Source organism: Streptomyces griseoloalbus, from assembly GCA_014650015.1.
GTDB classification, from domain to species: Bacteria; Actinomycetota; Actinomycetes; order Streptomycetales; family Streptomycetaceae; genus Streptomyces; species Streptomyces griseoloalbus.
In genome coordinates, this window is record BMUD01000021.1 from 1 (window position 1) to 57,671 (window position 57,671).

At 70.8% G+C, this 57,671-nt stretch carries 42 protein-coding genes and 4 pseudogenes (1 of these 46 running past the window's edge); 23 read left to right on the top strand and 23 right to left on the bottom strand.

All coding sequences use genetic code 11. The annotated features are described in order from the left end of the window. Together IE178_RS26870 and IE178_RS26875 are read left to right on the top strand one after the other, a co-directional pair. Positions 1-3,107, top strand: a 3,107-nt coding sequence (locus IE178_RS26870) for a type I polyketide synthase (RefSeq protein ID WP_318280263.1), incomplete at its 5' end; no start/stop codon positions are given. A 103-nt stretch (positions 3,108-3,210) separates the two neighbouring features. After that, positions 3,211-9,726 (top strand): type I polyketide synthase, encoded by a 6,516-nt coding sequence (locus IE178_RS26875; protein WP_193514084.1) that lies wholly within the window; start codon positions 3,211-3,213, stop codon positions 9,724-9,726. A 29-nt stretch (positions 9,727-9,755) separates the two neighbouring features. Here the strand turns inward: IE178_RS26875 and IE178_RS26880 are convergent, their stop codons facing one another. Then, positions 9,756-10,145, bottom strand: coding sequence for a YybH family protein (locus IE178_RS26880; RefSeq protein ID WP_193514085.1), 390 nt, complete (start codon positions 10,143-10,145; stop codon positions 9,756-9,758). Between the two features lie 272 nt (positions 10,146-10,417). Here IE178_RS26880 and IE178_RS26885 point away from each other — a divergent pair, with 272 nt between their 5' ends. From IE178_RS26885 to IE178_RS26905, 5 genes are all read left to right on the top strand, one after another. After that, entirely contained in the window at positions 10,418-10,882 is a 465-nt protein-coding gene (locus IE178_RS26885) for a flavin reductase family protein (protein WP_229876107.1), read from the top strand. A gap of 11 nt (positions 10,883-10,893) precedes the next feature. Continuing rightward, entirely contained in the window at positions 10,894-11,538 is a 645-nt protein-coding gene (locus IE178_RS26890) for a hypothetical protein (RefSeq protein WP_193514086.1), read from the top strand. Between the two features lie 12 nt (positions 11,539-11,550). Next, positions 11,551-12,312: an SDR family NAD(P)-dependent oxidoreductase gene (locus IE178_RS26895; protein WP_193514087.1), complete on the top strand. Its 762-nt coding sequence runs from the start codon at positions 11,551-11,553 to the stop codon at positions 12,310-12,312. Positions 12,313-12,512: 200 nt separating this feature from the next. Further along, positions 12,513-13,385 (top strand): NAD(P)-dependent oxidoreductase, encoded by an 873-nt coding sequence (locus IE178_RS26900; protein ID WP_184765807.1) that lies wholly within the window; start codon positions 12,513-12,515, stop codon positions 13,383-13,385. 251 nt (positions 13,386-13,636) lie between these two features. Further along, the gene (locus IE178_RS26905) at positions 13,637-14,812 is read left to right on the top strand and encodes an acyl-CoA dehydrogenase family protein (RefSeq protein ID WP_193514088.1); all 1,176 of its coding nucleotides are present in this window, start codon (positions 13,637-13,639) and stop codon (positions 14,810-14,812) included. A gap of 121 nt (positions 14,813-14,933) precedes the next feature. Here IE178_RS26905 and IE178_RS26910 read toward each other — a convergent pair whose 3' ends face one another. The 9 genes from IE178_RS26910 to IE178_RS26950 all read right to left on the bottom strand — a co-directional run bounded on the left by IE178_RS26910 (position 14,934) and on the right by IE178_RS26950 (position 24,433). After that, a complete protein-coding gene (locus tag IE178_RS26910; RefSeq protein ID WP_193514089.1) occupies positions 14,934-15,803 on the bottom strand; it encodes an NAD(P)H-binding protein in 870 nt (289 codons plus the stop codon). A 179-nt stretch (positions 15,804-15,982) separates the two neighbouring features. Continuing rightward, positions 15,983-16,885, bottom strand: a complete 903-nt coding sequence (locus IE178_RS26915; protein ID WP_229876109.1) for an NAD(P)-dependent oxidoreductase — start codon at positions 16,883-16,885, stop codon at positions 15,983-15,985. A gap of 236 nt (positions 16,886-17,121) precedes the next feature. After that, positions 17,122-18,006, bottom strand: a complete 885-nt coding sequence (locus tag IE178_RS26920) for an NAD(P)-dependent oxidoreductase (protein WP_193514090.1) — start codon at positions 18,004-18,006, stop codon at positions 17,122-17,124. A 402-nt stretch (positions 18,007-18,408) separates the two neighbouring features. Continuing rightward, positions 18,409-19,872, bottom strand: coding sequence for a flavin monoamine oxidase family protein (locus tag IE178_RS26925; RefSeq protein WP_193514091.1), 1,464 nt, complete (start codon positions 19,870-19,872; stop codon positions 18,409-18,411). Positions 19,873-20,313: 441 nt separating this feature from the next. After that, entirely contained in the window at positions 20,314-21,198 is an 885-nt protein-coding gene (locus IE178_RS26930) for a 3-hydroxybutyryl-CoA dehydrogenase (RefSeq protein WP_193514092.1), read from the bottom strand. Then, on the bottom strand, positions 21,195-22,193 hold the full coding sequence (locus IE178_RS26935) for a 3-oxoacyl-ACP synthase III family protein (protein WP_184765800.1): 999 nt from the start codon (positions 22,191-22,193) through the stop codon (positions 21,195-21,197). Before IE178_RS26935 ends, IE178_RS26930 begins: the two co-directional genes overlap by 4 nt. A 4-nt stretch (positions 22,194-22,197) precedes the next feature. After that, positions 22,198-23,523 carry a crotonyl-CoA carboxylase/reductase gene (gene ccrA / locus IE178_RS26940; protein WP_193514143.1) on the bottom strand — a complete coding sequence of 442 codons (1,326 nt, stop codon included), beginning with the start codon at positions 23,521-23,523 and terminating at the stop codon, positions 22,198-22,200. Between the two features lie 84 nt (positions 23,524-23,607). Next, complete coding sequence (locus tag IE178_RS26945; protein ID WP_184765799.1) at positions 23,608-24,006, bottom strand: YybH family protein; 399 nt, start codon at positions 24,004-24,006, stop codon at positions 23,608-23,610. A gap of 31 nt (positions 24,007-24,037) precedes the next feature. After that, positions 24,038-24,433, bottom strand: a complete 396-nt coding sequence (locus tag IE178_RS26950) for a YybH family protein (protein WP_184765798.1) — start codon at positions 24,431-24,433, stop codon at positions 24,038-24,040. 268 nt (positions 24,434-24,701) lie between these two features. Here IE178_RS26950 and IE178_RS26955 point away from each other — a divergent pair, with 268 nt between their 5' ends. Next, positions 24,702-25,826 carry a protein kinase family protein gene (locus IE178_RS26955; RefSeq protein WP_318280264.1) on the top strand — a complete coding sequence of 375 codons (1,125 nt, stop codon included), beginning with the start codon at positions 24,702-24,704 and terminating at the stop codon, positions 25,824-25,826. A gap of 751 nt (positions 25,827-26,577) precedes the next feature. Here the strand turns inward: IE178_RS26955 and IE178_RS26960 are convergent. Further along, on the bottom strand, positions 26,578-27,999 hold the full coding sequence (locus tag IE178_RS26960) for a sugar porter family MFS transporter (RefSeq protein ID WP_193514093.1): 1,422 nt from the start codon (positions 27,997-27,999) through the stop codon (positions 26,578-26,580). After that, positions 27,992-28,843, bottom strand: a complete 852-nt coding sequence (locus IE178_RS26965) for a phytanoyl-CoA dioxygenase family protein (RefSeq protein WP_369075354.1) — start codon at positions 28,841-28,843, stop codon at positions 27,992-27,994. Before IE178_RS26965 ends, IE178_RS26960 begins: the two co-directional genes overlap by 8 nt. 122 nt (positions 28,844-28,965) lie before the next feature. Here IE178_RS26965 and IE178_RS26970 point away from each other — a divergent pair, with 122 nt between their 5' ends. Beyond that, entirely contained in the window at positions 28,966-29,988 is a 1,023-nt protein-coding gene (locus IE178_RS26970; RefSeq protein WP_193514095.1) for a LacI family DNA-binding transcriptional regulator, read from the top strand. A gap of 387 nt (positions 29,989-30,375) precedes the next feature. Here IE178_RS26970 and IE178_RS26975 read toward each other — a convergent pair whose 3' ends face one another. After that, a complete protein-coding gene (locus IE178_RS26975) occupies positions 30,376-31,227 on the bottom strand; it encodes a putative RNA methyltransferase (RefSeq protein WP_193514096.1) in 852 nt (283 codons plus the stop codon). 641 nt (positions 31,228-31,868) lie between these two features. On the opposite strand from IE178_RS26975, the gene IE178_RS26980 reads away from it, so the two are divergent. Further along, on the top strand, positions 31,869-32,813 hold the full coding sequence (locus IE178_RS26980) for a DUF1648 domain-containing protein (protein WP_193514097.1): 945 nt from the start codon (positions 31,869-31,871) through the stop codon (positions 32,811-32,813). Positions 32,814-32,819: 6 nt separating this feature from the next. Continuing rightward, positions 32,820-33,212: a GntR family transcriptional regulator gene (locus IE178_RS26985; RefSeq protein WP_193514098.1), complete on the top strand. Its 393-nt coding sequence runs from the start codon at positions 32,820-32,822 to the stop codon at positions 33,210-33,212. 761 nt (positions 33,213-33,973) lie between these two features. On the opposite strand, the gene IE178_RS26990 is transcribed toward IE178_RS26985, so the two are convergent. Further along, complete coding sequence (locus tag IE178_RS26990; protein WP_184765823.1) at positions 33,974-35,224, bottom strand: MFS transporter; 1,251 nt, start codon at positions 35,222-35,224, stop codon at positions 33,974-33,976. A 379-nt stretch (positions 35,225-35,603) separates the two neighbouring features. Between IE178_RS26990 and IE178_RS26995 the strand changes: the two genes are divergently transcribed. Continuing rightward, positions 35,604-36,560 carry a GlxA family transcriptional regulator gene (locus tag IE178_RS26995; RefSeq protein ID WP_184765791.1) on the top strand — a complete coding sequence of 319 codons (957 nt, stop codon included), beginning with the start codon at positions 35,604-35,606 and terminating at the stop codon, positions 36,558-36,560. A gap of 107 nt (positions 36,561-36,667) precedes the next feature. Beyond that, a complete protein-coding gene (gap, locus tag IE178_RS27000) occupies positions 36,668-37,663 on the top strand; it encodes a type I glyceraldehyde-3-phosphate dehydrogenase (protein ID WP_184765790.1) in 996 nt (331 codons plus the stop codon). Between the two features lie 555 nt (positions 37,664-38,218). Here gap and IE178_RS27005 read toward each other — a convergent pair. Beyond that, complete coding sequence (locus IE178_RS27005; protein ID WP_229876112.1) at positions 38,219-39,367, bottom strand: MFS transporter; 1,149 nt, start codon at positions 39,365-39,367, stop codon at positions 38,219-38,221. Between the two features lie 1,286 nt (positions 39,368-40,653). On the opposite strand from IE178_RS27005, the gene IE178_RS27010 reads away from it, so the two are divergent. Together IE178_RS27010 and IE178_RS27015 are read left to right on the top strand one after the other, a co-directional pair. Then, positions 40,654-41,364, top strand: a complete 711-nt coding sequence (locus IE178_RS27010) for a restriction endonuclease (RefSeq protein WP_184765788.1) — start codon at positions 40,654-40,656, stop codon at positions 41,362-41,364. A 132-nt stretch (positions 41,365-41,496) separates the two neighbouring features. Then, a pseudogene (locus tag IE178_RS27015) lies at positions 41,497-41,670 on the top strand (DUF5133 domain-containing protein); the annotation flags it as partial. Here the strand turns inward: IE178_RS27015 and IE178_RS27020 are convergent. Together IE178_RS27020 and IE178_RS27025 are read right to left on the bottom strand one after the other, a co-directional pair. Continuing rightward, complete coding sequence (locus IE178_RS27020) at positions 41,665-43,011, bottom strand: RICIN domain-containing protein (RefSeq protein WP_193514101.1); 1,347 nt, start codon at positions 43,009-43,011, stop codon at positions 41,665-41,667. The pseudogene IE178_RS27015 and the gene IE178_RS27020 overlap by 6 nt on opposite strands. A gap of 314 nt (positions 43,012-43,325) precedes the next feature. Next, positions 43,326-43,588, bottom strand: a pseudogene (locus IE178_RS27025) (SDR family NAD(P)-dependent oxidoreductase); the annotation flags it as partial. A 141-nt stretch (positions 43,589-43,729) separates the two neighbouring features. On the opposite strand from IE178_RS27025, the pseudogene IE178_RS27030 reads away from it, so the two are divergent. Both IE178_RS27030 and IE178_RS27035 read left to right on the top strand, forming a co-directional pair. After that, positions 43,730-44,227, top strand: a pseudogene (locus IE178_RS27030) (LysR family transcriptional regulator); the annotation flags it as partial. A 253-nt stretch (positions 44,228-44,480) separates the two neighbouring features. Beyond that, entirely contained in the window at positions 44,481-45,677 is a 1,197-nt protein-coding gene (locus tag IE178_RS27035) for a PP2C family protein-serine/threonine phosphatase (protein ID WP_193514145.1), read from the top strand. 296 nt (positions 45,678-45,973) lie between these two features. Here IE178_RS27035 and IE178_RS27040 read toward each other — a convergent pair whose 3' ends face one another. Then, on the bottom strand, positions 45,974-46,570 hold the full coding sequence (locus tag IE178_RS27040) for a hypothetical protein (protein ID WP_193514102.1): 597 nt from the start codon (positions 46,568-46,570) through the stop codon (positions 45,974-45,976). Between the two features lie 209 nt (positions 46,571-46,779). Then, a complete protein-coding gene (locus IE178_RS27045; RefSeq protein ID WP_193514103.1) occupies positions 46,780-48,840 on the bottom strand; it encodes a SpoIIE family protein phosphatase in 2,061 nt (686 codons plus the stop codon). A gap of 583 nt (positions 48,841-49,423) precedes the next feature. On the opposite strand from IE178_RS27045, the gene IE178_RS27050 reads away from it, so the two are divergent. Further along, on the top strand, positions 49,424-49,723 hold the full coding sequence (locus IE178_RS27050; protein WP_193514104.1) for a hypothetical protein: 300 nt from the start codon (positions 49,424-49,426) through the stop codon (positions 49,721-49,723). Between the two features lie 142 nt (positions 49,724-49,865). On the opposite strand, the gene IE178_RS27055 is transcribed toward IE178_RS27050, so the two are convergent. Continuing rightward, the gene (locus IE178_RS27055) at positions 49,866-50,741 is read right to left on the bottom strand and encodes a PhzF family phenazine biosynthesis isomerase (RefSeq protein WP_193514105.1); all 876 of its coding nucleotides are present in this window, start codon (positions 50,739-50,741) and stop codon (positions 49,866-49,868) included. Positions 50,742-50,897: 156 nt separating this feature from the next. Between IE178_RS27055 and IE178_RS27060 the strand changes: the two genes are divergently transcribed. The 3 genes and pseudogenes from IE178_RS27060 to IE178_RS27070 form a co-directional block, all read left to right on the top strand. After that, on the top strand, positions 50,898-51,719 hold the full coding sequence (locus tag IE178_RS27060; RefSeq protein WP_438874417.1) for an endonuclease/exonuclease/phosphatase family protein: 822 nt from the start codon (positions 50,898-50,900) through the stop codon (positions 51,717-51,719). Between the two features lie 182 nt (positions 51,720-51,901). Next, on the top strand, positions 51,902-52,282 hold the full coding sequence (locus IE178_RS27065; protein ID WP_184765780.1) for an AQJ64_40280 family protein: 381 nt from the start codon (positions 51,902-51,904) through the stop codon (positions 52,280-52,282). Positions 52,283-52,295: 13 nt separating this feature from the next. After that, a pseudogene (locus IE178_RS27070) lies at positions 52,296-52,404 on the top strand (response regulator transcription factor); the annotation flags it as partial. A gap of 59 nt (positions 52,405-52,463) precedes the next feature. Here the strand turns inward: IE178_RS27070 and IE178_RS27075 are convergent. Continuing rightward, positions 52,464-53,066 (bottom strand): ABATE domain-containing protein, encoded by a 603-nt coding sequence (locus IE178_RS27075; RefSeq protein WP_184765779.1) that lies wholly within the window; start codon positions 53,064-53,066, stop codon positions 52,464-52,466. Positions 53,067-53,161: 95 nt separating this feature from the next. Between IE178_RS27075 and IE178_RS27080 the strand changes: the two genes are divergently transcribed. Then, positions 53,162-53,950, top strand: coding sequence for an MBL fold metallo-hydrolase (locus IE178_RS27080; protein ID WP_193514107.1), 789 nt, complete (start codon positions 53,162-53,164; stop codon positions 53,948-53,950). A 254-nt stretch (positions 53,951-54,204) separates the two neighbouring features. Here the strand turns inward: IE178_RS27080 and IE178_RS27085 are convergent, their stop codons facing one another. Then, a complete protein-coding gene (locus IE178_RS27085) occupies positions 54,205-54,489 on the bottom strand; it encodes a GlsB/YeaQ/YmgE family stress response membrane protein (RefSeq protein WP_184765777.1) in 285 nt (94 codons plus the stop codon). A gap of 317 nt (positions 54,490-54,806) precedes the next feature. Between IE178_RS27085 and IE178_RS27090 the strand changes: the two genes are divergently transcribed. Further along, on the top strand, positions 54,807-55,673 hold the full coding sequence (locus IE178_RS27090; protein ID WP_184765776.1) for an SCO4651 family lipoprotein: 867 nt from the start codon (positions 54,807-54,809) through the stop codon (positions 55,671-55,673). Between the two features lie 706 nt (positions 55,674-56,379). Here the strand turns inward: IE178_RS27090 and IE178_RS27095 are convergent. Continuing rightward, positions 56,380-57,671, bottom strand: partial view of a S41 family peptidase gene (locus IE178_RS27095; RefSeq protein WP_318280266.1) — the 3' portion only. The gene runs 565 nt beyond the window's last position; the window shows 1,292 of its 1,857 coding nt (coding positions 566-1,857); its start codon lies off the right edge, out of view; it ends in the stop codon at positions 56,380-56,382.

A 57,671-nucleotide genomic window follows, 5' to 3' on the forward strand; every position in this document is an offset into this window, starting at 1 on the left:
TGTCGAACGGGACCGGGGTTTTGGCGACGGAGGAGGAGCTGACCTCGCCGGGGTACTGGGCGCGGCACATCCGTCAGGCCGTCCGCTTCCACGACGGTGTGCGTCACCTCGTCGGGTTGGGGGTGACGACGTTCCTGGAGGCAGGGCCCGACGGGGTCCTGGCCGCGATGGCACAGGAGACCCTGGAGGCCGAGGGCCGCGACGACGCACAGGCCCTCACCCTGCTCCGACGCGACCACCCCGAGGCCGAGACCCTCGTCAAGGCGCTCGGCACACTGCACAGCCGCGGCGTCCGCGTGGACTGGGAGGCGTTCTTCGAGGGCACCGGCGCCCGCCGCGTCCCCCTGCCGACCTACGCCTTCCAGCACGAGCGGTACTGGCTGCAGCCCACGGCACCGGAGGACGGGGGAACCGGCCCGGACGCGACCGGGCACCCGCTGCTCGGTACCGCCGTACCGGTCGCGGGCACCGGCCAGACGGTGTTCACCAGCCGCCTCTCCCGGCGCACCCACGGATGGATCGACGACCACACGGTCCTCGGCACCGCGGTGCTGCCCGCCTCCGCACTCGTCGAGGCCGCGGTCAGAGCGGCCGACGAGGTCGGCGCGGGCCACCTGGAGAGCCTCACCGTGCACCGGCCGCTGGTCCTGCCCGACCACGGCACCGCCCGGCTCCAGACCGTCGTCGGCGCGCCCGACGAGACCGGGCGGCGCCCCTTCACCGTCCACGTCGTGGCCGACGGCACGGAGCCCGACCGGGCCGCGCACGCCGAGGGCGTTCTCGGCCCCCCCACCGACCCGGCGCCCGCGACCGTCCCCGACGGCCTGTCGGACGCCGGCGAAGCACACCTGGACGAGGGCCTCCTGCCGGACGCCGCGGCCCACGGTCTGCACCCCGCGCTCCTGGAGCGGGCCGTGCGCGGCATCGCGGGCGAACCCCCCGCCGGCACCATCCGGGTCCCGGCCGCCTGGCAGGGCGTCCGGCTGCACGCGACGGGCGCCTCGGTGGTCCGCGTCCGGGTCGCGCCGGCCGACGGCGACGCCGTCTCCGTGCAGCTGACGGACGCGGCCGGGCAGCCGGTCCTCACCGTCGACAGGCTCGCCTTCGAGGACCTGCCGGAGGACCGGTTCGCGCCGGCCGACGGCGCGCACCAGCCGCTCCTCCACCTCCGGTGGACGCCGCTCACCACCGCCGCCCCCGGCGCACCGGTGCGCTGGGCCGTACTGGGCGCGTCGCAGACCGGCCTGGACGCCGAGCGGTACGCGACCCTGACCGACCTCGGCGACGCCGTCGCGGCGGGCACAGCGGTCGACGCCGTACTCGCCGAGCCCGGCCCGGACCGCACCGGGGACGCCGCGGACACCATGGACGTGGTCGGTTCGACGCACCGCGCCGCCCTGGAGACCCTCGACCTGGTCCAGCGGTGGCTCGCCGACGAACGGCTCACGGACACCCGACTGGTGGTGCTCACCCGAGGTGGTACCGCCGCCGTCCCCCAGGAACCCGCCGACCCCGCGGCCGCCGCGGTCTGGGGCCTGGTGCGCTCCGCCCAGGCGGAGGCACCCGAGCGGATCGTCCTCGTCGACGCCGCCGCGGACGGCGCACCGTCCGGTGAACTCCTGAACGCGCTGCTCTCCTCCGGCGAGCCGCAGGCGGCCCTGCGCGACGACACGGTCCTGCTGCCCAGGCTGCACCGCACCGGGCCGCAGGACCCGGAGGCCCGGACGGCGGGGCACGCCCCGGCGGACGCCGCCACCACCGGCGACGCCCCCACCATCGGAGCGCAGGGCACCGTCCTCGTCACGGGCGCGGGCGGCGCCCTGGCCGCACAGATCACCCGGCACCTGGTGACCGCGCACGGGGTGACGCGGCTGCTCCTGCTCGACCGGCGTGACGAAGAGTCCTGGTACGACCCGAAACTCCCCGCCCATCTGCGGGAGTCGGGCGCGGAGGCCACCGTGGTCCAGTGCGACGCGGCCGACCGGGACGCCCTCGCGGCAGTCCTGGCCGGCGTTCCCGAGGAGCACCCGCCGGCGGCGGTCGTGCACCTCGCCGGGATCGTCCGCAACGCCCTGCTGCCCACGCTGACCCCGGACGAGCTGACGGCCGTACTGCGGGCCCAGGCGGACGCCGCCTGGCACCTGCACGACCTGACCCGGGACCGGGACCTGTCGGCGTTCGTGCTCTTCTCGTCCCACACCGGCGTCATCGGCGGACCCGGACAGGCCAACTACGCGGCGGCCGGCGCCTTCCTCGACGGCCTCGCACAGCACCGGGCGGCCCACGGACTGCCCGCCACCTCCGTGGCATGGGGTCTGTGGGACATCGACGGCGACATCAACGCGGACCTCGACGAGCGGGACCGCAACCGGTTCCTGCGCGAGGGCTTCCGGCAGGTGACACCGGACGAGGGCACGCGGCTCCTGGACGCCGCGCTGCGCATGGACGCCCCCGCGCTGGTGGCCCTGCCCGTGGAACCCGCGGTCATGCGGGCCAACGGCCTGGTGCCCGCCGTACTGAGCACCCTCGCCGGAGTGGTCAACCGGCGCGGTGCCACGGCCGCCGGCCCCGCGGACGGCGGGCTGGCCGGCCGGCTCGCCGGCCTCGACGCCGAGGAGCGCCGGGAGGCCGTCCTCGCTCTCGTGCGGACCGAGGTGGCCGCCGTCCTCGGACACGCCGAACCCGGCGCCGTCGAGGCCGACCGCGCCTTCCAGGAGATGGGCTTCGACTCCATGACCGCCGTCGAGCTGCGCAACCGGCTCGGCGAGCGGGCGGGCGTGCGGTTGCCGGCCACGCTGGCCTTCGACCACCCCTCGCCCGCCGCGCTCACCGCCCACCTCCTGGAACTCCTCACCCCCGAGGACGCGGCCGGCCGGCCCCCGGCCCTCAGCGCCCTGGACACCCTGGAAGCCGCGCTCGCCGACGGCCCGGCGGACGACCCGGGACGTGAGGAACTCGTCGTACGCCTCCAGATGCTCGTGTCCCGCCTCACCGCCGGCGCGGACTCGCAGGAGGACATGACGAGCCGGATCGAGGCGGCCTCGGCCGAGGAGATCTTCGCGATGATCGACACCGAGCTCGACGGCATCGGCGACCCCACCCACTGAGTACGGGCCGGCCCGGGCGGACACCGAACCACCCGGGCCGGCCCCGAACCGCAGCGCGCTTTCCCCCCATCCGCCGGACGATCCAAGGAGATCCGAGGTTCGCATGTCCAACGAAGAGAAGCTGCTCGCCTACCTCAAGAAGGTGACGGGCGACCTCCAGAAGGCGCGCCGGCGCGTGACCGAGCTCGAGTCCGGCAGGGACGAGCCCATCGCGATCGTCGGCATGGCCTGCCGCTACCCGGGCGTCTCCTCCCCGGACGAGCTGTGGCAGCTCGTCATGGACGAGCGGGACACCATCACCGACTTCCCCGCCGACCGGGGCTGGGACCTCGACAACCTCTACGACCCCGACCCCACCAAGCCCGGCCGGACCTACGTCAGGCAGGCCGGCTTCGTCGACGACGCCACCCGTTTCGACGCCGCGTTCTTCGGCATCTCCCCCCGCGAGGCCCTGGCGATGGACCCGCAGCAGCGGATCCTGCTGGAGACCGCCTGGGAGGCCCTGGAAGACGCGGGCATCGACCCGGCCACCCTGAAGGGCTCCAAGACAGGGGTCTTCACCGGGCTCGTCGAACAGAGCTACCTCGGCCTCGACACCCCCGGCGAGTTCGACGGCTACCTGATGACCAGCAAGCTCAGCAGCATGGGGTCGGGACGCATCGCGTACACCCTCGGCCTCGAAGGCCCCGCGGTCTCCATCGACACCGCCTGCTCGTCCTCGCTCGTCGCCCTGCACCTCGCCGTCCAGTCGCTGCGCTCGGGGGAGTCCACCCTGGCCCTCGCGGGAGCCTCGTACGTGGCGGCGACCCCCGGCGGACACATCGACTTCTCCCAGCAGCGCGGACTGGCCCAGGACGGCCGGTGCAAGCCGTTCGCCGCCTCCGCGGACGGCATCGGCTGGTCCGAGGGGGTCGGCCTCCTCGTCGTGGAGCGGCTGTCCGACGCCCGGCGCAACGGCCACGACGTCCTCGCCGTGGTGCGGGGCATCGCCGTCAACCAGGACGGCGCGAGCAACGGCCTCACCGCGCCCAACGGCCCGTCACAGGAGCGGGTGATCCGCCAGGCCCTGCGAAACGCCCGGCTGAACGCCACCGAGGTCGACGCCGTCGAGGCGCACGGCACCGGCACCACGCTCGGCGACCCGATCGAGGCCCAGGCGCTGCTCACCACCTACGGGCAGGAGCACACCGACGAACAACCCCTGTGGCTGGGCTCCCTGAAGTCCAACATCGGACACGCACAGGCCGCCGCCGGCGTCGGCGGCATCATCAAGACCGTCCAGGCGCTGCGGCACGGCATCCTGCCGAGGTCGCTTCACGCCGAGAACCCCACCCCGGTCGTCGACTGGTCGGCCGGCGCCGTACGCCTGCTCACCGAGGCACGGCCCTGGCCCGAGACCGGCCGCCCGCGCCGCGCCGGTGTCTCCGCCTTCGGCGCGAGCGGCACCAACGCCCACGTCATCCTGGAGCAGGCGCCGCCCCCCGAGCCCGCCGAGCCGGCCGGACAGGACACCGACGGCACGCCCGCCGCCACCGTCACCCCCACCCCGGCCGTCCCGTGGGTCCTGTCGGCGAAGTCCCCCGAGGCGCTGCGCGCCCAGGCCGGACGGCTCCTCGCGCACACGGAGCGGCACCCCGCGACCGACCCGCTGGACATCGCGTACTCCCTGGCCACCACCCGTTCGACGTTCCCCCACCGGGCAGGCGTCATCGGGGCGGACCTCGGCGAACTGCGCGAGGGCCTGCGCGCGCTGCGCGACGGCGAGCCGTCGCCGCACGTCGTACAGGGCAACGCCGTCGACGGCGGCAAGACGGTCTTCGTCTTCCCCGGACAGGGCGGCCAGTGGGACCGCATGGCCATCGAACTCCTCGACTCCTCCGAGGTGTTCGCCGCGACGATCCGCGCCTGTGAAAAGGCCCTCGCCCCGTACGTCGACTGGTCCCTGGAGGACGTCCTGCGCCATGCCGACGGCGCGCCCTCCCTCGACCGTGTCGACGTCCTGCAGCCCGCCTCCTTCGCCGTGGCCGTCTCCCTGGCCGCGCTGTGGCGCTCGTACGGCGTGCAGCCGGACACCGTCGTCGGCTCCTCGCAGGGCGAGGTCGCCGCCGCCTACGTCGCCGGAGCGCTCACCCTGGAGGACGCGGCCCGCGTGGCCGCCCTGCGCAGCCAGGTGGCGCACGTGCTGCACGGCCGCGGCAGCATCGCCTCCGTGGCCCTCGGCCGCGAGGAACTCGCCGCCCGCCTCGAAGCGGAGGGCTGGGGCGAGCGCCTGTCCATAGCCGTCGTCAACGGACCCCGGTCGACCGTGGTCTCCGGGGACGGGGAGGCCCTCGAAGCGTTCGTCGCCCGGTGCAAGGAGGACGGCATACGGGCCCGGAGTTTCTCCGCCGCCTTCGCCTCGCACTCGGCCCAGGTGGAGGAGATCCGCGACCGCCTCGTCGAGGCCCTGGCGCCCATCCGCCCCCGCGAGGGCACCGCGCAGTTCTACTCGACGGTGACCTCCGGCCCGCTGGACACCACCACGCTGGACGCCGAGTACTGGTACCAGAACCTGCGCCGGCCGGTGGAGTTCGAGGCCACCGCCCGCGCCCTCGTCGACAGCGGCCACAACACCTTCGTCGAGGTCGGCCCGCACCCGGTGCTCGGCCCGGTTCTGGAGGAGAGCTACGAGCGGGCCGTCGTGGTCGGCACGCTCCGCCGCGACGACGGCGGCCTGGACCGGTTCCTGACCTCCCTCGGCGCGCTCCACACCCGTGGCGGCCGCGTCGACTGGCAGACGGTCTTCACCGGCCACGACGTCCGCGCGGTCCGGCTGCCCACGTACGCCTTCCAGCGCGAGCGCTACTGGTACGCCGCGACCGGCGTCGACGTCACCCGGCTCGGCCTCGCTCCCGCGGAGCATCCGCTGCTCGGCGCGGCCGTCACCGTGGCCGGAGCCGGTCAGACCCTGTTCACCAGCCGCATCTCCGCCCACACCCACTCCTGGCTCACCGACAGCACCGTCCACGGTGCCGCCGTGCTGCCGCCGTCGGCCCTCGCCGAGCTGGCCGTGCGCGCCGGTGACGAGGTCGGCCTGACCGCCGTCGACGAGCTGGTACTCCACGAGCCCCTGGTCCTCGCCACCGGCGACGGCACCCAGGTCCAGGTCGTCGTGGATGCCGCCGACCCCGGCGACACCACGGCCGCACGCCCGTTCGCCGTGCACGCCCGCCCGGACAGCGGGGACGTTCCCTGGACCCGCGTCGCCACCGGCCGCCTCAGCCTGCGCGCCCCGGGGGCCACCGCCGACCTCTCCCAGTGGCCGCCCGCCGGCGCCGCACCCGTCGACCCGGCGGAGGCGCAGGACCGGCTCGCGGCGGACGGCATCGCCACCGGCCCCGCCTTCCAGGGCCTGACCGGCCTGTGGCGCGACGGCGACGCACTCCTCGCCGAGGTCCGCATTCCGGACCAACTACGCGCACAGGCACCCGAGTTCGCTTTGCACCCGGCCCTGCTTGAGGCGGCCCTCCACACGCTGCCGCTCGCCCTCGGCACCCCGGCGGGCGCCGGGGCACGGCTGGCCACCCACTGGAGCGGCTACCAGCTCTACGCCGGCGGGGCGACCTCGCTGCGCGTCCGGTTCACCCCGGACGGCGACGCCGTGCGCGTCGACATCGCCGACCAGACGGGACGGCCGATCGGCACGATCGCCTCGCTGACCCCGAGTGCCGTCGGCGCCGCCGCCGTCGGCGCCGGCGGTGCCCGCAGCCACGACTCCCTGCTTCGCGTGGACTGGCGGCACCTCGGCCTCACCGCGCCCGAGCGGCCCGCCGCCCTGGCACAGCTGGGAACCGACCTGTTCGACGCCGTCCAGCTCGCCGACGTGGCCGCGGCGGCCAAGGCCGTGGACGCGGGCGCCGTCTTCGACGCCGTCCTGACCCGGCACACCCCGGCCCGCGACGGTCAGGGCATCGCCTCCGTGTACGCGGCCACCCACCACGCCCTCGGGACCGTCCAGGAGTGGCTGGCCGACAACCGCCTGGAGGACGTCCCGCTCGTCTGGGTCACGCGCGGCGCCGTGGCGGCCGGCCCCGAGGACGTCACGGACCTCGGCGCGGCCGCCGTCTGGGGACTGCTGCGGACCGCCCAGTCGGAGTCGCCGGGCCGGTTCGTGCTCGTCGACCTCGACGACGACCCGGCCTCCCTCGCCGCCCTGCCCGCCCTGGTGCGCTCCGGCCAGGCCCAGGCCGCGCTCCGGCAGGGCCGGGCCCTCGTCCCCCGCGTCACGCGGGTCGGCGCCCCGGCACCCGGCGCCACGCCCGGCGGCAGCTGGAACCCCGCCGGCACCGTCCTCATCACCGGCGGCACCGGCACCCTCGGCGCCCTGTTCGCCCACCACCTGGTCACCGCACACGGGGTGCGCCATCTGCTGCTCACCAGCCGCAGCGGCCCCGCCGCGCCCGGCGCCGACGAACTGCGGGAGTCCCTCACGGCACTGGGCGCCGAGGTGACCGTCGCCGCCTGCGACACCGCCGACCGCGCCGCACTGGAGGAACTGCTCGCCGGACTGCCCGCCGACCGGCCGCTGACCGGCGTGGTCCACGCCGCCGGTGTGCTCGACGACGGTCTCATCACCGCACAGACCCCCGAGCGGCTCGACGCGGTCCTGCGGCCCAAGGTCGACGCCGCCTGGCACCTGCACGAACTCACCCGCGACCTGGACCTGTCCGCGTTCGTCCTCTTCTCGTCGCTCGCCGGCGTGATCGGCGGCGCCGGCCAGTCCACCTACGCCGCCGCCAACTCCTTCCTGGACGCCCTGGCCCAACACCGCAGCGCCCACGGCCTGCCCGCGACCTCCGTCGCCTGGGGCCTGTGGGAGCAGCTCGGTGCGATGGCCGCCAACCTCGACACCGCCGACATCGACCGCATCGTCCGGGCCGGCTTCCGGCTCGTCGAGTCCGACGCGGGACCGGGCATGCTCGACACCGCCATGGCCCTGGGCGACCCCGCCCTGGTCGGCGTGCCCGTGGACGTGGAGGCGCTGCGCGAGCAGCGGACCTCGGCGCCCCTGGTCTTCCAGTCACTGGCGCGCACACCGGTGCGCCGCACGGTCAGCGAGTCGGCGCTGGGCGCCGGGAGCCTGGCCGCTCTGCTCGAGGGCAAGGAGGAGGCGGAACAGCTCCGCATCGTCCTCGACCTGGTCCGCGCCGAGGTGGCGGCCGTCCTCGGTCACTTCGACCCCTCCGGAATCCGGCCCGACCAGGCCTTCCCCGAGCTCGGTTTCGACTCCCTGACCTCCGTCGAACTGCGCAACCGGCTCGGCGCGGCGGCCGGCACCCGGCTCCCGGCCAGCCTCGTCTTCGACCACCCCTCGCCCGCCGCACTCGCGGGGTACCTGCACGCCGAGTTCGCCGGCGGAGAGCAGGGCGGGGCCGAGCCGCGCGTGGACTTCGCCGCCGAGATCCGGCTCGCCGACGACATCCGCCCGGCCGACGAGGTCCACCTGGTGGCGGAGGACCCCGAGGACGCGCTGCTCACCGGCGTCACGGGCTTCCTCGGCGCGTTCGTGCTGCGCGACCTGATGCGCACGACACGGGCCCGGGTGCACGTGCTGGTGCGCGCCGCCGACCAGGCCGAGGCCCTGGAGCGGGTGCGGGCCAACCTGGAGTGGTACCGCCTCTGGGACGACATCGACCCCGGCCGTCTGCGTGTCGTCGTCGGCGACCTCGCCGCGCCCCGGCTCGGTCTGACCGAGGAGGAGTTCGACGCGCTGGCCCGCACCGTCGACGTGGTCTACCACCCCGGCGCCTCGGTCAACTGGATCCACCCGTACGCGACGGTCAGGGCCGCCAACGTCCTCGGCACCGAGGAACTGCTGCGGCTCGCCGCCCGGCACCGCACCGTCCCGCTGCACTACGTGTCGACCACCGGTGTCTTCGCGGGCCCGGTGACCCGGGGCGTGCCGCTGAAGGTGACCGACCCGGCGGGGCCGGGCGAGGTGCTGCCCAACGGCTACACCCAGAGCAAGTGGGTCACGGAGCAGATCATCGGCATCGCCCGTGAACGCGGCCTGCCGGTGAACGTCTACCGGGTCGACCAGATCGCCGGCGACCAGGTCAACGGGGCCTGCCAGACCCGTGACTTCGTGTGGCTGACCATCAAGGGCATGCTCCAGGCCGGTGCGGCTCCGGCCGAACTTCCCGGTGTCTTCCGGCTGATGCCGGTCGACTACGCGAGCGCCGCCCTGGTCGCCGTCTCCCGGAGCCGGACCGCCGCGGGCGGCACCTACCACCTCTGCAACGAGAGCCATGTGACGTTCGCCGAAGTGGTGGCCTACCTGCGCGCGTACGGCTACCCGCTGGACGAGCTCGACCGGAAGACATGGTTCGAGCTGGTGCAGGCCGACCCGGAGAACTCCGCCGCACCGCTGCTCGACGCGGTGGAACTGCTCGTCGCGGACAGCGAGTCCTTCTACCCGGCCATCGCCACCACCGAGACCGTCGCCGCGCTCGACGGGACCGGCATCGCCTGCCCGCCGGTCACCGGCGAACTGTTCCGGAAGTACGTCGAGTTCTTCGCGGACACGGGGTACTTCCCCGCCCCGCAGGAGAGCGGAGCCGGAGCGGGCGCCTCCCGGTGAGCACACCGCCGCGGCCCCAACCGTGTTCCTCAGATGTTCGTGCCGTACGGGTTGTCGATGACGTACAGCCAGTCGTCAGCCCGTCGGCGCAGCACGTCGAGAGCGGTGCCCGAGTGACGCTCGGGTCCGCCCTCGACCGTGTCCACCTCGATCGACCAGTCCACGACCAGCAGCGCGGTGTCGGGCGTCACGTAGGACTCCAGCACCCGCGCCGTCATGACGGGCCCCAGCGCCAGCACCTCCGCCCGTCCCTTCGTCCGTTCCGGCCCGGAAAGGACACTGCCGTCCTCCTGGACGGAGATGGCGTCAACGGCGAAAAGCCGGTCGAGAGTGGCGACATCTCCACTGTTGAAGGCACTGACGGCGAGTTCCGCCCGTGTCAGGACCTGTTGGTTCAGATCTTCGTTGATGGCCGTCATGGCGTGATCACTCCTCGGTCGTCCGGGCCGGTCGGAAAAGCACGCGAAAGGGCCCGAAAGGCCCACGCGTTCCGGGCGTGAGCCTGCCATCTCCCGGTCATCGCCAGGCAACAAGCCGCCTCGCCGCGACGGTTACTCCGTGGTGAGAGACAGCGGAAGGCGGCCCCCTACGCTTTTCCCATGCTTCTTCGGAGGGTTTCGGAATGAGTCCTGTGTCAGTGAACGAAGTTGTTGACCGAATGCCGGTGGAACCGGCGTCGATGCGGTCGGCAATGGCGCGCTTCGCGACCGGCGTCATCGTGCTGAGCGTCGGCGGCGAGAACATTCACGGAATGACCGCCAACGCGTTCAGTTCGGTATCCCTGGAGCCGCCGAAAGTCCTGTGCTGCGTGGCCCACAGTGCCGTCATGCACAAGGCGATCACCTCGGCACACGGGTTCGGCGTCTCGATCCTGGGCGCCGGACAGGAACAAGTCGCCCGCCACTTCGCCGACAAGGCCAGGCCGCTGGGTCCCGAGCAGTTCCACGGGTTCGACTTCGAGCCCGGGGCCCGCACGGGGGCGCCGCTCCTGCACGGCGCGGTCGGCTGGCTGGAGTGCGAACTGTCCGAGGCGTACGACTCGGGCGACCACTCGATCTTCATCGGTGACGTGGTCCACGCCGCCACGGCGCAGGACTCGTCAGGGCTGCTCTTCTTCAACGGCGGTTTCCGGCAGCTCGGAGCCGCCCCCGAATGACAGGGGGGACCATGTCCGCAGGAACGAGCACACAGAAGCCGGCCTGGCCTGTGGAGCCTCTGGTCGGGCCCTGGTTCATCGAGGCACTGAACGAGGGCCTGGCCCGGTCGGTGACGCGGCTCACCCGGCCCGCGCCTGCCCGGCAGCACGGCGCCCCGCAACCGCACGGCACCCTCGCCGGCCCCGACTCCGCCCACGGCCTTCCCGATCCCCGCGGCGTGTCCTTCACCGACCGGCACGACTTCGACGACCCCTTCACCGCCAAGGTGATGGCCGCGTACGCGGAGGCACTCGACACCGTGCTCGGCCGCGCCGAGCGCGAGGACCCCCGGCTGCGGCGGGCGCTGCTGTGCCACGGGGCTCACACGCTCGCGGAGGCGTCCGGCCGGGTCTGCCGGACGCGGGACGGCGGCGAGTGCCCCCGGGAGCGTCCGCTGGAACCGGAGCGGGCGGCGGAGATGGGGACGCTGCTCATGGAGTGCGCCGCGCTCGTGGCGCTCGGCGACGGGACGCCGCGGCCGGGATCCCGGGCCGCCGACCTCATCAGGGACCTGGGGGCCTCGGTGCGCCGGACTCCGGCACCGGCCCGGACCCGCCGCGACGTGTCGCAATCACCCGTTTCGACAAAAGTTCACAACAGGAACATCAAGTCCTGACAGGATCTTCCCATGGGCATAGGTCTTCTTACCGGGAAAGTCGTCCTCGTCACCGGGGCGAGCAGTGGTATCGGAGCGGCGGCGGCCAGGGTGTTCGCGCAGGAGGGCGCGGCGGTCCTCCTGGTCGCCCGCAGACGGGATCGGCTGGCCGCGCTCGTCGAAGAGCTGCGCGCCGAGGCGGCCGAGGCGGAGTACGTGGTCGCCGACGTCACCTCGCCCGAGGAGGCCGCCATGGCGGTGAAGTCGGCCGTCGGTAGGTTCGGACGGCTCGACGGGGCGTTCAACAACGCCGGCGTCGGAGGCGACCGCACCCCCCTGCACCAGATGGACAACGAGACCTACGACACCATCATGGACACCAACGTGCGTGGCGTCTTCAACTGTTTACGCGCGGAGATCGCCGCGATGCTGGAGCACGGTGGCGCGATCGTCAACAACAGCAGCGTCGGAGGGCTCGTCGCCATCCCCACCGCCGCGCCGTACATCGCCTCCAAGCACGCTGTCGTGGGCCTCACCCGGGCAGCCGCCGACGAGTACGCCCAGCAGGGCATCAGGGTCAACGCCGTGGCGCCCGGCACCACCCGCAGCGAGATCACCACGGACTGGTTCGCCCGCAACCCCGGACTGGAGGCCATGGTCAACTCCATGACCCCCCAGGGCCGTACGGCGGAACCGGAGGAGATAGCCGCGGCCGCGGCCTGGCTGCTCAGCGACCGCTGCCCCTTTCTGACCGGCACGGTCCTGCCGGTGGACGGCGGCTTCGTCAACCAGTGAGAACCGGTGCGGCCAGGGGCGGATTACTCCGCCGTTACCGCCGCCGCACGGCGCCCGGATAGATTCGCAAGCCACATAGAGGCACGTGGGGTGCCCTGTTCGGTACGGCTCCTTCGCCGGGCCGGGCCGAACCGCCGGAGCGGTGGTGCCGTACCGGCGCGGGGCCCCTTCTCCCCCGACCACGAGAGGGCAGGACACCCATGTCGAAGCAGTCGCTCACCCTTGTCGGACTCGGCCCGATGGGCAGTGCGATGGCCGACGCGTACCTCGCCAAGGGTTACGAGGTGACCGTGTGGAACAGGACGGCGAGCAAGGCCGAGCCCCTCGTGGCCAAGGGGGCCGTCCTCGCACCCACGGTCGCCGACGCCCTCGCCGCCCACGAACTCGTCCTGCTCAGCCTGACGGACCACCAGGCGATGTACGCCATCCTCGGCCAGGCCACCGAGGCACTCGAGGGCAGGACCGTCGTGAACCTCAGCTCGGACACGCCCGCCAAGTCCCGCGAGGCCGCCGACTGGGTGAACGGGCACGGCGCGGCGTACCTGACGGGCGGGGTGACGGTGCCGCCCCACCGCATCGCCGGCCCGGGCGCGCTCACCTTCTACAGCGGCCCTCGCGAGGTCTTCGAGGAGCACCGCGCCACGCTCGAGGTGATCTCCGCCGCGGACCACCGTGGTGAGGACCAGGGACTGGCCGCCCTCTACTACCAGCTCCAGCTCGACATCTTCTGGACGTCCCTGTTCTCCTGGCTGCACGCCGTCGCGGTCGCGAAGGCCAACGGCATCTCGGCTGCCGACCTGCTGCCCTACGCCTCCGGCACCCTCGCCTCGATGCCGGACTTCCTGGGCTTCTACACCCCCCGGCTGGACGAGGGGAACTTCGCCGGCGACGTGGAGCGGCTCTCCATGGGGCTGGCGAGCATCGAGCACGTCGTGGAGACCGGACTCGACAGCGGTGTCGACTCCTCGCTGCCCACCGCGGTGCTGGAACTCCTCCGGCGCGGCTTCGACGCCGGCCGGGCCGAGGACAGTGCCACGAGCATCGTCGAACTCCTCAAGCAGGCCTCCGCGTAGGCGGTCCGCCACTCCGCGTCCGCCCGGCCGGCCGCCCGTGAACCGCGGGCGGCCGGCCGGGCCGTTTTTTCCCTCTCACGCGCCCGCGCCGTTCGACCACCGCACATTCCGGGGGAACCGGCTGTCCATGCACCGGCGCCCGATCGGATTACCAGAGCATGACACGCCGAGGATACGTTCCTGCGGGGCCATGAAGTTCACGACCGGCGCTGAGCCACGGGAACAGAAGCCAACAAGGGAGGGTGAGTGGGATGACTGCTGCCGATGCGCACCATCTGGCGGTGCTCGAAGCGGTGCGGAGCATTGCCCCGATACTCAGGGAGAACGCCCGGTCCGCCGAGAAGGCGGGCTGGATACCGGACGAGAACGTCGAACTCCTCGAAAAGGCCGGGGTCTTCGGTATCGCCGTGCCCGAGAGGTTCGGCGGTACGGACCTTCCGGCCGCCCAGCAGTTACCGGTCCTGGAGGAGGTGGCCAAGGCCTGCGGTTCCACCGGCTGGGTCACCGCGGTCTGGGTGACCACGGCGTGGATGGCGAGTCTCTACCCCGACAAGGCCCAAGAGGAGATCTTCGCGGGCGGCCGGGTGCGCGTCTCCGGAGGCTTCACGCCCTCCGGGACGCTGGTGCCGACCGAGGGCGGTTACCTCCTGACCGGCGAGTGGCGGTTCAACAGCGGTGTCCGCGCCGCCGACTGGAACGTCTGCTCGGCGCTCGTCGAGCACGGGGACGGCCGGGTCGAGGACCTGTACCCGCTGGTCCCGACCTCGGACCTGGTCATCGGAGACGACTGGGACGTCTTCGGCGCGGCCGGCACCGGCAGTGTCACCTCGACCGCCGACGGCGTCTTCGTCCCCGCGCACCGCGTGGTCGGCGCCGAGGCGTACGACGCGGCCACCCGCGGCCGGTGGAACGAGGACCTCAGGAGCCGCAACTACCACCTGCTCAGCTACGTGCTGACCCAGTGCACCGCCGTCTACACCGGCCTGGCCCGGGCAGCCCTCGACGTCTTCGTGGAGAAGCTCCCGGGCAAGGGCATCGCGTACTCGAACTGGACCGAGCAGATCAAGCATCCGCACATCCACCATCAGGTGGCGGTGGCCGCCAACAAGATCGCGGCGGCGGAGGGCCTGCAACGCTCCTTGCTGGAGCTGGTGCAGGAACGCGCCGACCAGGGCCGCCGCCTGACGGTGGCGGAGAAGGCGACGATCCGCGGGCACATCGCCTACATCGTGCAGACGTCGAAGGAGGCCGTCGACACCCTCTACACCCTGAGCCCGGCCTCCGTCATCGTGCGCAGCGGAGACCTCCAGCGCATCGAACGGGACATCCTGGCCCTGTCGGTGCACGGCCTGTTCGCCCCCCTCGCCTCCCTGGAGGTCCAGGGGCGCCTGCTGCTCGGCCTGGAGCCCGACAACGACTACCTCTGATCCGCCGGACCGGGCGGATCCCGGGGCCCCACGCACGGCGCCCCGCCCCGTACGCACTCGACGTGCCGTACGGGGCGGGGCGCTCGGGCGTTGCGGGGGAGTGTGGGCGTTCGCAGCGCCGTTACGACGGCTGCTTGTCCCACACGCCCGTGGCCGCCGTCTCGCGCACGTAGTCGGCGAAGTCGCGCGGCGCCCGGCCCAGGATGCGTTCCACGGCGTCCGTGAGGTAGCCGTTGGCACCGCTGTGCACCTGGGCGAAGAGACTCGACTCCATTCGGGCGAACTCCTCCGTGTCCATGTACCGGTACGGCTCGGGCACACCCGCGGCCCGCATCTCGGCGGCGAACTCCTCGGCGGACTGCGTGCTGAAGCGGAAGTCGTGCCCGGTGCCGGCGGCTATCTCCGCCACGGCGTCGCCGAAGGTCAGCAGCCGGGGCCCGGTCAGCTCGTAGAGGCGGCCGGTGTGGCCGTCCTCGGTCAGCACCCGCGCGGCCGCCTCGGCCACGTCCTGCGCGTCGACGAACGCCTCCCGGCCGTCTCCGGTGGGCAGGCGGACCTCGCCGGCCACCAGCGGGTGCACCAGCAGCGCCTCACTGAAGTTCTGGAAGAACCAGGCGGGACGCAGGATCGTCCACGGGGCACCGGAGGAGCGCACCGCCACCTCGGCCGGGTAGGCCTCCGGCCAGCCCCGTGCCGACTGGAGGACCACCCGCTCCACGCCCAGGGAGAGGGCCAACTCGCCCAGCGAGCGCAGCCGTACGGCGGCCTCCGGGCTGAACAGGTTCTGCAGGTAGACCACGTACACGGCGCGGGCGCCCTCCAGGGCGGGGGCCCAGGTGGCGGTGTCGAGCCAGTCGAAATGCTGCTCGGAGGAGCGGGACGCCACCCGCACCGGGTGGCCGCCGTCACGCAGGGCCGGTACCAGCCGGCGGCCGACCTTGCCCAGACCACCGAGGACGACGATGGGTCTCTCCGTCAGGTTCTCAGTCATGCGGCTCACTTCACCGGTTCCGCAGGCCCGGAGCAAGGGGGTCCCGCACCCCACTACGTACCCGGTGACCAGCGGATTCACCCCTCTGGACGGCCAATGGCGGGCCAGTGGACGGGCGATGGCCACCGCGCGGCCGGGTCTCGCGATCCGGCCCCGTCTCGCGATCCTGTCCCTCTCCCTCAGTCGGTCGGCTCGGGCCGGCGGACGCCCTCGACCGTGGCGGTGTAGCTGGCGTCGGCGTGACCCAGGGCGCGTGCGCGGTGCTCGACGGACGACACGGCGCGCAGCACGCTCGTGTCGAGCCCTCGCAGCTGAGCCGCCTCGATGATGTCGTCGACCGTGGAGCACCGCATCGTGAGCAGTTCGCCCCCGCCCGGGTAGGCCCCCTCGTCGATCTCGCGGGCCGTGTCCGGCGCGAGCAGCGCGACCGTGTCGAGCATCACCTTCAGGTAGGGGGCGAAGTCCCGCACCTTCACGCCGTCCGCTTCGGCCAGGGCGAAGCTGTGCATCATCCCCGACATGCTGGTCCAGAAGAAGTCGAGCAGGGACATGTCGTACAGGGCGGCGAAGCCGGGGTCCTCGCCGACGTGGACCACGCGGCCGCCCAGGGCTTCGAAGGTCACGCGGTGGCGGTCGTAGGCGTCCCTGGAACCGCTGAGGAAGACCAGCGAGTCCGGGGTCGCGATGAAGTTCGGACCGATCATGATGGCACCGTCGAGGTAGTCGACGCCCTGCTTCGCCGCCCACTCGGCCGCGGTGCGGGACCGCTCCGCCGTGCTGGTGGAGACGTTGAGCAGCACCCGGCCCTCGAAGTCGGCGGTGTCGACCGTGTCGAGCACCGACTGCGCCGCGTCGTAGTCGGCCACGCTGACCACGACCAGGTCGCCCGCGCGCACCGCCTCGGCGGCGGTGTCCGCCCACCGCGCGCCCGCGGCGACCAGGTCGTCCGCCTTGCCCCGGGAGCGGTTCCAGACGGTGGTGGGATGACCCGCCCGTGAGAAGGCGCCGGCCAGGGCACGGCCCATGGGACCCAGGCCGAGCACGGTGACCGGCAGTTTCTGGATGTCCGGTTCATTTGTCATGTCAGGCAGCATCTGTGCTTCTGAGCGTCGTCACAAGAGCCCTCGGTCAAAACGCGCTCAAAGCGCTCTCAAAATCGCATGTCGGAGGTCGGGAAATAGACAGGAAGAGAGTGCTCGGCATCTCTCGATTACCGTGGAGTGGGTGTACCCCGGGAAATGATTTCGGCCTCCAGGAACGGATCCTGGAGGCCGAAATGGTTCACCTGACGGGCGGCGGAGTCAGCGACCCCGCACCGTCACTTCTTGTTCTGCTTGAGCAGCTCGATCACGCCGGAGAAGTCGTCGTTCCCGAAGCCGTCGGCGACCCGGCGGTCCATCAGCGACTGGATCGGGTCCAGCAGCTCCGAGCTGACGCCCTGGCTGCGGCTGGCCTCGACGATGTTGCGGAAGCCCACCTGCTGCATGCTGAGTGCCGCCGAGATACCGATGTGGTACTCGTCGTTGTCGATCTGCCGGGCCAGGTTCGCGACCACCCCGGCGATCGAGGTCACGTAGGGGATCAGCAACTCGGTGGAGAACTGCTGGGCGTTGACGCCCTCGGAACGGACCATGGCGATGGCCTGCATGGCGCCACCGAGCATGCCGTACATGCCGGCCAGCAGGGACAGGTCGAGCAGGGACGCAAGACCCGCGTCGGTACCCGCGAAGCGGGCGTCGCCCATGGCGCTGAGGACCGGCTTGTCGCGCTCGAAGGACTCCGTGTTGGAGCCGCTGTAGAGCACGTAGGCGTGGTCGGTGCCGACGATCTGCGGAACGGCCATGATGCCGCCGTCGATGTAGTCGTAACCGAGGTCGGCCGCCCACTTCGCGGTCTCCCGGGCCTGCTCCGGGGTGCCGTTGGTGAGGTTGTAGACCGTGCGGCCCTTCAGGGCGTCGCCCAGCGGGTCCAGGACCTGGTGCACGGAGTCGTAGTCGAGGAGACAGACGATGACCACAGGGCTCGCCTGCGCGGCCTCGGCGGCCGTGGCGGCACGCTCGGCCCCCTGCTCCACCAGGGGGTCGGCCTTGGACGCCGTACGGTTCCAGACGGTCGTGGAGTGACCGGCCTTCAGAAACGCGCCGGCGAGCGCCGCCCCCATCTCTCCCAGACCGATGACAGTAACTGCGGTGTTGCCCGCCATTTCGTGTTCCCTCTCACTTGAAATCAATCGGGTGCCGGGGATGAGTGTTACCGGTGCGCCAGCGGAAATCAAGTGCGTACGGTGGCGTGGCACCTGCCTTTGAGCGAGAGGGAATTTCCCCTCGCGAAAATGACAAACTATGGATCTCTTGCTATTCGCTCGGGTCGGCCGGTGTTATGGGCGTGAGGCGGCCATGAACATGAATGGTTCTTCTCGAGACGTCTTTGACACCCGGCGCCTCCACGCGCCGGTGACCGGTCCGGTTCGCCGGCCCCGGCGGAAGACCGGGCCGACCCCGTCCCGGTGCCGCGGCGGGCGGAACGGGGCCGGCCTGTGCGAGCCGGTGCGGTACCGCGGCCTCCGCCCGCCCGGCAGAGGAGGCCGCGGTCCGGGGGACCGGCGTCAGACGCCGAGGATGCCGGCCATCTGGCCCGCGGCGGTGTTGCCGCTCTCGATGGCGCCGTCCATGTAGCCGTTCCAGCCGTTGGCGATGTCGCTGGTGGCGAACGCCAGTCGGCCCACGGGCTTCTGGACCGCCCGCAGCGGACCCGTCAGGATGCCGGGAGCGCGCACCGCCCAGCCGCCCTGCGAGTACGGGTCCTGGCCCCAGTGCTGGGCCGAGACCGAGACCACCTCGATGCCCGGGATGATCTTCCGCAGTTCGGTCTGCACCGTCGACCGGTTGCCGGCGTTGAACGACGCGGCGTTGCTGAAGCCGATCACGATGTTGCCGTCGGAGCGCTCCTTGAACGGGAACACCGCGGTGATCTTCGAGGAGGAGGCCGCCGGGGACTCCGCGGAGAACCGGCCCAGGTCGGTGCCTCTGACGTGCATCATGAACTTCTGGGCCGTGCGCACGCCGAGGCCCCGGGTGGACAGGTTGGTGAACTCGGAGGGCAGGCCGGGGGTGAACTGGATGCTGTTCCACACGTTCACCGGAACCGCGACCACCACGCCGCGGGCGGTGTAGGTCGTCCCCTTCGCCGTCACCGCGACCTGCGTGCCGTTGACCGCGACGGTGGTCACCGGGCTGTTGAGCTTCACCGTCGCCTTGGACTGGTTGAGAATGGCCTGGACGAGAGCGGTCGAACCCACCGTGGGACGGTAGGTGTTGATGCTCCCGTAGCCCTCGTAGCTGTGGCCGGACAGGGCCCACCAGTGGGCCAGCTCCGTCAGGCCCATGGTCGTGGCCGAACCGGTCAGGTACGAGGTGGCCGGGTCGGCCAGCAGCTCCTCCTCGGCACTGAACCGCATCTGGTTGAGCCGGTCGCGCATGGAGAGGCTGTCCAGGTCACGGATCAGGTCCTCACGGGCGAAGGGGTCGTAGGGGTTGGGGAACCAGTCCCTCGACCCCTCGAACAGGGGCGTGACCACCTGTGACTGGCGTGTGAACAGGTCGAGGGAGTCGAAGGGCTGCCAGTCACCCGTCGTGGTGGTGGGGAAGTAGCTGCGGGTGGGCGGCGCGTCGGCGGTCAGTGCCAGCCCGTGCCTCTGGACCTCCTGCCACACGAGCGGCTGCTTCTCGTCGACCCACGTGCCGCCCATCTCCACCTGCTCACCGGCGAAGGTGGATGTCCACACCCGGCCACCGATGCGGTTGCGGGCCTCCAGCACCAGGACGCTCAGGCCCTTGTCCTTGAGTTGGCGGGCGGCGCTGGCCCCGGCGAAGCCGGCGCCTATGACGATGACGTCGTAGGCGTTGCGGGTCACGGCCTTGGCCGTGCCCGACGTGGCCGCGGCGACCGAGGCGGTCAGCGCGGTCGTACCGGCCGCCTTCAGCAGGAACCGGCGCGACAGCCGGCGAGAGATGCCGGCGGGCGGGTCCTCGGCGTGATGCGACTGGGACGATGCGTTCTCGATGGTCATAGTCTTCCTCGAAGTGGCTGTCCTGAACCGACTGCTTGCGCGGGCCGGTATGGGCCGACACGTGCGACGGCAGTGGTGTGATGCGACGTCCCCCGTGAGACGTCGCGGGATCAGGCAGCCGCGTTCCGGAAGACGGTCCTGACGACCTCAGCCCGGATGTCGAGGCAACAGAGCGCGCGTGCGGTGCGCAGGACAGGGTCGCTGTCCGTGAACTCTGTTGCTCGCTTCCCCCCTTGGGAATCGACGCACCCTCGTCACTTCTCGAGTCACGATGGCCGGCGATGGCGGTACCGCCGGTGTGCGCCGCCTGATGCCCGGAACTGAGGCTAGTCCAGAGGGAATTCGGACAATCCATTTTCCGGTAACGGAGGAGGAACCGGGCGCCGGGTGCCCGGGCGGGAGTGCGCGGCCGGACCGCCGCGCACTGTGCCCGCGCGTGGTTCAGCGGTCGTACGTGTAGAAGCCGCGTCCCGTCTTCCGCCCCAGCAGGCCGCCCTCGACCATGCGGACCAGGAGGGAAGGCGGGGCGTACAGCGGCTCCTTGTACTCGTCGTACAGTGACTCGGCGATGGACGCGACGACATCGAGGCCGATGAGGTCGCACAGTTGCAGCGGACCCAGCGGGTGCGAGCAGCCCAGGCGCATGCCGCGGTCGATGACCTCCGCTGTGGCGAAGCCCGACTCCGCCATGCGGATCGCCGAGACCAGATACGGGAACAGCAGCGCGTTGACGACGAATCCGGCCCGGTCGGCGGTGCGGATCACCTCCTTGCCGAGCACCTCCGAGACGAACCGCTCGGCCCGGTCCGCCACCGGCTTCTCGGTGAGCAGGGAGCTGGTGAGCTCGACCAGCGGAAGCATGGGCACCGGGCTGAAGAAGTGCACGCCGATCACCCGGCCGGGCCGGCCCGTGGTACGGGCGAGACGCATGACGGGCAGCGAGGAGGTGTTGGTCGCCAGGATGGCGTCCGGGTCCTCCACGATGGCGTCCAGGGCGGCGAACAGCTCCACCTTGGCCGCCTCGTCCTCGCGGATGGACTCGACGACGAACTGCCGGTCGGCCATCGCCTTGAGGTCCGGGACCAGCTCGATCCGGCCGAGAGCCGCGTCGCGCTCGGCCTCGGTCAGCTTGCCCTTGGCCACCGCCTTGCCGAGCGAGTTCCGGATGCGGTCCAGGCCCGGTTCCACGGACTCGGGCCTGGAGACGGTGACCGTCACGTCCAGGCCGGCCCGGGCGCACACCTCGGCGATCCCGGAACCCATCAGGCCGCATCCGACGATGCCCACCCGGTTGATGGGCGGTGTGCCCTGTGTTGTTGCGTTCATGCTGTCACTCCCCAGCGGATGAGACCGGCGCCGATGGACATGCCGCCGCCGAAGCCGCCGAGCAGCACGAGGTCGCCGGGGTGGAGGTGGCCCTGACGGTGGGCCTCGTCGAGGGTGATCGCGACGGCGGCGTTGCCCGCGTTCCCATAGTGTTCGAGAGTGCGGTGCGTGTGCGCGGAGGTGAGGCCCGCACGCTCGACGAGCTGTGCCAGCATGACCCCGTTGGGCTGGTGCGGAACGAAGTGGGCGATGTCCCCGCGGGAGGTGCCCGTGCGGGCGCACAACGCGTCGAGCAGGGGAGGGAAGTTGTCCAGGACGAAGTCCCGGACGGCACGTCCCTCCATACGGAAGTAGTGGTCGCCGTTCTGGACGGTCTGCTCGGACGCGGGCAGTCTGCTGCCCCCGGCCTCGACACGGATGAGCCGGTGCGCGTCGCCGCGCGAGGCCAGTTCGAAGCCGGTGAACCCGTACGGCTCGTCGACCTCGCCGACGACGGCGGCGCCGGCGCCGTCGGCCATCAGGACGGCCGTGCGGCGGTCGGTGAAGTCCAGGATCCGCGAGTAGATGTCGGCGCCCACGACGAGGGCCCGCCCGCCGGGCCGTTCCCGGATCAGGCTGCGGGCGATCGCGAGCGCGTAGACGAAGCCGCTGCACACGACGTTGATGTCGAAGCAGACCGCCGCGTGCGCGCCGAGTCCCCGCTGCACGTGGAAGGCGGTCGGCGGTTGGGGGGAGTCGGGGGTCGAGGTGGAGACGATGAGGTAGTCGACCTCGTCCGCCTCCAGTCCGGCCGCCTCCAGGGCGCGTTCCGCCGCGCGGATGCCGAGGTCCGAGGTGGCCTCGTCGGGCGCGGCGTACCGGCGCTCCAGGATGCGTGTCCGTTCCTCGATCCATTCGGTCGGGACACCGACGCGCGCGGCGATCTCGGCGTTGGTGACCTCCTCCTTGGGGAGGTAGGACCCGGTGCTCAGGATGCCGATGGGTCGCTCGGTCATGGCGTCAGATGCTCCGCACCGGATTCAGCGCGGCCGCGCCGATCCGCTCGCGCAGCGCCGGGTCGGTGACGCCGAGCCCCTCCCGCGGAGCGAGGCAGAGCACGCCGACCTTGCCGATGTGCTCGTTGTTCTGCACCAGCCGGGCGGCCTCCCCGACCTCGTCGAGGGGATACACGGTGGACAGCACGGGGGAGATCTTGCCCTGGGCGACCAGCCGGTTCAGCTCGGCCTGCTCCTGCAGGTTGGCGGCGTGGCTGCCGATGATGCGCTTGGAGTTCATCCACAGGTAGCGGTTGTCGTACGTGTGCTGGTAGCCGGTGCTGGAACCGCAGGTCACCACGGTGCCGCCGCGCCGGACGACGAACGTGGAGACCCCGAAGGTGGCGCGGCCGATGTAGTCGAAGGCCACGTGCGGGTCCTCACCGACCTCCTGGCGGATGATCCGGCCGAGACGCTTGCCCTGCTCGATGGTCTCCTCGGGCGTGTCGGCGCGCCCGAGGCCCGTCTCCGCGCGGTTGATGATCACGTCGCAGCCGAGCGCCCGGAGCACCTTGGCCTTGCTCTCCGAGCTGACGACACCGACCGGGATGCCTCCCGCCGCCTTGACCAACTGCACGGCGAACGCCCCGAGGCCGCCGGTGGCGCCCCAGATGAGAACGACGTCCCCGAGCTTGATCCGGGCGCCCTTGTCGCTGATCAGCATGCGGTAGGAGGTGGCCGCGGTGAGGAGCACGCTCGCGGCCTCCTCCCAGGTCAGGTGCGCGGGCTTGGGCAGGAGCTGGCTGGCCTTGACCACGGAGTAGTGGGCCAGTCCGCCGAAGTTGGTCTCGTAGCCCCAGATGCGCTGGCCCGCGCCGAGCATGGCGTCCGCGTGCGTGGCCGGTTCCTGGTCGTCGACCTGGACGCAGCTGACGACGACGTGGTCGCCCGCGCGCCAGCTCCGGACGGCGCTGCCGGCGCGCACCACGACGCCGGCCCCGTCGGAGCCGATGACGTGGTGCGGCAGGTCGTGACGCGCGGCGAGGCCGCCCAGGCGCCCGAAACGCTTCAGGAAGCCGAAGGTGGGCACCGGCTCGAAGGTCGCGGACCAGACGGTGTTGTAGTTGATCGCGCTGGCCATCACCGCGACCAGGACCTCGTCGGGGGCCAGTTCCGGCATGGGCACGTTGCCGACGCGGATGGACCGGCGCACGTCCTTGTCGCCGCCGTCGTTGAACATGCCGACGTCCTCGGCCCGCAGGTGAGCCGCCGTGTACTGCTCCGGTACCTGCTCCCGTTCCAGCACTTGCGCGGGCGCCCCCGCGAGCACAGCCTCGGTCAGGGAATCCATCATGCTCCAGTCTCGTGAAGTGACAGGCCCCGCACCGATCCACGGGGGTACGGCGCGGGGCCTGGTCGCGTGGCGAAGGGAGGGTCAGGCGCTGGTCTCGTCGGCCACGGGACGGTCGACGGCCATGATCCACTTGCCGTCCTCGCCACGGACGAGGACATCGGTGCAGGTGCCGTCGATCTTCTGGGTCTTGCCGTCCTCGCCGGTGACCTCGAGGTGGAACTCGACGATCAGCAGGGAGGTGTCACCGGTGCTGAAGGTGCGCAGCACCTTGGAGTTCAGCTTGGGCTTGCTGGCCAGGAACTCGGTGATGCTCTTGGTGCGGTCGGCCCCGGTGCGCGGCGTCCCGGTGAGGTTGGAGATCGCGTCCTCGCGGTACAGCTGGTCGAAGATGGCTCCCTGTCCGGTGTTGAACGCGGCCACGAACACGTCGTTCTGCTGGTCCGGGTCGTCGGTCAGGGTCAGGTCGAGGGTCTCGCTCATGAGGAGGGGGTTCCTTTCCGGGGGGATACGCTCAGAGTTCCTTGCCGTACGGGTTGTCGATCGCGAAGCGCCACTGGCCGTCGGCCCCCAGACGCAGCACGTCGAGGCCGATGCCGGAGATGCTCTCCGCCGCGCTGTCCGCCGTCGCGGGGATGTCGATGGCCCAGTCCGTGACCAGCAGGGCGGTGTCCGACGTCACGTACGACTCGAGGACCTTGTTCGTCAGCTTGGGCTTGGCGGCGAGGAACTCGGCCAGCCCCTTTCGCCGTTCCTCGCCGCTGGCGGGGTGCCCCTTCTCCCACACGCTGATCGCGTCGTCCGTGTAAAGCCGGTCCACGGCCGCGGCGTCGCCGGAGTTGAAGGTGCGCACATAGGTGGCGGCGTGTTCCAGAACCGCCGCGGTGAGCGCGTCGTTGGTCTCTGCCATGGCAAAACCACTCCCGTTCCGTGAGATGTGCGGTCACCGTAGGCGGGCGCGGGCCATCCCCCGGTCACTGACAGGCAATGGGTTCAAGCCGGTGCCGGGCTCCCCGGTGATGGGCGTCCGTTGGAGCGGATCGGAACGCCCAGTTCCTCCCTGGGGCGGATCATGCACTGGACGTGAAAGGGTGGCGACAGCTCCTGTCCTGCTGTTCGTCGCACGGGTGGCACGGGAGGCGGGTGCCCGGCTGGAGGCATAGGTGAAGGACCCTGACATGTCCCGCGGTGCTCGTCTGGCCGCCCATGGTGCCGCTTCCACATCACTGTCGCTGTGCAGTGACCGCACACTGCGGGAGCTCGTGGACGCCGCCACACCGATCGGTTCCGGCATCGGCGGGAAGACGGTACTGCTGGAGGTCGACGGAACCTCGGTCTTCGTCAAGCAGATCCCCCTGACCGACCTGGAGCGACGGCCGGAGAACGTCCACTCCACGGCGAACCTGTCCGGACTGCCGCTCTTCTGCCACTACGGTGTCGGCACCATCGGCGGCCCGGGGTTCGGAGCCTGGCGGGAGCTGGCCGTGCACGTCATGACGACGAACTGGGTGATCGCGGGAGACCATGAGGGCTTCCCCCTGATGTACCACTGGCGGGTGCTACCGGGCCCCGGCGGGCCGCTTCCCGAGGAACTGGCCGATGTGGAACGGGCTGTCGCCTACTGGGGAGGCGGAGCGGGCGTACGCCGTCGGATCGAGGCTCTCCGGCAGTCCTCGGCGAGGCTCATGCTGTTCCTCGAGTACATCCCGCGGAACCTGCACGACTGGCTGGGCGTCCAGATAGGGGCCGGTGACGAGGCGGCCGAGCGGGCCTGTGCCATGGTGGACGACGAGCTGCAAGCCGGCACCTCGTTCATGAACGCCCGCGGGCTGCTGCACTTCGACGCGCACTTCGAGAACATCCTGACCGACGGCCGGCGGCTCTTCTTCGCCGACTACGGCCTCGCGATCTCCTCCCGCTTCGAGCTCGCACAGGACGAGGCCGACTTCTTCGACCGGCATCGCGCTTACGACCGGTGCTACACCATCACACATCTGGTCAACTGGCTGGCCGTGGCTCTGCACGGATACGAACCGGACGAACGCATGGCGTTTGTGCGCGCCTGCGCCCAGGGGATGTCCCCGGGGGACGTTCCAGCTGCGGCCGCGGCAGTCCTTGTCCGTCACGCGCCGGTCGCCGCAGTCATGGGGGACTTCTACCGCCGGTTCCGGCAGGAGAGCCGGGCGACCCCCTACCCGCTGGAGGCGATCCGCCGGATCGAACAGCGGGACGGCCCGTCCGATGCGGCGACGGGGTCAGCGGGAGGACAGCGGCCGGGCCAGTCAGTCGCGCCGCGCACCTGATACGGCGATGCGGGCGTGCTCAAGGGCCTGCCACGACAGTGGATCGTGGTGCTCCGAAGCCATCACCCGAGAGGTACGTCGCCCCGTCCCCCCGACCCAGCCCGACGGCACTGCCGCGCAGGTCCGGGAGCCCCAGGCGTCGGGCCAGTTCACCGGATAACCGTCGTGCTCGTGGACCTCTGCCAGCACCCGCACACAGTCACCGAGGTCGCGATCAGTCCGCCGTCGGACACGTGGGGACACGTCCGCGCCGGACACGCTCTCGCTCTTCACCGGGGCATGGAAACACAGTCCGAGCGCCCACGACCAGCGACGTTCGCAACAGGCTGGGCCGGATCGTTTGCGTCGGTCGGGTACGGGAGTGCCGTCAACGGACGTCCAGTGGGCACCGGATCGAGCCGTTGCTCCCGGACCGGACGCCGAAGCGGGGTGGCCGCCGGCGGGATCGACGTGAGGTGATCGACGCGTCGCCCACACGTTCCGGACCGGATCACCGTGGGTCCACCTACCGGAGGAACACGGCAACCGGCGGGGCGTCTGCAACCGGCTGCGGGTGCGGGCCGCCGACGGCACCGGGGAGCGGGTGTTCACCGCGCTGATCGCCCAGGCCGACGCCGATGAGGACGTGTCCTGGCCCGTGTCCGTGGACTCCACGGGCGTGCGCGCTCACCAGCACGCGGCCGGGGCCCGCACAAAGGGCCCCGGCCGGCGAACCGGCGGATCACGCCATCGGCCGGTCCCGTCCTCCCGCTCAGGAGTCGTCCAGCGCCTTCCGGAAGGAACCGCCACGGTGCAAGGCGCGTTCGATGCTCTCCAGGGACTTCCCCCGGGTCTCCGGTACCTTCGCCGCCACGAACGCGATGCACGCGGCGTTCATCAGGGCGTAGACGAAGAACGTGCCGGAGCGGCCGATGGCCTGGATCGCGGTCAGGGCCGTCACCGCGATCAGCAGGTCGACACCCCACACGGTGACGGTGGCCAAACTGGTGGCCGGGCCACGCACCCTCAGCGGCACGATCTCCGGGCCGATGAGCCAGACCACGGCCTGAATCCCGATCCCGTTGAACAGGATGTACGCGAACAGCGCGACGATGACGGTCCAGCGTTGCGCCGCCGAGCCCTCGGGGCCGAGGAAGGCGAGCGCCATGATCGCCATGGCGAGGCCGGAGCCCGGCAGGAACCACAGCATCGTCCGCCGACGGCCCACCCGGTCCACGGCGATGGCACCGATCACTCCGGCGGCCACCAGCATCACACCGATACCGACACCGGTGAGCAGTGCGGCCGAGTCGCCGAAGCCCGCGTCGACGAGAATCGTCGGCGCGTAGTAGACGACGGCGTTGATACCGGTCAGCTGCGAGAAGGCCGCGATACCGACGGCGACCAGCAGGGCGGGCCGCATCCAGCGCTGCCGCAGATCGCGCCAGCCGCCGGTGGGGGTGGCGGTCGCCACCTCGGTGATCTCGTCGATCTCCCGGCCCACGTCCGTGCCGGCCGGCCGGAGCCGGGCCAGCACGGTCACCGCCTCCTCCCTTCGGCCGCGCTCGACAAGCCAGCGTGGGCTCTCCGGCAGGAACAGCATGCCGACACACAGGGCCACGGCGGGCAGGACCGCCAGGGCGAACATCGTGCGCCAGCCACCACTGCCCGACAGCGCCCAGCCGCACAGGTACGCGATGAGCTGTCCGCAGGCGACCATCAGCTGGAACAGCACCATGAGCCGGCCGCGGATCCTGGCGGGGGCGGCTTCGGCGATGTAGACGGGCACCATGTTCGAGGCGCCGCCGACGGCCAACCCGAGAACGAAGCGCGCGGCGATGAGGCTGCCCACCCCGGGGGCCACGGCCGCCGCTGCGGCCCCTACGGCGAAGACGACCGCGACCGCGATGACGACCTTGCGGCGTCCGTGACGTACGGCCAGACGGCCCGCGATCAGGGCTCCGGCCATCGCGCCGAGCAGGATCACGCCGACGACGACCTCCTGCTCGCGGGAGCTCAGGTCCAAGTCCTCGCGCAGGTGCAGCAGGGCGCCGGAGATGATGCCGGTGTCGTATCCGAAGAGCAGGCCGCCCAGAGCGGACACCGCCGCGACCGCGTACACCATGGCCGGTGCCTTCTGCTGGTCGTCGACGGGCGCCTCGGTCGGTCCGGGCTTCGTGGTCAGCTCAGGCATCGCCCATGACCAGACCCTCGATGGTGTGCTTCTGCGTGATCGGTTCCAGCACGTCGACGACCGGGCAGTCCAGATGGCGCCGGACCCGCTCGGGCAGGGACTCCCAGTAGGCACGGGTCACCGCCGTGTCGTGCCGGTCGCTGTTGGTGGCTTCGGGGCCGTCGACGCCCAGGACCAGCACGGGCCGGGACTTCGGGGAGTGGTTCCTGGTGCCGCGGTGGATGGTCAGCGCGGTGCGCGCCGAGATGTCACCGCGCTGCGGGTACTTGCGCACGGCCCGCTCCTCGTAGCGCGGGTAGTGCGACCGGGGCGGGAACATGCCGTGGCCGAACTCCGGGCTGTCGTCCCACTGGGTGCCCGGCGCTATTTCGAAGGGGCCCATGTCCTCCTGCGTGTCGACGGCGGTCACGTTGAAGGCCAGGGAGGTCAGCCGTTGTTCGGCGCGGGTCTCCTCGGGTATGGGGAAGTCCCGGTGCCAGGGCTGGTTGACGGCGCCTTCGAGCGGCACGTCGAAGCCGAGCTCGACGATGCGGTAGTCGGGCCCGAGCACGGCGGTGCAGACGGAGCGCACCCAGGGGTGGTCGACGAGGTCGACGAAGCCGCGCAGCTGCTCGGGGTGGATCTCCACGTAGTAACGGTGCGGTCCGCGTCCGACGGCTCCGCCCGGCCGTGCCAGCGCTTCCCGGAAGGCCACGTCGATGTCCTCGCGGAGCCGGTCGGCCCAGTCGGGGGTGAAGGCACCCTTGCGGGCCGTGATGCCGTCCGAGTACAGGGCCTGGACGTCGGCCGTCACGTCCAGGTCCAGGTCGGCCAGGGCGATGCCGGGGTAGGCGTGCGGGATCATGCGTGCCTCCTTGCACGTGCGGCGGAAACTTCCGAGCCATATTGCATCGATGATTTCAACGTGGCAATACCCATTCTCGTGGATCTTGGTCCGCACCGGGCACGGCATGCCACGATGTGCGGGTGAGCAGCAGCCTGAAAGAAGTAGCCGCCCGCGCCGGTGTGTCGGCGCGCACCGTGTCGAATGTGGTCAACGGTTCCGCCCGGGTCTCGGCGCAGACCCGGCAGCGCGTGCAGGAGGCGATCGACGAGCTGGGGTACCGGCCCAATCTGGCCGCCCGCAGTCTGCGGGCAGGCCGCACCGGCATCATCGGTCTCGCCATCCCGGAGCTGCACTCGCCCTACTTCGGCGAGCTCGCCGGTCTCCTGGTCGACGAGGCGCGGCGCCGCTCGTGGACGGTGATCATCGACCAGACGCACGGGGACGCCGAGGCGGAACGGCGGCTGCTGACCGGCGACGGCGGACGGGTGATGGACGGGCTCATCATCAGCCCGTGGGCGCTGGAGGCCCAGGATCTGGCGACCACCGCGCCCTCACTGCCCATGGTGCTGCTCGGAGAGCGCAGCCCTCAGGGCATGGCGGACCGCGTGGCGGTGGACAACGTGGCCGCCGCGGACGAGGCGACCACCCATCTCCTGACGCTGGGGCGCCGCCGCATAGCCGCCATCGGACTGCAACCGCACCTGCAGAACGGCACGGCCGAGCAGCGCGCCGAAGGTTACCGCAGGGCGCTGCGACGTGCGGGGGTCCCACCCCGGCCGGAGTGGGAGCGCGCGGTCGGCTCACTGCACCGGAGGGAAGGCGCCCGTGCCATGGCGGAGCTGCTCGATGGGGGAACCGCTCCTGACGCGGTGTTCGCCTTCACGGACGAACTGGCGCTGGGGGCCATGCACATGGCGCACACCCGGGGAGTTCGCGTGCCGGAGGAACTGGCGATCGTCGGCTTCGACGACATCGAGGACGGCCGGTTCAGCCATCCGACGCTGACCACCGTCTCCCCCGACAAGCGACAGATCGCCGCGCGTGCCCTGCAGTGTCTGGCGGACCGCATCTACAGCCCGGACAACGAGGTGCCCGCCTCCGATCTGACGATCCCGCATCGACTGGTCGTACGGGGCAGCACTTCAGGGACGCAGGCCCACTGACCGTCGTTCGGCCCGCCCGCATGGGCTCTGAGCGGGCGGTCCGGGCACACTCCGGCCCGCCCGCTGCCAGGGCTCGTGGAACGTCGCCGAACATCGAGCACCTGATCGTCCGGACGCTCCTTGCCTTTACCGTTGTCCGGCTCCGCGATGGGGCCTTGGGCCTTCGGGTCCGGCATGCCTTCCCCCGGCAGAGCGCGGGCGCTCGCCCGGCGGGCTGAGCGGCAGGGTGCACCTGGCCGCCGACCGCTGTCCCTCCGGCTCCATCCCGGCCAGGCCGCCGACAGCCCTCGCTTCGTGGCCGCCCTGACCGTCCCCGTGGTGCGGGGAAGGCAGGGCGCCGGGCGCGCCCACTGCTCGTCGTCGGCGGGCGCATGCGCCCGCTCGTGATCACCGAGCCTGGTAGGCGGTGGCCAGCACGGAGACGGTGACCCGGTCGGGCAGAAGATCGTCGTCGGCCAGGTCCGCACGGCGCACATGGCGTGCGCTCGGCGTCATTCCCACCAGGTCGAGGGCCTCCCGCTCGGCCAAGGGCATGACGTACTCGACCTGTTCGGTAACGGCGGCCCCGAAGAAGGGATCCAGCGCCCGGTGCAGGCGCTGTTCCTTGGCCGGGTCGATCGTGACCATCGCAGGCACCCGGCCGCGCAGCTCGGCCAGGTGCCGCCCGGTAGGACGGACCACGACCAGCCGGCCGGCCGGGCGGAGCACTCGGCGGAACTCGGCCGGGTTGCGCGGAGCGAACACGTCCAGCACGACATCGACCACCCCGTCGGCCAGTGGAAAGGGACGGAAGACGTCCCAGGCCGCGGCGGCGGCTCGTGCATGGGCACGGGCTGCCGAGCGCAGCGCGCGCACCGACGTGTCCAGCCCCAGGCCACGGGCGCCGGGCAACTGGTCGAGCACGCCGGCCAGGTAGTGGCCCGTACCGCATCCCGCGTCCACGACCGTGGCCTGCTCAGGCGCGGAGTCGGCCGCCAGGCGGGCCACGACTTCGCGGATGGGCGCGTATGTGCCGGTCGACAGAAAGCGGTCCCGGGCCTGGGCCATGGCCGCGTCATCGCCGCTGGCGGCACGGGTGCCTGTCAGCAGGGCGGCGTAGCCGTGACGGGCGATGTCGAAGGTATGCCCCGCCGAGCAGCGCAGGGCACCGCGGTCGGGGTGCAGGCGGCGGGTGCGGCACGTCGGGCAGCGCAGCAGGTCGAGGGATCGTTCGAGGGCAGGGGGCAGCGACACGGGCACGAGGCACTCCTGGCAAGGGTGAAGGGAAGGGACCGTGCCTGCGCGCGCTCAGATGCCTCAGAAGGAACGGGCAGCTCCGGGCACGTGGTTCACGCAGGCACACCGAGGAGGGCGACGCCGTCCGGCGTCGCCCTCAACGCCTTCCCCTCACAGGAAGCAGCAGTGCGGGGTGCTCATGAATGCCACGTCATGATTCTACGAGCACCGGCGAAGTCCCTCATGCCCACCGGAGTTGGGAGAGACGGTCGAGTCCCGCGCGAGGTCGACTCCACCTCACGACCAGGTCGCTTCCTGGCCTTCTGTGCGGCCGAAACGGGAAGCGGGTTGCCCAAGAGGGTGGCCGTACCGCAACGTGTCGAGAGCGGCCCCGCCGGTGGTGTCCACCACGGCAGCGCCGTCGGGGCGCCAACCGGCGGCCGGGCTCGTTCGTTGCCTTCTGGGACGTGCCCGGCAGGCGACGAACGGCACGGTCGGTTGCACCCTCCGCGAGACCGGCCGCGCCTCTGGGGCGCAAGACAACCTCGCCTCGCCGCCTGTTACTTGACGCGGTTTCGGAAATGCACGTCTTGAAGGCAGGCGGCCCTGAAGTAGGCTGTCATTGTTCTAGTACAACCAGAACAATGACACGAGGGGGGAGTCGGATGACCGTCATTCGCAGGTGCGCCCTGTCCGCCGTTCCGTTCGGCATCGCTACCGCCGCCTACGTCGGTGTCTTTTGGGCGAGCTACGACCGGCTGCCCGGGCGGATCGCCACCCACTTCTCGGGGGATGGCGGGGCCGACGGCTTCACGAGCCGGACTGCCGCACTGTGGTTCGGCGGTGGCCTGCTCGTTGGTCTCGGGCTGCTGTTCACAGTGCTGACCCTGGTCTCCAAGGACAGCCCGGGGGCCAGGTTGACCGCCGCGGTCGGCGCCGGCACGGCAGTCACGCTCGGCTATCCCTTGGTCCTCACCGTCGTTGTCAACACGGACGTCCAGGACCCGGCGGACGTGCAACTGCCGATGTGGCATATGGCCGTGCTACTGCTCGCGGGCGTGGCCACCGGCGCGCTGGCCTGGTGGCTGACGCGCGGCGGGCCGCGCCCCGCGCCCGCACGGCTGTCCCCTGCGCTACCGCTGACCGAGGGCGAGGCTGCGGCCTGGAGCCGCACCATGATCTCCCGCGCACTGCTGTTCCCGGCCGTCGTCGTCACACTCAGCGGGCTGTTCGCCGTGACGTTCGGACCCTGGCAGGCAGGACTGCTGCCGCTCGTCCTCGGCCTTACCTGCGCACCGTTCGCCGGTGTCCGGGTTACCGTCGACCGGCGCGGACTCACTGTCGCCTCGACGGTCCTGCCCAGGCCCCGGCTGGCCCTGCCGCTCGGCAGTATCGTCAGTGCCGGCAGCGTCCAGGTCAACGCCATGGGGGACTTCGGTGGCTGGGGCTACCGGATACGCCCGAACCGGCGGGGTGTGGTGCTGCGTTCGGGCGAGGCGCTCTCGGTCCGCACGGCGGGAGGACGCGAATACCTGGTCACCGTCGACGACTCGACGACCGCGGCCGCGCTGCTCAACGGCCTGGTGAATCGCCACGCGGCGGGAGCGTGAGAAGGAATGCTGTTTCGGGTACTGCCGAGCTCTCCCGTGCCCCTGGGCGAGCAGATCGCCGCCTGTGTACGGGGAGGCATCGCCAACGGCACGGCAGTCCCGGGTGAGCGACTGCCGCCTGCCCGTGAGGTCGCCGAGTCGCTGGGCGTCAACGTGCACACGGTTCTCCGCGGTTACCAGCGCCTGCGTGACGAGGGCTTGATCGAGCTGCGCCGTGGCCGGGGCGCCGTGATCACCGCGGCGCCCGGCGTCGCGGATCAGGCCCGGCTCACCGAGGCCGTGCACGGCCTCATCACCCAGGCGCGCGAGTTCGGTCTCACAGACCAGGAGCTCCTGTCCATGGTGCACAAGTGCCTGTCCAGCGCACCCGGCACCACACCACCCGCACCTGGGGACTGAACGCCTAACGGGCACCACGGCAGCAGCAGCCCGCGCCCGGGACAGGCGGATCACCACCGGCGTGGAAGCCGCCGTTCGGACTGTTCCGGCTGCGGCTCAGCAACTGTCCAGGGCTGTGTCCCTTCCGGCGGGGACCTGATTGGCTCCGGTAGTCACATCTCGAGGACGGCTGTGGAGCCTGCGGCCCGCGCGGCGACGCCGTACGCCCCGACCAGCGACATCAGCCTGCGGTACCTCCACCATCAGGGACGGGGCGTCGGTGAGGTCCACCGGGTTCGTCGTCCGGCCGGTCCGCGCCCTCGAGGGCATCCCACCTGCGCATGTACCGGTCGATCCTGTCTCGGACCTGCCGTCGTAGCCGGTCATGCATGCCGGGGTCCATCCCCTCCGCCGCGAACACGGCGTCGGTGAAGCTGTCCGCGTCGGCAGGAGGCGCCTGCTGCAGGCGACGCCGCTCTTGCGGCGGGAGGCAGAAGCCGAGGTCGGCGCAGAGGTCGTACAGGAGCTGCCGAATGCCGGCCTGCGAGTCGCGTGGGGCCATGAAACGGCATGGTCGCACGCTCGGCCGGTCGTCTGTCACCGACTTCGGCGAAGCGAAGCGAAGCGGGCACGGAGCACGGACGCCGAGCCGGAAACCCGCACCGTGACGCCCGCCGACAAGCAGGACCGGGACGCCGCCCGCGCACTGCTCCGGCGCCTCCGACTCACGCACCGGCGGAGCACCCGGTCATGGGCCGACTCCGCCTGCCCCGGCCAGCTCGTTACCTGGGCTCCCTCCCCAAGGCGCCCAGAGGGTCGTCGTCCCGCAAGGAACTCGTCTCCGAGTTGCCTCGCCGGGCGGGAACGGGGATGGCGACCTTGCCGAATGCGCGCATGGCGAGGGCGCCGGCAAGGGGCCCGGGCGCGAGAAGAAGGAAGGCATAACGCCAGCCGACCATCTCGGCCAGCAGGGGAGTGAGCTGAATGCTGATGACGGTGAGGGCGAACCCGATCGCCGTCTGGCCGGTGAGAGCCGTTCCGATGTAACGACGGTCGGCGACTTCGCTCAGCGATGTCGAGAACACCCCGGAGTCCGCGATCACGGCAGCGCCCCACAGCGTGCAGAAGGCGAACAGAAGCAGCGGCGGGGCGTGGAAGAAGAGGGGGGAGAGCAGGCAGCACAGGCCGCTGAGAAGCAGCGCCGCCAGGGCGGCGGGAGGGCGGCCGAAGCGGTCCGCGCCCCACCCGCCGAGCAGACAGCCGACTGCCCCGCCGATTCCCATGGCGAGGAACACCGTGATCTCCACCGAGCCCGGGAGCCCCGTCGCGGTGCCGGTGGCCGACAGGAAGGACGGGATCCAGGTCCACAGGGCGTAGAGCTCCCACATGTGCCCGAAGTAGCCGAGGTTGACCAGCGACGGCCCACGTTCGGTGAACATGGTCAGCGCGTACCGGGGATTGCGCGCGGGTGCGGCCGGTGCTGCGTGCGGGCCGGGCCGGATGAAGACCAGTGCTATGACGGCGCCCACGAGCCCGGCCCCTGCCGCGGTGAGCAGGACACCGCGCCAGGGAAGGGATCCCAGCCCGGCGATGAGATGGGGAAGCGTGGAGCCAAGGGTGAGGGCGGCGATGAGGACGCCCATGGTCCTGCCCCGTCCGGAGCTGCCGGCCCAGGAGGCCATCAGCTTCATGCCGACGGGATAGACCCCGGCCAGGAACATCCCGGTCATGAACCGCAGGGGGACGGCGGCGCCCAGCCGGTCCGCGAACAGGGCCAGCACCACGGTACAGGCGGCGGCTGCCGCGGCACTCGCGGCGAGCAGGCGCTGGGGCGGGACACGGTCAGCCAGGTTGAGGGCGGTCGAGGTCAAGGCCCCGGCCACGAAGCCGACCTGCACGGAAGCCGTCAGCCACACCGCGCCGCCGGCCGTCAGCCCCCAGTCGTTCCTCAGACTGGGCACCACCGCCGACAGGGAAAACCACACAGCGAGGCCGAGTACTTGCACGGCGGCGATCGCCCCGCGCCGCACCATGACGTTCACAGATGCCCTCCTGGACCGAGTCCTCGTTTCCCTGACCTCACACGCTGTGGCCGAAAGGCCGACCCTATGCGCCCCGGAACCCCGAGCGTGGCCTGCCCCTGCGGCAGGCAGCAGCCCGCAAGGCGGCGCCCCGAGGTCTTCACCTGCGGAGCACCCCTGTCCGTGACAGCTGTCGCGCTGTGGGAGTTGCGGCGACTGCGCTCCAGACACCGAATCACCGGACGGGGGGCGCTACGGAGGTAAGGGCCGCGTCCGACCATGCACGAAAGCTCGCACCGGGCCGGAGCGCCGTGTCGTGGACCACCACAGGCTTCCCCCCTGGTCGTGACTCCGGGGCCGCTCACCTCGCCCTTCGCCTAGGCTGTCGTCCGTGCCAGCTTCCCGCCTGCGCCGCGTCGCCGTCCTCGTCTGCGAAGGCGCCAAGCCTCTCGATGTCGGCATCCCCGCGCAGGTCTTCACGACTCGGGCGAGCATGCCGTACGAGGTGCGGGTGTGCGGTGCGGCCCCGGGGCTGGTCGCCGGTGGCGACGGTCTGTCGTACTACGTAGCCCAAGGGCTGGAGGCGTTGGAATGGGCCGACATCGTCTTCGTTCCCGGCTACCGGTTCCCCGACCGCGAGGATCCGCCGCCCGCCGTCGTCGACGCGCTGGCCGCGGCCCACGACCGGGGCGCGCGGCTCGCGGCCATCTCCACCGGGGCCTTCGCCCTGGCTGCCACGGGCGTGCTCGACGGCAGGCGCGCGACGACGCACTGGCACTACACCCGGGCACTGGCGGCGAAACATCCCTCGGTACGCGTCGACGAGAACGTGCTGTTCGTCGACGAGGGCAGCGTGCTGACCTCGGCCGGCGCCGCCTCGGGGATCGACCTGTGCCTGCACATCCTGCGCGGCGACCTCGGAGTGGCCGCTTCGAACCATGCCGCCCGGCGCCTGGTCGCGGCCCCCTACCGCAGCGGCGGCCAGGCGCAGTACGTGCCGCGCAGCGTGCCCGAACAACTCGGCGAGCGGTTCGCCGCCACCCGCGAATGGGCCCTGCGCCGGCTCGGCGAGCCCCTGACCCTCGGCGCGCTCGCCGGGCATGCGGCGGTCTCACCCCGTACGTTCTCCCGGCGTTTCGTCGAGGACACGGGGTACACACCGATGCAATGGGTCATGCGCGCCCGTATCGACGCGGCCCGCGAACTGCTGGAACGCTCCCAGCGCAGCGTCGAGCAGATCGCCGCCGATGTAGGCCTCGGCACCGGTGCCAATCTGCGCCTGCACTTCCAGCGCATCCTGGGCACCACACCGAGCGAGTACCGGCGCACCTTCGCCCAGGCGGAATAGCCTGCGCATCCTTGGCGTGATCCTTTTGAACCATGGCGATCACGCCACTGCCACGGGCTGACGCGGAGCGCCATCCTCGTGGGTGGACGAAGGGACATCACACACTCATGACTCGTATCGCGATCAACGGATTCGGCCGCATCGGACGCAATGTGCTGCGCGCGCTGCTCGAGCGCGACAGCACGCTGGACGTCGTGGCGGTCAACGACCTGACGGACCCCGCCACCTTGGCGCGGCTGCTCGCCTACGACACGACCGCCGGCCGGCTCGGCCGGCCGGTCACCACCGAGGGCAACACCCTCATGGTCGACGGCCGTCGGATCACGGTGCTCGCCGAGCGCGAGCCGGCGCAGCTGCCGTGGGCCGAGCTCGGCGTGGACCTCGTGCTGGAGGCGACCGGCCGCTTCACCTCCGCCAAGGCCGCCAGGGCCCACCTGGACGCGGGCGCGAAGAAGGTCCTGGTCGGCGCACCGTCGGACGGTGCCGACGTCACCCTGGCGTTCGGCGTGAACACCGACGCATACGACCCGCAGACGCACACGATCATCTCCAACGCCTCGTGCACGACGAACGCACTCGCGCCCCTGGCCGCGGTCCTCGACCGACTCGCCGGTATCGAGCACGGCTTCATGACGACGGTGCACGCCTACACCCAGGAGCAGAACCTGCAGGACGGTCCGCACCGCGACGCCCGCCGTGCCCGCGCCGCAGCCGTCAACATCGTCCCGACCACGACGGGCGCCGCCAAGGCGATCGGCCTCGTGCTGCCCAACCTCGACGGCAAGCTGTCGGGTGACTCGATCCGCGTGCCGGTCCCTGTCGGTTCGATCGTCGAACTCAACACGACCGTCAGCCGGGACGTGACACGCGAGGACGTGCTGGAGGCGTACCGAGCCGCGGCGCAGGGGCCCCTCGCCGGAGTCCTCGAGTACTCGCAGGACCCGCTGGTGTCGTCCGACATCATCGGCAACCCGGCCTCGTCGATCTTCGACTCGGCCCTCACCCGCGTCGACGGCCGCCACGTCAAGGTGGTCGCCTGGTACGACAACGAGTGGGGCTTCTCGAACCGCGTCATCGACACACTGGAGCTCCTCGCCGCCTGACCAGGCACCGGAAAGCCGCACGGAGTCCGGGCCCGGTACCGCGGCAGAGACGGACGCGCCGGAGAAGCCTCCCGCGGCCAGGGGCAGGCGTCCACGACACGGTGGTGGGCCCGGACAGACCCCCAGGGCCGGCCACCGGAACCCCGGACACCCCCGGGCGGCTGTGGGTTCGCCGGAAGCGAGGCGCGGCTCGGTCCTCCCCGCGCCTCTGGGTCGAGGACGGCGAGGACGACGGGCCATGCTCCGGCGTCCTCGCCCTGCACCAGGAGATCTTCGAGGACGACGCGACGAGTGACCAGCGGGACGAGTTCTCGCCACCGGTCGGGCACGTACCAGGCCACCCACCGTGAGAAGGGGAACGAAGTTCCGGCGAACCGGACAAGGCACGGCCTGCTGGGGTGATCGCACGGCTGAAGGATCAGCTCTTCGAGGACTTCGGTGCCGTGCCCAGGCCCCTGGGGCCGATGACGACCCGATAGCCGGTAATGATGCCTGCTCCCTTCAGGCGCCCGACGCGCCGCAAGCACGTCGGCGGTGTCAGGCCACGCGTCGGCCTCATCTGCGGTGCTTGCCACGGCGCGGCCGCGAGCGGGTGCCGAGGGTGAAGGCGCAGAGAAGACCGAGGCTTTGCAGGACAGCGCAGACGGTGATCAGTGTGCGAATGTCTGTCGGGTCGACGATGGCCATGAGGCCTCCGGCGAGAGGGTAGGGCAGGAGCAGGAGCAGCACGGTTACTGACAGTGTGCTGCCGAACACCTCGGCGGGGATGAGGTGGGATCGCAGAGTGCGCAGTACGACGGCCAGCACGCTGTCGCCGGCCATGAAGACGGCGATCAGTGTCAGGTAAGCCGGGTAGGAGTCGGCGTACGCGATGAGGAAGCACGGCACGCCGGTCACGAGAGCGGCGCAGCGGCCCACCCTCGTCAGTCCCCACCGGTCGATCGTGACGCGGCAGGTGGCGACTGCCAGCAGCGAGGCGGCGGCCGCACAGGACCACACCATGCCGACCGAGGCACTGGACTGGCCGAGTTGTTTCACCACGATCACCGGGGTCGCCACTTCCAGAAGGGCGAGGGCCAGGTTGGACAGCGCCAGTCCGGCCACCAGCCATGCCAGCGCCGGCAGTGCGCGCAGGGTGGACCAGCCGGTGCGCCATCCGCGTGCCGCGGTCGTGGTTGCGTCCGGCGCTCGCCGGGGCGCCGGACGCATGCGCGGGGCGATGGCGGCCGACAGCATCGACAAGCCGCCGATCGCTGCGAGCATGCCGCTGGGACCGTGCCATTGCAGAAGGAGGCCACCAGCCGCGGGGCCGACCAGAGCGGCTGTCTGGTCGATGCCCAGGAGCACCGACTGGACGCGGTGTGCCCCGTCGCCCGCGTCCCGGCTGGCGACCGCGCCGACACTCTCGGCCGCGATGTAGCTGAACTGGGTCAGACACCCCGCGCACGTCGCCAGGAGCATCACCAGACCCAGGGCAGCATGCCCATCAGTCACCGCCAGGGCGGGCGTCGCAAGGCCGGTGATGAGTGCCCGGGTCGCGGCGGCCAGCCGGAAGACTCGCGCGGGCCCGTAACGGTCGACGGCCATGCCGGCCAGAGTGAACGTGCACAGCCGCGGCGCCCACGCCAGCACGAAGGCGATTCCGGTCAGAGCGGACGAGTTCGTCGTGCCCAACACCAGCAACGGGATGCCGTAGGTGGCCATCGAGGACGCGACGGCATCCGTGAGACGAGGCAGATAAATACCCCGGACCCGACCGTAGGCGACGGGGCGGGAATGCCGGGGCGCAGCGGACCGGGCTCTCGTGGATATCAAGGAACGTGCTTCTTCTGTGGACCGTGGCGCCAGTCGAGGACTGGCCTGGACAGGAAGGGTACGAGCCATGGCGAAGTGAGTCGTCTGGCGAACCCCTTTCTGTGCGGGGCGGGACGGGCCGCCTACCGGACCGCGGTCACCGGGGCGGGCCCGCTCCCGGCAGGTCAGAAACGGGCGCCCGACGCCTCCGGTCCGCGTCGGGGGCCCAGGGCTGCGGCATAACGCCGGTGATCAACCGGCACACTTCACAGCGTGATCAACTGGCCAAACGTCACACCGGGTAAGTCCCGGCCGGCGCCTGGCCGTTATCTGGCGGGCAGTATCCCGGTGAGGCGTCGGGGCGATCGTTCCGCCAGGCGACGGGGCAGGATCACCCCGCGCGGCCCGCTACCGATCGGTACGGCCGCCCTCGGCGCATATCGACTTCGGCCACGTACTGGTTGTCTGCTTATGAGCCGGTGGGCGGGCGTTGACGCCTCATCCGGGGAAGGGCGGAACCGTCTTTCCTCAGCAAGAGCGCCCCGGCAGGCCCCTGCCTTCGCGGCAGCGGACCAAGCTGCTGGCCTCCTGTGCCTTGAGTCCGGCCCCTGCACACGATCGTCCCTCACCCGGTCATGTCGGTGGACGGCCCGGGACGGTGTGAGAACTGCTGACCGAGTGAAGTCGGACAGCAACAGGTGTGCCGTGGAGGGAGCCGGTGTCCTGAACGGACACTCCGCGCACTCCTGCACCACTGCGACCTGGATCGATTGTCAGTGCCTGCCCCCAGCATGGTCCTCACGTGGACGTAATGACTCGGGGGAGGGTCACATGCCGTTCGTACGGCCGTATGTGCGTTCTGACGGGACACCAGTACGTGGACACTCTCGGTGGGCGCCGGGTGCCCGGCGACAGCTCACCATCTTCGCGCTGGTCGCCGTGGCTGCCGTGGGCCTCGGTAACAGCAACACCCAAGCGGGCGAAACCAGCGCCCCCCGCCCGAAGCCGGGGGAAGGACCGGCGGCGACCCATCCGATCCGTCTCGACCGGAGCGCCGATCGTGCGGCACCGCGCATGACCGTGCCGCGGCCCACGGTGTCGTACCCCATCGAGTTCGCCACCCCCCAGAGGAAACCGACACCGCCCACACCGACAGTCTCGTACCCGATCGACCTCTCCACCCCGGACGGTGAGCGATGAGCCGACGCCCGCCCCAGCGCCGCAACCCGGCCCGACGGCCCCGGCGAAGCCGCCGACGGCGGCAGGACCCCACGCAGCCGTTGGTCATGGGCGGCGTCGCTGCGGTCGCGGCCATCAGCTTGGCCGTCACGGTCGTCAACTGGCTGATCGCCCACTGGTGGGTCCTTGCCGTCGCTGCCCTCGTCCTCCTGCTGGGCGGTCTGGGGTGGTGGCAGCAACGCACCCGGCGCGCGCGGTGGCAGCAGGCCCAGGCGCGTGCACTGCGGTACGGGCTGGCGCAGCTGGACGCGCTGACGCACCGCCAGTTCGAGTACGCGGTACGGGACCTGATGTACCGCGACGGATGCGCCGACGCGGTCCAGGTCGGAGGCCAGGGCGACCTCGGCGCGGATGTGAAGGCCACCGATCCCTACGGTCGGCGCTGGGTCATCCAGTGCAAGCACCGCAGGAACGGCAGCCAGGGCGCGGCCGTCGGCACGCCCGAGCTGCAGGTCCTCAACGGCACCGGCCGCCCCGTCCATAAGGCGGACATCGTCGTCATGGTGACCAACGGCCGCATCACCCGACCCGGCCGCGTCTTCGCCCAGCAGCAGCGCCTCCATCTCGTCGACCGTCAGGTCCTCGCGCAATGGGCAACCGGCTCACGCCCCTTGTGGGAGTTGCTGCGTGTGGCACCCCCGCTGAGGCGACCGACACCACGCTCGTAGAAACCTCACCAGCCGGCCCTCGAACCTTCGGATGGCAGCTCGAGAACCGGCGAACCGGCGTTGACGTCCGACACGTTGCCCAGGACATGAAGGCGTCGGCATGGTCATCCAGGCCGATGTCGCTCCCCGCACGCCGAGGACGGCAGCCCGGAAGTCCGCCGACGCATGGACAACGCCGCCTACACCCCGTGCGTGTCGACCGGCCCCCGCGACATCGAAGCCGCCCTCATCGCCCAGATGCCGCAGCTCGCCCCCGGACACGCGCCGTGGTCGGCACCCGGCGGCAGTGGCCCGGCTCGGTCATGACCGCGTGAAGATCCACTCGTGGTTGTTCTGGCCCTCCGGGGCACAGGGCCAGACAATCAGGTCGCGCGTTGCGTCGTCGGGGCCGTAGGAGTCCAGGCACTGGTTGTTGCTGGCGGCGTTACGTATCCAGAACTTCCCGTCGGACTGCTTGTCCAGCCACCACAGCTGGTTGTCGTTCGTGGTGCCGTCGCAGGGGAACTCCGTGACCTTGGTGGCTCCACCGACCCCTTGGTAGCCGGGCAGGTCCAGGCACATGCTGTCCATGACGTTGCGTATCTGGAAGAGCGGTGCCCCGCCGGGTCCGGCCTTGTCGTAACGCCTCTCGACGTTCCACAACTGGTTGTCGTCCGTGTTGCTGTTGCACGTGGCATGCGTCACCGGCCCGTCGGGTCGGCCGCTGCTGAAGCCCGGGACATCCACGCAGGTGTGGTTGGTGTTGTTCTTGATCAGCACTCTGGTCAGAACGGCCGGCAGACTGCTCGGCGCCTTCTTCACGACGGCCTTCTTCTTCTGGCTCGGCGAGGCGCTGGGCTCCGCTGTGGGCGCGACGGGCTTCTCAGCGGTCGGCGGCGCGGACACCTTCCTGTCCGTTTCTCCCTTCTTCGTTTCCTTCTTCTCCGGCTCTGTCTTCGTGGGGGAGGGCGACTGGGTGTCGAAGACGCCGGCCGGACCGTTGGCCACGCCCAGGACAGTGTCAGCGGAGGCGGTATCGACGGCCTTCTTGTCCTCGTCCTCGTCGGTCGCCGTGATCAGCAGCGGCACGGCGACCAGGAGGGCACCCGCTACGGCGGCAGCGGCGAGCACGGGCTTGCGGGGGCGGCCGACTCCGCTCCGGCTGGAGCCGGTCGCGCCATCACCGTCCACGGCGGCCGCAATGGCTGTGGGCTGCCCCGTGGTTGCCGCGGCGGACAACCCCTGCGCGCCATTCGTTTCGTCGGTGCCCGTGCCGTGGGTCCTGCCGGCGGTGCCCTTCTCTTCCCGGCCGACGTTCACGTCACCGCTCGTGGCCTGGGCGGCCGTCGACTCGGCGGTGCCGGTGGCCCGAGCCTTCTCGCCGGTGGAAGTCTCCCCGGTGTCACCCGCAGCACTCGTCCGACCCGTGGCCCCGGTACCGGCGTTCCGTCCGCCCGTGGAACTGGCAGGCCCGGTCCCCGCATCAGTGTCGGCACCGGCCTCCGGTTCGGCCGCGGCAGCACTTCCCGTGCCGGTGCCCTCCGGGGCGGAGGCAGTGGGGGGCTTCCCGGCGCCGGTGAGGGCGGCCGTGATGGCCTCGGCGTCGGGCGTTGCGGCCGCCGCCTTGGGGGCGGGGGGCTCGTTCGACGCCTGCTGCTGTTCGGACATGTACTTCCATACCTTTCTTCTCAGGCTTGACCTGGAAGTCCGCGTAGATCGTCAGGCAGCCGCCGTACGCCGGCGGCTCCGTGAGGTGTTCGTGTCGGTCACGTACCCGTGGAAGCGTATGAGAGGGAGAAGACGCCCTTCTTGGTCATACCGGCGACTGTGCGACGCGCTGACCGGAACGGCGCTTCCCACGCGGGGGCGGGGCGTGACCGGCCGAGGTGGAGCGGGTTCAACGGCTGGGGCCAGAGTAGTTGATGGGGCGTCGGGCGCTGTCGGGCGCGCCATCTTTTCGGGATGCGGCGGACCGTTACCCGTCACCAGGGCACCTCGCCCTCGTCGTCGAAGAAGCGGCCCGTCGGTCCGTCGTTTGGCACCGTGGCCAGCCGGATCGCGGAGGCCGCGTCCTGCCGGGGGGTGCGCACCCTCGGAAGCCGTTGAGGTCGGTCGCTGTGAAGCCGGGGCAGACGGCGTTGATCAGGACGTTCGTGTCGGCCAGTTCCTTGGCGTACTGCACGGTGACGGCGTTGAGGAACGTCTTCGACGGAGCGTAGGCGACGGAGATCGGGCCCGTTTCCGCGCTGGACGGCGGCGGCCCGGCTGTTCGTCTCGCTCATGCCGTCGATGTTTCTCCCGCGCCGGGCAGGGCGTCCAAGACCGATCGGGTGGACGGCGATACCGCCCGGGTATCGCTCCTGGCCGACCCGGTTAGGCTGGCCGCGTGGAGACACGTGAGCTGCGGTACTTCGTCGCGGTCGCCGAAGAGCTGCACTTCGGCCGGGCCGCACAGCGGCTCGGGATCGCCCAGCCCCCGTTGTCGCGGGCGATCGGCGGGCTCGAGAGGCGCCTGGGCGCCACCCTGTTGGAGCGCGGCAGCCGGGGCGTCGCCCTGACCGGGGCCGGGGCGGTACTGCTGCGGGAGGCGCGGGCAGCGCTGGACGCCGTCGAGGCCGCCGAACGGCGCACCCGCCGGGCCGCGCTCGCCGAGACCGGCCGTCCCGCCGTGGTCCTGGCCGCGAAGGCGGGCGCCTCCGGAGAGCTGCTGGCGAAACTCCTCGACGCCTACGCCGCCGAGCCCGGCGCCGTCGCGGTGGACGTCGTGCTGTGCGGGCCGGGCGAACAGGCACGGGTGCTGCGCGACGGCCGGGCCGACGTGGCGCTGCTGCACCGGCCGTTCGACGACACGGCCGGCTTCGACACCGAAGACCTGCACACCGAGAGGCCTGGAGACGACTGGCGTCCCCGCAGGCGCAGCAGAGACCGGCGGCTTCCCGCCAGTGCTCTCGCACGGGTGGCAGCTGGAACCCGCTTGCGCATGCGCCCGGCGAGTCGATGGTTGCCCGCGGACGCCACCTGACGGAGCCGGGACCTGCTCGCACCGATCCGGTCCGCTGTACCCAGGCAGGACAGGCACATCAGGTGATGTCGTGGAAACTCGGGGAAAAAGTTCCGGCAGCCGACGGGAGGTTGCTGTGGAATGTGGAGATCTGGAACTGGGCCAGTTGCTGACCGCCGCGGAGGCGGCGCCGCCCGGTGAGTCCGTTGACGTGGTAGCGCACGACCTGCGGAAGCGATTCGGTGCGGAGCATGTGTCCTTCCTGTTTGTCGACCTCATCGGCCGGCGACTGGTACGGCTCGCCGCGGCAGGCGGTGAGGCCGCGGACCATGCCGAGCCGATCGACCTGCGCAACAGCGTCTACGACGGCGTTCTGCGGAGCCAGCTCCAGCATGTGGAACCGGACGGCGAGGGCGGACGGCGCGTCATCACGCCGGTCACCAACCGCGGCGACTGCATCGGTGTCCTGGAGGCGACCCTGCAGTCCGTCGACGACACGGTGCTCCGACAGCTCCGCGATGTGGCACGCGCGCTGGCCTACATCATCGTCACGGACAGCCGCTTCACCGATCTGTACCACGTGGGCCGGCGCACCACCGAGACCAGCCTGGCCGCGGAGATCCAACACCAACTGCTTCCCTCGGCGCCCTGTTGTGAGGCGCCCCAGTTCAGCCTCGCCGCGGGGCTGGTCCCGGCCGACGACATCGGCGGCGACACCTACGACTACACCCTTGACCGCGACACCCTGCACCTGTCCATCACCGACGCCATGGGCCACGACACGAACTCCGCTCTGCTGGCCACCTTGTTGGTCGGCGCACTGCGGCGGGCACGCCGCAGTGGCTGTGACGCGCTCAAACAAGCCCACCACGCACACCAGGCACTGCTGAGCCACAGCCGCGGCCTGGCCACCGGACAGTTGCTGTGCGTCGACCTCGACACAGGCCGCTGCGAACTGGTCAACGCCGGTCATCCTTGGCCACTGCGGCTGCGCGACGGCACCGTCGAAGAGGTCAGACTCGCAGTCAACCTGCCGTTCGGCGTGGCGTCACCCACCTCCTACCGCCTACAGGAACTACAACTGCTTCCCGGAGACCGCCTGATCCTGCTCACGGACGGAATGCAGGAGCGCGGTGCCTCAGCCGTCGACCTGGCCTCGGTCGTTCGCGACACTCGCGCGCTGCATCCGAGAGAAGCGGTCCGAAGCCTGACCGCCGCGGTGCTTGATGCCTGCCACGGCAACCTCAAGGACGATGCCACAGTCCTGATACTGGACTGGTACGGCAATCCTCGTCGATCATCAGACGAATCCAGACCGGGGCCGCGGCGATGAGCCGCAGCGGCCCACTCCTGCAAACGCCTGGGCGGAGTGGGGCGGCCGGTCCCGTACACCGCCGACTTCTCCTGGACCGCCCGCTGGCGGATCATCGACACCGATGGCCGGTCGCCCCGGGATACGACCCGGTACGAGCGGCCCGGGTCGCCGGCCGCGTCGTGCAGAACACGTCTGTTCACGGGGCTATGGCCATCCGATGGGCCGCGCCAGGAGTCACGGACGGCCGCTCCGCGGAGCCGGCAGAGGCCGCCGCCGGACACGAGGCCGGGGCGTGGGAGGGCCGTGGGGTGTGCTCAGCGCGTGCAATGCCAGTCGGAGGCCGACGGCATGTGCGACGTCATCGAACGTGCCCGCTGCCACATGCCCTGCGTCTGCCCGGCGTGACGCTGCTGTTCACCATGAAGGGCGCTGAGTACCACGAGGCAGCCGGTCAGCGCCGGTACCGCCCACTGCGCGTAGACGAGGTGGCGCTGGGCCTTTTCGGTGTCGATGGGATGCTTGGCCGCCTTCTCGGCGTCCTCGGGATCGTCCGAGGAGGCCAGCTCGACCTTCTTGCCGAGGACGCGGGAGTAGGCGGTGACGGCCAGGGCCGCGCCGGTGACGACGGCCTTGGCGAGCGTGGCGGCGGCCGCGCCCTGCTGGGTGGCGACGCGGGGAGCGTCCGCGGCCAGCATGCCGCCGCTGCCGAACAGGTGGATGCCGATGGCCGCGGCGTTGACCGGCGTCCACTTCGCCCAGCCGGACGAAGAGATCCGGGCGGTGGCCGTCCGGGTTGCCCCCTCGGACTCGGCCGCGCCGTTGAGGCCGACGGCACCCATCAGTGACCCGCCGAACCACGCTGCCAGCCCCACGTCGTGCAGGCTGCGCATCAGGGTGTTGCGTTCGGACATCGAGGACTCCTTAGCAGGGGGTGAGGGCTGTGTTCACTCTCGCCCTCGGGAAGGGCCCGGCGCCATCACGCTTGGCCCGAACGGGTTGCTCCCCGGCGGAGACCACGGGTGGAGAGCCGGCCTGAACGACGCCGCCCCGGACGACACACGAGGCCCCTGGAGGACGCTCGTACGGGACCTTCCGACCGAGCGGGCGGTGATGAGCGTCATCAAGCGGGATTGATGAGAAGCAGGGCGATGTCGTCTCCCGGGGCGGGGGCGTGCCGGATGAGGGTGTCGGCCATGGCGTCGAGGGCGGTCGGATCCGCTTGCTCCACGAGTCCTGCCAGGGCGGCGGTGGCGTCGTCGAGGTCAACCCCGGGGGCTTCGACGAGTCCGTCGGTGTAGAGGACGAGCACGCAGCCGGAGGGCAGGGCGCATTCCAGCGTCGGGTACCGGCTGTCCGGGTCGATGCCGAGGAGGAGACCGGGTGGAACGCGGAGGAGTTCAGTGCGTCCGTCCGCATGACGCAGCAGGGGCGGCGGGTGTCCGGCGGTGGACAGGCAGGCGCGTCGGCGAGCGAGGTCGAGGTTGGCGTACAGGCAGCTGGTGAACAGGCCGGGGTCGAGGTCGGTGAGGAGGCGGTTGGTGCCGGCCAGCACGTGGTCGGGGCGCGCGCCGACGGTGGCGTGGGCGTGGACGGCGGTGCGGACCTGCCCCATGAGGGCGGCGGCGTCCACGTTGTGACCCTGTACGTCACCGATGGTGGCGGCCGCGGTGTGCTGGTCGAGACGGATGAGATCGTAGAAGTCGCCGCCGATGCCCAGGCCGCGGGCGGCGGGCAGGTAGCGGGCGGCGACCTTCAGTCCGGGGATGTCGGGCAGGCTGTGGGGGAGCAGGGCGGACTGCAGGCGGTGGGCGAGAGCGTGTTTGCTGTCGTAGAGGCGTGCGCGGTCCAGGGCCTGGCCGACCAGGCCGGCCAGAGAGGTGAGAACGGCGCGTTCACCGGGCGGGAAGGCATGGGGCCGGCGATAGGCCAGGAGAAGGGAGCCGATGGGGCGGCCGGAGGCGATCAGCGGCAGGAAGGCCCAAGCCGCCATCCCGTCCTCGTGGACGGTGGACGGGTGGGCGCGATGGAGGTCGGCGAAGGACGCGAAGAAGCTCGGGACGCCGGAGGCCAGGACCCTGGTGCCGGGGAGGTCGAGGCTCAGGGGGACGGCGTCGAAGCGGTCCATGACCTCGGCGCTGTAGCCGCGGTGGCCGAGGATCTTCAGGCGGCCGTCCTCGGAGGTCATCAGCACCATGCCCTGTGCCCCGAGGGCGGGCAGGAGCTGGTCGGCGGTCTGGTCGACCACGTCCTGCACGCCGACGGCCTCGGTCAGGGTGGCGGCCAGCTGCATCAGGTGGTACAGCAGGGTGGCGCGGCTGGGCCCCGCGGCCGGCACGGACGACGGTGCGGGAGCACCCTCGGACGGATCGACGCCGGTGATGCGGACGCTGATGCCGGAGGCATCCGGGTACAGCTCGAAGGACAGCCACGCATCCGGGGGTCGCAGGACGGTGAAGGACTGGGGTCGGCGGCTGACCATCGCGGCCCGATAGCGGTCCTCGACCTGGGGGACGTCCATCCACGGCAGCGCCTCCCAGGGCAGGGCACCCACCAGGCCGGCCGGATCGGCCCCGAGGAGGTCGGCGGCGGTCGGCGTGACGAAGGTGATGCGGCCGTTGGTGTCCAACGCGCAGGCCCCTCCGGGCAGGCGGTCGATGAAGGCCGTGACCGCCGCCGTCTCGCCTGGGGAGACCGGGTGAACGGTCGGCGGGGACAGGGTTCGCGGCCGGCCGGGAGGCGGCAGCGGGTCGCCGCGGTCCCCGGCCTGCCGCAGGAGGGCGTCCAGGCGGCGGCAGCCCGTCTCGATGGCGTCACGTTCGCCGGGGCTCAGCTGCGGTGGATGGGCGCCGGCCCACAGCAGCACCAGCCCGCCCCGGACCTCGACGCTCGAAGTGATGGGAGCGGCCGCCAGCGCGAACTCGTAGGGCAGCACGAGCGCCGGCCGCGGGTACTGGCGCGCCATCTCCTCCTGGTCGGCGATCCACACCAGGCGCCGCTCGCGCACGGCGTCGGCCACCGGCATCGGATCGGTCAAAGCGACCCTCTTCCACGGAGCCGCGAAATTGCGCGGCAGCCCTGCGACCATGGCCAGCCACAACGCGTTGTCGCCCGGCGGCAGCGCGTACAGCAGCGCTCCGAACGCACCGGTTTCCCGCAACACGGCGGCCATCACGGTGTCCATCAGGCGTCCACGTGACACCGCAGGGTCAGATGGACCGACCCCATTCCGCCCCACCCGGTCGCTTCGAGCGGCAGCCCCCGAGAAGGTCGACAGGCCGGAGTCGCCGAGTGCACCAGCTGCCGGCTGTCGGCTTTCGCAGCACCGTGGCATACGCCACTCCGCGCTGCGGCGAGGAGCCCGCTCATCCGCTGGATGACGGCCACGTCCCGCCGTGCACCGTCAGCCGCCCGCGGGCGATACCGTGCCCGCCACGTCGCCTGCCGGTGTGCCGGGCGGCGGTAGCAGCTGCCGTCTCCGGCCGACTCCGGCAGGGCCGCACCACACCAGCCATACCGAACATCACCCATATGCGGACACTACGCCCGCATTGCCGCGATGGCATATCGCTCCCGAGGCGGTCGGGTAGGGCGCGGGACCGCGAGGCGGACTTCGAGACGATCACAGCGGTCGAACCTGCATGCGGCCATCGGTGTGACCTGCCGGCTGACCCGAGGCCGAGGCCATCGGAAAGTGGTACGGGAACGGCCGCGGCCAGTGCCGGGTGAGCGCCGACGACAAGCGCACCTGGTGGGAGCCGTTCTCCATGACGATCACCGTCGGCGGCAGCGCGAAAGCGGTGGAAGCCCTCAGACGCGACTCGTGCGCCGCCACCCGCAGCGACCCCGACCTGTACCTCGGCCACGCCGACGGAAAAGAGTTCTGCTCGGCCTATCCGAGCCGGGGTGAGAGCGCCGGGTACCAGGCACAAGGCTCCGTGGACCGGTGCTTCGTCGAACTGTGCCTGCCCGGGCAGCGGCCCGGCGGGACCGGCAACCCGGAGAAAAAGGTTCGGGAAAGGTTCGCCGAAGTGATGGACGACCTACGCGAGTACTACAAGGCCTGACGCCGACCCCGCCCACTCGTACCGAGACAGGGCGCGCGGCTGATCGGCGCTTCGTACGCCCCGTGCACGAACGGCACCGTCCGTCCCCCGAAGACACGGGCATCGGTGAAACGACGAACCCGCCGCTCGATCTGAGGACCTGTCAGGCGATGCGAGTGCCTTCGCCGCTGACCCGGACGCGCGGGTCACCCACGCGCAGCGTCACCGTGAGCTTGCCCGGGCGGCCCAGGTCCTCACCCTGGTACAGGGTGAGGACGGCGTCCTCGGGGACAAGGCCGAGTTCACGGGCGTACGCCCCGAACGCGGCGGCCGCGGCGCCGGTCGCCGGGTCCTCGACGACCCCGCCGACGGGGAACGGGTCACGGACGTGGAAGACCGCGGCCGATTCCCGCCACACCAGCTGGACCGTGGTCAGATCCAGGCGGTGCATGAGGGCTTCGAGGCGCGCGAAGTCGTACGAGAGATCCGCGAGGCGAGCGCGTGTCGCCGCCGCGAGAACGAGATGGCGGGCACCGGCGAAGGCGATACGGGGTGGGAAGGCCGGATCGAGATCGGTGGTCGGCCAGCCGAGCGCGGCGAGTGCCTCCGCGAGGTCGGCGGCGGTGATCTCCTCGACGTGCGGCTCGACGCTGGTGAGCGTGGCCCTGACCGTCCCGTCCTCCTCGGTCACCACCACCGGCACAGTGCCGGCCGGCGTCGCGAACACCAGCTGACCCGGACCCATCCGCTCGGCGAGCGCCACGGCGGCCGCGACGGTGGCATGTCCGCAGAACGGCACCTCGGCCTTGGGGCTGAAGTAACGAATGCTGTACGCCCGTCCCTCCTGACCGCCGAGGCCCTCCGGGAGAGCGGTCAGAAAAGCGGACTCCGAGTATCCGAGGTCGGCGGCGATGGCCAGCATGTCCCCGTCGTCCAGAGCGGTGGCGTCCAGAACGACGCCGGCGGGGTTTCCGCCGTCCGGGTTGCTGGAGAAGGCGGTGTATCGCAGCACCTCGGGCCGCGGCGCATTCGGCGTCATGCTCGGGACAACACGGCGTGAACCCGGGGCTATTCCTGAACCGCTGCGCGCGGGCCGGGCAGGTGGTGCCGACAACGCCGTCCCATAAGCTCGTGCACGGAGATGTCAGATGCCATATGGATCCACAGTGAGGAGGCGAGGGTGCTCGGACGGGGCATGCGGTCGCTCGCGGGTGTCGTGATCGTGGCCTGCATGGTGCTCCTGGGCTCCAGCGCACCCAACGGAACCCCCTTCACCAGGTCGCTTCCTGTGGATGCCGTCAGGGACGTCGTACCGAACCGGGTCATGACGTGGAACATCTGCAACCCCTGCGACAAAAGCGACGTCGACCGGGCCGCGGAGATCGCCACGTATGCGCCCCAGGTCATCGGCCTGCAAGAAGCGTGCGTGCGGGACGTCGAGAGGATCCGGGACCACCTGGAGCGCGTTCACGGGCTGGTCTACCACGTCGAGTACGGGACGGTCCTACGGAATTGGGGCCGTTGCGGGGGAGCGCCGTGGAGTCCGGGAGCCTACGGCCAGGCGGTCCTCTCGGCGGCACCGATGACAGACCGCGTCAACGTGGAGTACCCCGACGGAGGATCCGAAGACCGCGGCTACATGGCGGTCACCACCATGGTGGGTGGCAGGCCCGTACGGGTCTTCAACACGCACCTCGCCGAACGACGTCAGGAAGCAGTCCGGGCGGAACAGACCGGCGTACTCGCCGCGGCAATCGCCCGGCACGACCGTGCCATCGTCCTCGGAGACTTCAACGCCGTGCCGGACGCTCTCGAACTCACCCGGATATGGGCAGTGGCCGAGGACACGGATCCCCGGTGTCGTCCCTCGCCCGCCGGCGCCTGCGCGCCGACCACCGACTGGCACAGCAAGTTCGACTACATCTTCCTGCGAGGTCTCACCCCGCTCAAGCACAGCGTGGAACCCACCGCGTACTCGGACCACCACCTGGTGCACACCGACCTGGACGCCACCTGAGAAGCCGGCGGGGCTGGGGCTGCGACCGCAGCATCCGGTGTCCGTGTTCGTTCCGGCTCAGGCAACCCACGCAAGCGCCGGGCCGTCCTACCGGATACCGAGGTCGGGACAACGGTCGTACCGACGTGCCGGGCGCATCGGCAGCAAACGGTTGTCCGAGCGCTCGGGTGAGGAGGATGGGGATGACGGATCCGAACACCGAGGTGACCTGGGTCGACGCACGCAAGAGACTGCCGCGCAGCGGTGTACCGGTGGCGGCGGCGATCACGGGCCGGTATCCAGCCGGCAGCGCAGAGTCCGATACAGCGTCGGGGGAGGCATTCTGGCTGGTGAGGCCGATGTACTTCACGACTGCGCACTTCAGTGAGGACGGGACGGAACACAGGGACTGCTTCGTCGACTCCGACGGGTTCGTCCGTTTGCCCTACGGTCTCGCTGGCGATGACACCGTGACTCACTGGGCTGAGCTGCCCACCCTGCCGGGCAGAACGACGCACCTCGTTCTCGGGGAAGACGTGCAGCCGGCTCTCCAGGACGCGTGGAGCGCTCGTCCCGCCACCTGATCCACAGCTACTCATCGTGAGGGATGAGCCCTACCCCGGCCGAAGCCGTCCGTGACGGTCTCCGGCTGGAGGCGATCGCCGCCGACATCGCCGGCGACGGCGAGTCCGCCCTGGAACTGCTCAGGCTGCTCAGGCTGCTCAGGCGTCAACCTGTACGGCCGGGTTGTCGTGTGTGGCGCTGTTACTCCGAGGCGCTGTTGCGCCGGGCGCGGGCGGCGCGGGCGCGGTCGCCGCAGCGGGTGGAGCACCAGTGGCGCCGGCCGTGGGTGCGCAGGAGGAAGCGGTCGCAGGGTGCGGAGCCGCAGGCGGCGATCAGGCCGGCGTCCTGGCTGGTGAGCAGGTCGGCGGCGTCGGCGGCGAGGGTCGCCAGAGCGTGACTGACGGCCTGGTCGGTGGGGTGCGCCTGGACGCGGCGCGGTCCCTGCGCTCCGTCCCAGGCGAGCAGGGGTGCGGTAGGCACGGCCGTGAGCGCCTCGTTGAGGGCCCGCAGGGACTGCTCGGGAGGGGCGGAGCCGTCGACGCGGGCGCGGAACAGGGCCCGCACGTGACTGCGGAGAGCGCGCGTCCGCTGTGTGCACACCTCGTACAGCTTCACGTCCGGGGCGGTCAGATCGTGGGCGGCGAGCCAGCGCATGGCGGATTCGGGGGTGGCGAGCAGGTCGTAGCTCTGGCCGGCGGGGAGGGTCGCGGCGGTGTCGGCGAAGTCGAGCGAGCGGTACCGGTCGGCGCCCGGAGCCGGGGGCAGTGCGGTGTGTGCGATGTCGGCGACCACGGTCTCTTCCACATGCTCATGGTAACGCTTGCGTTTTTCCGTGATCCCTCCCTATCGTGAGTCACGGAAAAAGAGACTCCTATCCGTGATTGTCGAGGGTGGTCCGCATGCCCGAGCACGACGCCGAGCAGATACAGGTCCGTACGTTGGGCGGTCCCACCGCCTACTTCGAATACGGCGGCCTGCGCTTCCTGACCGACCCGACCTTCGACGGTCCCGGCGACTACCCCTCGCCGGGCCCGACCCTGACCAAGACCGCCCCCTCCACTGCCACCCCTGCCGAACTCGGCCCCGTCGACGTGGTCCTGCTCTCGCACGACGAGCATGCCGACAACCTCGACGCCTCCGGTCGCGCCATGCTCGCCGACGTTCCCCTCACCCTCACCACGCCCGGCGGCGGACAGCGACTCGGGGACGGGGCCAGGGGTTTGGCCGACTGGGAGTCGATCGACCTGAGCCGCCCCGGCGGAGGCACGGTCACCGTCACCGGTGTGCCCGCCGTCCACGGGCCAGGCCCCCGCGAAGAGGTCGAGCCGATCACCGGCCAGGTCGTCGGCTTCGTGCTCACCGGAGACGGCCTGCCCACGGTCTACGTCAGCGGCGACAACGCCTCACTCGACGTGGTCAGGGAAGTAGCCGGGCGTTTCGCCCCGGTGGACACCGCCCTCCTCTTCGCCGGAGCTCCCCGCTTCCCCATGCTTTTCGACGGCGGACTGATCGTCCTCGACAGCGCTCAGGCAGCCGAAGCCACCCGAATCCTCGGCGCCCGGCGCGTCGTCCCCGTGCACCACGACAGCTGGGCCCACTTCACCGAGGGCCGTGATGATCTGGAGGCCGCCTTCACCGCTGCCGGCCTGGCCGACCGCCTTGACCCGGCCTGGATCCAGCGCGACTGAGCCCGCCGAACCGCGACTGTCGCCGCATCGGCGACGGTCGTGCGACCTCCCGATGCCCGGTGCTGCCGTATGACGTGCCCGCCATGGCGGCGGTCGTCCGAAAGGCCTCATCAAGGCAGTTGGACCGGGTGGGCTTCGGCAAGCCGCCGAGAAGCATGCCAACTCATACGTGGGTGCCCCCGTCTCCAGACGGGGGCACCCACGTATGAGTATGTCGGCTTGCCCTGCGCGGGGTCGCGCCGATCGCCGGGCTGTTATGCGTGGGCGTGTCCGCGGCGATGTCCGCGGCCGGTGAACAGCCGGTACAGCGCCAGCAGGATGACGGATCCGACGATGGCCGCAATCCAGGTGGACAGGTCGAAGAAGCCGTCGATCGAGTCGACTCCGAAGATCACCTTGCCGAGGAAACCTCCGAGGAGCCCTCCGACAATGCCGATGAGCATGGTGATGATGATTCCTCCCGGGTCCTTACCCGGCATGAGTGCCTTGGCGATGGCGCCGGCGAGCAGGCCGATGACTATCCACGCGATGATGCCCATAACAGAATCTCCTTGCTGTCGGTTCGCCGTACGTATGTCCCCGGATCGCATCTCCTAACTACCTCGTTCAGAGGTTGCGCTGGAGATGTCGATCAGTTCGCGGATCGCCGTTCACCTCTGCGTGCCGATGTCAGGTCGGTGGCCTGTTGGTGGCACAGTGCCATTTCACATCGGCGGCACGATTCGCTCGCATCAGGCTTTGAGCCCCAACTCCCAGCGGCAAAAGGTGTTTTCACACTTCTCCGGGGGGCACACGGGTCGCCGGATCGCTGTCAATGAATGGGCGAGCGGTAGTCGTCGAGGACAGGGGAATACACATGCGACGCAAGGGGATGAAGGTCGGCGCGATCACGATGGCTGCGGTCATGGGGAGCGTCCTGGCGGGGTGTGGCGACGACAGTGAGCAGACGGGTGCCAAGGACGGTGCGTCGTCGCACGCGAACAGGAGCGACGGGGGCCACGACCAGGGCACGACGGCCGTACGAGCGGCCTACGACAAGACGGCCGAAGCCGAGTCGGCACGGATGACGATCAGGATGAAGCTCGCTGCGGAGGGCGAGTCGGTCACGTCGGAAGGTCAGGGCATCCTCGATCTGGCCGAGGGCGACAGCGTCATGACCATCACCGCGCAGGGCAAGAGCCTCGAGCAACGCGTGGTCGATGAGGTCCTGTACCAGAAGACCCCGGGCCGGAACGCTCCGGGTGGCAAGCCCTGGGTCAGGATCGACCTGGACAAGGTCGCCGCTCAGCAGGGCGTGAACAACCAGCAGATCGGCGACCCGGCCCAGACCGCGTCCTATGCCAAGGCGATCACTGACGAGGACGTCACAAAAGTCGGCACCGAGAAGATCGACGGCGTGAACACCACGCATTACCGGGTTTCGGTGGATGTGACCAAGCTGCCGGGCGGCGATCAGATGCGCGAGCAGCTCGGCCCGACGTTGCCGATGCAGGTCTGGCTCGACGACGAGGGCCGGCTCCGTCGCCAGCAGATGGACATGACCGTCAAGGTCGCGGCCTCCGCCTCCGCGACGCCGGACGCCGGCGCAGCGCCGCAGCAGCTCAAAATGAGCTCTGTGATGCAGTTCTCGGACTTCGGCACGGAGGTCGACGCCGAGGCCCCGCCGGCCGAGCAGGTGGCCGACATGACTGACAAGGCCCTGCAGCAAAGCCAGCAGTCCTGACCAACCTGGAAGTCATCCGCCGTGCTGCGACCTCCGTCCGCGTCGAGCGGTGCGGACGGAGGGGCGGACGGCGTCCACCCGTTCGGTGATCTTTCGGGCCTGCGGGCGTCTCTCCGATGGTGCACCGATCCTGATCACAGCACGAACACCAGCAGGAGTGCTGTGGCCTCGCTGGAGCTGCCTCTGGAGTATGGCTTGTTCGCGACCAGACGCGGATGGGCCGGAAGTCGTACATTGGTGGAAAAGATGTCCAGTCGCCGAGGGGGGCGATAACCCCACTGTCTCGTGGTCGAATTGGTCCCGACTGTACTCGGGATGATCTCGCTTATCTGCTGTATGACATACGTCGGTGTTGCCGCAGCCATCGCGCTTGTGGCCACCTTTTCCAAGCGGCCGAGCCGTCGCCGGGAGGCCCGCGAAACCCTCCGGATCTTGGTGCGCATGCAGGCAGACGTGTCACCTCAGGAACGATAGCTTTCTGCCAACTTGCAGTCTTGCAGTGACAGCTCAAAACGGCTGGCGTGACGGTCTTTCATGTTGGTGCAGAGGCGCCGAGTTGGGCACTGACCAACGACCTGGAAATCGCGCCGATCATCAAGTCGCCTACTCGTGCCGGCATCAGGATCCGATGGCGGCAAAGAGGCCGTCTCCCCTCTTGGCGCCCCCATCCCGCATGCTGACCGAAGCCGGGTAGCGGGACAAGGCTTCAGGGGAGCTGTTCCGTCCTGCTGGCGACCAACTGGCCGGCCGCGAAGCCGTCGATGCGGGCTGCCCGAGCGGCTGCCGCGACGGGCAGCGTCACATCGGCCTGATCGTCGGTGAGATCGACCGATGCGTACGGTCGCTGGTCGACATAGACGTCGACGCGATCGACGTTCGCCGCCCTCACCTTGAGCTTCAAGGAGCCGTTGACGGAAACGGCGTCCGTGACGGACACGGTGTGCGGCTCCCGGTCCTTGAGGAGCCGGCCAGCCCGGTCGAGGAGATCGACGTTGTCCTCCAGGAGGTCCCGGCGGGTCATCCGGTGCAGTTCGTCGGGGACGACGCCCAGGTCCTCCACAGGAGTGCCGGACAGGGCACCGACCCGGAGGGTGCGGCGGATGGACACGCGCATGCCGGCTCCCTTCGGCAGCGGTACGTACGGCGTGGCTCGGTCGTCCTCGAGGAGGTCGGTCAGAAGTTTGTGGGTCCAGACGTTGGCCCCGCCCGCGCCGGTGTTCTCGTCGGTGCCGAGCACGGGGCCGATCCGGTGGTCCTGGAAACCGGCGGCGAAGATGTCGGTGGCCGAGTAACAGCGGGCGTTGGTGATGAGAACCACTGGCCCGAAGTACTGCTGGCCGATGGCGTTCGCACCGTCCTCGGGGCTGAGGGGGAAGGCACTCGAGAAGGTGGCGCCGGTCTCAATGGCCTGCTCCATCGAGTCGACCCAGGCACTCAGGTCGATGCCGGAGGAGTCGCGATGCATGCGGCAGATGCGCAGGTTGAGCGGGGTGTTGATGAACTGCACCGGCTCCGGGACGATCCGGCGAGGGGTGAGGACCTGCAGGGCGAACTCGGCGGCATGGATGTCACCGCCGCCGTTGTCCCGGACGTCCACGAAGAGCCCTTCCTGGGGCAGCTGCCCGACGAGCCGGACGAACTCCTGCAGGAATGACCCCAGGTCGTCCACGCTGAACGTGAAGATGCGGATGTGGCCGAACCGCCCGGAGGACGTCGTCACCTGCTGGGCCCTGAACACCTTGGGCATGGTCGTGGCGATCTCGCTCCGGCGCAGCTCGGGTACCGGTTCGTCGGCCTGGACGGCCTGTTCCTGGGCGACGACCCGAGGGGCGAAGAGCAGCACCTTCGCCCGGCCGGCCTCGTCCGCGTCGAGGTCCACGCCCTGGGCCAGGGCCCCGGTGCTGATCGCGTCCGCGTCCACCATGGGAGGCAGGTTCTCCACGATCCGCCAGTTCTCGCGCAGCTCATGATGCGTGCCGCTCTCGTCGATGTAGCTGA

Bases quoted from the DNA above. Each gene is read 5' to 3' on its own strand.
- IE178_RS26875 (WP_193514084.1), top strand. From the start codon at position 3,211: ATGTCCAACGAAGAGAAGCTGCTCGCCTACCTCAAGAAGGTGACGGGC.
- IE178_RS26880 (WP_193514085.1), bottom strand. From the start codon at position 10,145: ATGACGGCCATCAACGAAGATCTGAACCAACAGGTCCTGACACGGGCG.
- IE178_RS26885 (WP_229876107.1), top strand. From the start codon at position 10,418: ATGGCGCGCTTCGCGACCGGCGTCATCGTGCTGAGCGTCGGCGGCGAG.
- IE178_RS26890 (WP_193514086.1), top strand. From the start codon at position 10,894: ATGTCCGCAGGAACGAGCACACAGAAGCCGGCCTGGCCTGTGGAGCCT.
- IE178_RS26895 (WP_193514087.1), top strand. From the start codon at position 11,551: ATGGGCATAGGTCTTCTTACCGGGAAAGTCGTCCTCGTCACCGGGGCG.
- IE178_RS26900 (WP_184765807.1), top strand. From the start codon at position 12,513: ATGTCGAAGCAGTCGCTCACCCTTGTCGGACTCGGCCCGATGGGCAGT.
- IE178_RS26905 (WP_193514088.1), top strand. From the start codon at position 13,637: ATGACTGCTGCCGATGCGCACCATCTGGCGGTGCTCGAAGCGGTGCGG.
- IE178_RS26910 (WP_193514089.1), bottom strand. From the start codon at position 15,803: ATGACTGAGAACCTGACGGAGAGACCCATCGTCGTCCTCGGTGGTCTG.
- IE178_RS26915 (WP_229876109.1), bottom strand. From the start codon at position 16,885: ATGACAAATGAACCGGACATCCAGAAACTGCCGGTCACCGTGCTCGGC.
- IE178_RS26920 (WP_193514090.1), bottom strand. From the start codon at position 18,006: ATGGCGGGCAACACCGCAGTTACTGTCATCGGTCTGGGAGAGATGGGG.
- IE178_RS26925 (WP_193514091.1), bottom strand. From the start codon at position 19,872: ATGACCATCGAGAACGCATCGTCCCAGTCGCATCACGCCGAGGACCCG.
- IE178_RS26930 (WP_193514092.1), bottom strand. From the start codon at position 21,198: ATGAACGCAACAACACAGGGCACACCGCCCATCAACCGGGTGGGCATC.
- IE178_RS26935 (WP_184765800.1), bottom strand. From the start codon at position 22,193: ATGACCGAGCGACCCATCGGCATCCTGAGCACCGGGTCCTACCTCCCC.
- ccrA (WP_193514143.1), bottom strand. From the start codon at position 23,523: ATGGATTCCCTGACCGAGGCTGTGCTCGCGGGGGCGCCCGCGCAAGTG.
- IE178_RS26945 (WP_184765799.1), bottom strand. From the start codon at position 24,006: ATGAGCGAGACCCTCGACCTGACCCTGACCGACGACCCGGACCAGCAG.
- IE178_RS26950 (WP_184765798.1), bottom strand. From the start codon at position 24,433: ATGGCAGAGACCAACGACGCGCTCACCGCGGCGGTTCTGGAACACGCC.
- IE178_RS26955 (WP_318280264.1), top strand. From the start codon at position 24,702: ATGTCCCGCGGTGCTCGTCTGGCCGCCCATGGTGCCGCTTCCACATCA.
- IE178_RS26960 (WP_193514093.1), bottom strand. From the start codon at position 27,999: ATGCCTGAGCTGACCACGAAGCCCGGACCGACCGAGGCGCCCGTCGAC.
- IE178_RS26965 (WP_369075354.1), bottom strand. From the start codon at position 28,843: ATGATCCCGCACGCCTACCCCGGCATCGCCCTGGCCGACCTGGACCTG.
- IE178_RS26980 (WP_193514097.1), top strand. From the start codon at position 31,869: ATGACCGTCATTCGCAGGTGCGCCCTGTCCGCCGTTCCGTTCGGCATC.
- IE178_RS26985 (WP_193514098.1), top strand. From the start codon at position 32,820: ATGCTGTTTCGGGTACTGCCGAGCTCTCCCGTGCCCCTGGGCGAGCAG.
- IE178_RS26990 (WP_184765823.1), bottom strand. From the start codon at position 35,224: ATGGTGCGGCGCGGGGCGATCGCCGCCGTGCAAGTACTCGGCCTCGCT.
- gap (WP_184765790.1), top strand. From the start codon at position 36,668: ATGACTCGTATCGCGATCAACGGATTCGGCCGCATCGGACGCAATGTG.
- IE178_RS27005 (WP_229876112.1), bottom strand. From the start codon at position 39,367: ATGGCCACCTACGGCATCCCGTTGCTGGTGTTGGGCACGACGAACTCG.
- IE178_RS27010 (WP_184765788.1), top strand. From the start codon at position 40,654: ATGAGCCGACGCCCGCCCCAGCGCCGCAACCCGGCCCGACGGCCCCGG.
- IE178_RS27020 (WP_193514101.1), bottom strand. From the start codon at position 43,011: ATGTCCGAACAGCAGCAGGCGTCGAACGAGCCCCCCGCCCCCAAGGCG.
- IE178_RS27040 (WP_193514102.1), bottom strand. From the start codon at position 46,570: ATGTCCGAACGCAACACCCTGATGCGCAGCCTGCACGACGTGGGGCTG.
- IE178_RS27045 (WP_193514103.1), bottom strand. From the start codon at position 48,840: ATGGACACCGTGATGGCCGCCGTGTTGCGGGAAACCGGTGCGTTCGGA.
- IE178_RS27050 (WP_193514104.1), top strand. From the start codon at position 49,424: ATGACGATCACCGTCGGCGGCAGCGCGAAAGCGGTGGAAGCCCTCAGA.
- IE178_RS27055 (WP_193514105.1), bottom strand. From the start codon at position 50,741: ATGACGCCGAATGCGCCGCGGCCCGAGGTGCTGCGATACACCGCCTTC.
- IE178_RS27060 (WP_438874417.1), top strand. From the start codon at position 50,898: ATGCGGTCGCTCGCGGGTGTCGTGATCGTGGCCTGCATGGTGCTCCTG.
- IE178_RS27065 (WP_184765780.1), top strand. From the start codon at position 51,902: ATGACGGATCCGAACACCGAGGTGACCTGGGTCGACGCACGCAAGAGA.
- IE178_RS27080 (WP_193514107.1), top strand. From the start codon at position 53,162: ATGCCCGAGCACGACGCCGAGCAGATACAGGTCCGTACGTTGGGCGGT.
- IE178_RS27085 (WP_184765777.1), bottom strand. From the start codon at position 54,489: ATGGGCATCATCGCGTGGATAGTCATCGGCCTGCTCGCCGGCGCCATC.
- IE178_RS27090 (WP_184765776.1), top strand. From the start codon at position 54,807: ATGCGACGCAAGGGGATGAAGGTCGGCGCGATCACGATGGCTGCGGTC.